Here is a 57,671-nt window from a genome sequence, read left to right on the forward strand (position 1 = left end):
GGATGCAAGTTCATCCGGCATGGGCACGCGTTCGCGTCGCTTTGCCCTGTACGTGGTGGACGGCACAGTGCGCGCGGCCTGGATCGAGGAGCCCGGCCAGTTCGAGGTGTCGTCAGCCGACTACGTACTGGATCACCTGCCCACCTGAAACCCTGACTGCAGAGGAAACCGGCCAGCCATGTCCAACAAGCCAGCCAAAGCCAGCAACACCTCCCCTTCCGCCAAGGTCGCTGGCATCAGTGATCGCCAGACCCTGCGCGAGCGGGCACGGAAGAACATCGAAGACGGAGCGATCACCGACAGCTACAGCGCCGACCGCAAGGTGGTGATCAAGCTGCTCAACGACGCGCTGGCCACCGAATATGTATGCGTGCTGCGCTACTACCGGCACTACTTCATGGCCAAGGGCATGCTGGCCGATGCGGTCAAGGGCGAGTTCCTTGAACACGCACAGCAGGAGCAGGCGCACGCCGGCAAGCTGGCCGAGCGCATCGTCCAGCTCGGCGGCGAGCCGGATCTCAATCCGGACACGCTGACGGCACGCTCGCACGCCGAATACAAGGAAGGCAGCGACCTGCGCGACATGGTCCGCGAAAATCTGGTGGCCGAGCGCATCGCCATCGACAGCTACCGCGAGATGATCAACTTCATCGGCGACAGCGATACCACCACCAAGCGCATCCTGGAGGAGATCCTGGCGCAGGAGGAGGAGCACGCCGACGAGTTCGCCGACCTGCTGGATGGCTGGATCGGGGAGTAGCGCCGAGCCGTGCCAGTGAACGCTTGGTAGTCCCCCACCTTGGTGGGCAGCTTCCGCGCTTGCCAACCAAGGTTGGCATCTACCGGGGCATGGCGGACCGGTAGCGCCGGGCCATGCCCGGCGGGTGGGTGCCCGATCACGTGACATCCGCCGGGCATGGCCCGGCGCTACCGCAGCACGTTGAACCGTACCTGCGTCCAGGCGCCGTCGGCAGCCAGCGCGGTCAACGTATGCGCGCCCGGATCGGCGAACTCGCGCTGCATCAGCTGCGCACCGCGCGTCTGCGCGATCCATCGACCATCCAGCAGCCAGTCCACGGCCTGTTCGCTGCCCAATGCGCGCAGCTGCAGGCGTACGCCATGTTCGGCATTGGGTGCACGCGCCAGCGTTGCGCCTTCGTTGAGGCCATCGATATGCAGGGCCACACTGGCCTCGCGGCCATCATCGCGACAGTCCGGCGACAGCGCGGGAAGCTGTGAGGCATCGCGGGTGGCCTTGGGCAGCCAGGGTGACAACAGCGCCGGCCATCGCGCGATTTCCCGCGCGACTTCCTCATGTGGCGCGCTGCAGTCAGCTGATACGCGCAGTCCGGTGCGCGCGTCAGCCAGGTAGCGTTGGCGGCCAGGCTGCCATCGCCGTGCCTCGCGTTCGGGGAACGTCGGCGGTGCCGCACCGTCCAGCAGATAGGCCGACAGGCGTCGCTGGCAGAGTGCCGCTGGCAACCCTTCGGCCAGTTCTCCAGTTGGCCAGCAGATGTCTGCCTGGGTCACGCCGGCCGGCATCGGCGCGGCCGCCGCATCGCCGCGTTGGCGTGGCAGGCTGTCGACCACCTCGAACATCAACGGCAAGGCGGTGACCGCGCCGTACTGCCCCGGCAACGGCGTGCCATCGGGGCGCCCCACCCACACGCCCACGGTGTAGTGGCGGGTACTGCCGATCGCCCACGCATCGCGGTAGCCATAGCTGGTTCCGGTCTTCCAGGCCACGCGCGGCCGCCCGCCAACGTCGAACGTGCCAACGCCGTACCCCGGGCGCGGATTCGATTCCAGCATCTCGCGCACGATCCAGCTGGCACCGGGCGAAGCCAGCCGCCGCTCGATCATCGGTTCGTCATCGGTGTAGCGCACGCGGCCGGCAATGCCGTTGCGGTTGAGCGCAGCGAACGCACCGACCAGGTCTTCCAGCCGCGCGCCGGTGCCGCCGAGGATCAGCGACAGATTGGGCGAACTGCCCGGCGGGAAGCGCAACTGGATGCCAGCGTGCGACAGGCGCGCGGCGAAGCGTGCCGCACCTACCCGCTGCAGCAGGTCGACCGACGGCACGTTCAGCGACAGGCGCAGCGCACTGGCAGCACTGACCGGGCCGTTGAAGGCCATGTCGAAGTTGCCTGGCCGATAGCTGCCGAAGCTCTGCGGCGCATCCACCAGCAGGCTCTCGGAATGGATCAGGCCATCATCGAGTGCCATGGCATACAGGAACGGCTTCAGGGTGGAGCCCGGCGAGCGCCACGCCTGCACCATGTCCACGTGGCCCAGCCGTTGCCGATCACCGAAAGACAGCGTGCCGACATACGCACGCGCCTGCAGGGTCTGGTTGTCGACCACCAGCAGTGCGGCGGAGGTGCGCTCGGGCAGCGTGGAGAAATAGCTGGCCACGCGCTCTTCCAGGGTGCGCTGCAGGCCGATGTCGATGCTGCTCTGGATCCGCGCCTGCCCCGGATGCGCCGAGTGCAGGCGCTGGGCCAGCAGTGCCGCATGCAGCGGTGGACGCAGCGAGCGTGCGACCACGTTCTCGATGCGCGCATCTTCCACTTCCTCCGGCGTCCATGCGCCGAGCTCGGCCATGCGCGCCAGCACCTTGTCGCGTGCCTTCTGCGCAGCTTCGGGATGACGATCCGGGCGCAGACGGCTGGGTGCCTGTGGCAGTACCGCCAGCAACGCGGCCTCGGCATGCGAAAGCTGCGCGGCCGGCTTACCCAGGTAGGCCCAGCTGGCCGCCTCCACGCCTTCGATGGTGCCACCGTAGGGCGCGCGCTCCAGATACAACGCGAGGATCTCGCGCTTGGACAGGTGCACCTCAAGCTGCACCGCACGCAGCATCTGCTTCAGCTTGCCCCAGGGCGTGCGCGTATGCGGATCGAGAATGCGCGCCACCTGCATGGTCAGGGTCGAGCCTCCGGAGACGATGCGGCCACCCCGCAGCAGCTGCCCACCGGCACGCAGGATCGCCAGCGGATTGATACCCGGGTGCTGCCAGAACCAGCGATCCTCGTAGGTCAGCAGCGCCTGCAGGTACAGCGGCGACACGCTGTCGACCGACGCCGGATAGCGCCACACGCCCTCGGCATCGGCGAACGCCCGCATCGGGCTGCCGTCAGCGGCGACCACCAGCGTGCTGGTGTCGCGTTGCCGGGGCAACGGCGGCGGGAAGGCGAAATCCAGCACCAGCAGCAGCGCCAGCAACGCCGCCATGCCCCAGCGCAGCCACGGCCACAGCGGTTGCAGCCGCTGCCGCAGGCGCGGCAGCCGCGTTTTCAGCGATTCCACCTTCATCCACGGCATCCAGTGGGACGGGCCGCGCCGTCGCGGCCCGTCCGCGCGGTCACGGCTGTACCACCGTCAGCGTGGTCGGGTTGCTGCGGCCGACGCCACGCAGCTGCGGCCGGTACATGTCCTCCACCAGCGACGGCGGCACCGTGTAGGTACCCGGAGTGACCGCACGCACCAGGTAGAACACGTTGGCCTTGCTGCCACGCGAGAGCTTCAGCGCCGCCACGTAGCGGTCATCGCGGAACTCTTCGTGCTTGGTATCGGCCGCTTCGCTGCGGTCGCTGATGGTGATGCCATCGACCACCACATCGGCCCACTGCTTGGCATCGCCCAGGTTGAGGTTCTCGATCTCCAGGCCTGCCGGCAGCAGGTCGGTCAGCAGCGCATCGGGCATCTCGCTGTCGGCGGTGATGGTGACCCGCACGATCAGCGCTTCACCTTCCTTCAGCGGACGCGGCGACCACGGCTTGCCATCGGTGCCGAAGTAGCTTCGCTCCACGCCGATCACGCTGTTGTCCGGTGCCGGCGCGCTGCGCGGAATGCCGGCCACGTCGATGCTGGCGAACATCGGCGGCTGTCCCTGCGGGGTGAAGCGCACGCCCGCAGCCAGCTGCCCCGCATCGAAGTTGCGGCCAAACAGCTTGCGTTCGCCGATGGCCTCGCTGTTGCCACCGATCACCAGCTCACCGGCCACCAGCGCCTTCTGGTTGGCGGCCAGTGCCTTGCCGAGGCGGGCGATGGCCACCTGTTCCTGCGTGCTCAGCCACATCCAGCCACTGCTGCGGCGCGCATCCAAGCCACGGCCAAGATCGACCGCGCGTGCATCCCATGCCGGCTTGGCCAGCTTGTTCTCGTGGGTCAGCGCGATCATCAGCGCATCGTCACGTACGGCACTGCCGTAGTCGCCGAAGTACGACGGGCGTTCGCTGCTGGACTTGGCAAAGCCCGCCGCGAGGGCCGCCTGGCCGCGCTTGGCATCGCCCTGCAGCGACAGCGCCACGCCCAGGTGCACCAGCGACAGACCACCCACGGCCTTGCTGCGTTCGTTGTCGTACAGCGTGCGCAGGGTACCCAGCGGCGCGCGGTTGACGCGGGCCAGCACGTAACCCGAGTACGCCTGGTTGGCGAACTTCAGGCTCTCGCGCTTTTCCTGGCCGTAGAACTGGTTGCCACCGGACAGCAGGTCTTCGCTCAGGCGGTTCAGCGCCTTCTGCAGCACGTTGTCCGGCACCGCGAAACCACCGTCCTTGGCATCGAGCAGGAACTCGGCGATGTACGGCGTCAGCCACGGGTTCACGTAGCCGTCGTCACCCCACATCGAGAAGTTGCCGTTGGCCACCTGCATCGACGCCAGGCGACCGAACGCACCTTCCATGCGCTCGCGGCGGGTCTTCGCGTCCAGACCGTCAGCGCCGAGCATGGACGACGTGGCCTGGTCCAGGATCAGCGCGGCGTAGCCCTTGCTGGTGGTCTGTTCGGCACAGCCGTACGGATAGTTCAACGCGCCCTGCAGCGCGCTGGCGAACGGGATCGGCGGCAGCGGGCTGACCAGCAGGCGGGCATTGACCGATTCGGACATCAGCCCGTCCATCAGGCTGCCATCCAGGCTCACCGCCGCCAGCGGATCGAGCGTGCGCACCTGCGAGCGCAGTACCTGCGGCCACGCCGCGCGTACCGGCAGATCGTAGCGGCGGTCGGCCTTGAAGCCGTTGCCATCCACACGCACGCGCACCTTGGCCACGCTGTGGCCCTCGCGCGCCGACAACGGGAAGCTCAACGTGGTCTTGGCATCGGCATTGAGCTGCACGCTGCGCGTGCCTTCGCCCAGGCTGAGCGGGCCTTCGCTGTCCACGCGCACGTTGAACTGACCGGGCTTGCCGGTGAAGTTCTGCACGTCCAGGGTCACCGTACTGCGGTCGCCCGGGGCGAGCACGCGCGGCATGCTGGCCTCGGCCAGGAGCGGTGCGCGCACCACGGTTTCCACATCGCGCTTGCCGTACTGGTCATCGCTGTAGACCAGCGCCGACACCCGCAGGGTGCCATTGAAATCCGGCACTTTCAGGCGGATGCGGGCAATGCCTTTGGCATCGAGCTGCACCGGGCCGGAGAACAGGTCCACGGTCTGCACGCGCGCGGTCGGCCGCTTGGCCTGCGGCAACGCCTGCAGCGCCATGTCGCCGCCGAACTTCAGCTTGCCGCTGCCGCCGTCGAAGCTCTCGATCACCCGGCTGTAGATGTCATAGGCATCGATACCGAGGCGGCGCTGGGCGAAGAAGTGGGCGCCGGCATCGGGCACCGGGAAGCGGGTGATGTTGAGAATGCCCACGTCCACGGCCGAAACAGTGACGTGCGCGACCTTGCCGGCCAGCTGCGGTGCGCTGACCGTCACTGGCAGGTCCTGCTCCGGTCGCATCTGCTTGGGCGCGGCCAGGCCGACGGCCACGGTGCGGCCCTTGCGGTCCATCGGCACGTGCACCACGCCCACCGCGCGGGCCGGGGTGATCTTGCTCGGCGCACTGCCACCGCGGAACACCAGCGCGGTGATGTAGACGTCGTGGCGCTCCCAGTCTGCGGTGACCGGGATCTTGTAGGTGGCACCGGGCTTGGCGTCGATGTCCTGCACGTACAGCATGCGGTCGGTCTCGACCATCAGCACGCCCTTGCCGGCGTGCGGCGGGGTCACCGTCACTTCCAGGGTATCGCCTGCCTTGTAGCCGGTCTTGTCCAGGCCCAGCTTGACCTTGTCCGGGCGAGCATCGAGGCCACGGTTGTCATCGCCCCAGCTCCAGCCGGCGCGGAACGGATAACGGCTGGTCAGGCCGGTGGACGGATCGAACACGTCCACCCGGTACTCGCCCCACTCCACCGGGAAGTCGAAGGCCACCGCGCTGCCGCCGGCATCGACGGTACGGGTTTCCTTGTTTTCGAAGCGGCGGGTGAAATCGTAGTCCCAGCGGTTGTCGTTGAAGGTCCAGTGGTAGTCGCGCAGCTCGCGCACCAGGGTGATCTTCAGGCCCTTGGCCGGCTGCGGCTTGCCGGCCGCATCCACGCGCATCAGTTCAAACCGCGCGTTGCCGTTGGAATCAGCGCCGTCGTCCGGATTGAACAACGGGCGAACGCCGACCAGTGCGGCGGCCGGCCATACCACCCGCTTCAGGGTGCGGGTGACCGTGCGGCCACCGGTTTCATACAGGCTGCCGGACAGCACCACCGCGATCGGCGCCTTCGCCTTGGTCGCCTCTTCCGGCAACGACACGTCTTCGCGCAGCTGGCCATTGGCCGGCAGCGTGGTGTCGATGACATCCTTGGCTTCGCGCGGCAGCTGCAGGGTCGGGTCGCCGAAGAAGTAGCCCGGCAGGCCCTCCACCGGCTTCAGCTCGGCAGCCACCGCCATGCGCGCGGTGAAGCGGTTGCCATCGGCCGGGGCACCGTACAGATAGGCGCCGTTGGCCTGCAGACGCAGGTCTTCACCCGGCTTCAGCGTCTTCTGCGCGCTGTCCAGGTCCAGCTTCATGCGCTCGGGCAGGAACTCTTCGATGCGCAGGGTCATGCCCTGGATCGCTTCCTTGCTGGCCGGGTCGGTGCGGAACTCCACCTGCCAGCGCCCGGTCGGCGCCTCGGCGGGAATGGTCTGCTCGAAGTTGATGTAGCCCTGTTCGCCCGGCTGCACGCGGGTTTCGCGGAAGGTCTTGCCATCGGGCTGCTTCAGGCGCAGGAACACCGGCTGGCTCTTGATCGGCTTGCCGTCGTTGTCGCGCAGCAGCGCCGACAGGCGCACCGTCTCACCCGGGCGGTACAGGTCGCGGCCCGACCAGGCATAGACATCGAACCAGGCGTTGTCACGGCCGGCCACGGCGAACTCGCTCAGGTCCAGCGCCGGCTGGTTGAAGGGCAGGAAGCTGGTGTCCTTGCCGCTGCTGGCCACCAGCACGTGGGTGGCATCCAGGGTGTAGTTCAGCAGCGCATTGCCATTGCTGTCGGTACTGCCCTTCAGCACCACTTCGCCCTTGGCATCGAGCACGCGCAGGTCGATGCCCTTCAGCGATGCACCGTCCTTCAGCGCGGCGGTATGGACGAACAGCTTGTCCTTGTACGCGCGGGTGTGCAGGCCGATGTCGCTGACCGAGAAGAATGCGGTATCGAACTCGCCCTCGTAGTCACCGGTGCGCTTGAGCAGGGCGAAATACAGCCCCGGCTCCTGCAGTTCCTTGATGTCCTGGGTCGGCAGGTAGGTCAGCACCCGCTCGTTCTGCTTGCCGCCCAGGATGAAGCGGTTGACGTAGACCGGTTCGGCCAGCTTGTTGATCGGGCTGCGCTCGTAGTCGCTGCTCAGTTCCCAGCTGCCGCGGCGACCACCGCGCTGGTACTGGCTGAAGAAGGTCGGCAGATCCTTTTCGCGCACGCGCAGGAACTCGACATCGACCTCCGGCACATTCACCGACACCACCGGCAGGCCGCGGCTGTCCTTGGCCGGCAGCACGCTGCCCTGCGAGGCGAAACCGGCCACCGGCTTCAGCTCGCCGCTGAAGACCTTCTGCTTCAGTTCCTTGCCCAGGCGGCTGCCATCGGCGGCCAGCAGGTCCGGCGAGACCACCAGGCTGAATTCCTTGCCGGCTTCGACGAAGGGATAGCGCAGGGTCAGGCCGTCATCGGACAGGGTCCAGCTGCTGTCATCGTTGCCGACCTTCTCTTCGAAGCGCACCAGCTTGTCGAAGTCCTGGGTGCCGACCAGCGGGCGCGAGAACTCCAGCGCCAGCGACAGGCCTTCACTCTTCTGGTCCGGGTAGGCACGCAGCAGGGTGAACTCCTTCACCTGCTCGGCCTTGGTGGCGATGGCTTCGCCGCTGGCCTTTGGCAGCTGCCCGCTGTCGTTGCGGCAACCGGCCAGGCCCAGCAACAGGCCTCCTGCCAGCAATGCTGCCGTCCATCCCCACCGCATCCGCCGTGCCGGACCGCTCATGTCGTCACTCCTTGATCGAGGTGGCCATTATAGTCGCGTCGCGTCAAGGCGTTGACGCGGATTCGGCAGGAATGCATCGGAACGGTAGCGCCGGGCCATGCCCGGCGCGGTAGCCTCCGACCCCGGTTGGCGTTGGGTCCGTGCCAACCAAGGTTGGCACCTACCAAAGTGTCCCCTACCCCGGCAGGTACAGGTCCACGTAGTCGGTCACCGGCATCGCCGCCAGCGCCACCGGATCCAGCGAGGCGGCCAGGATGCGCTGCTGCTGTGCGGTGGGGAAGCGGTGCGCCAGGTGCCGACGGAACTTGTCCATCAGCAGCGGGATACCCTCTGCGCGCCGGCGTGCGTGGCCCAGCGGGTACTCCACCAGCACCTCCGGCAGCGCGCTGCCGTCGTTGAAGCGCACCGTCAGCCCGTTGGCGATGCTGCGCTTGTCCGGGTCCAGGTAGTCGTCGCTGAGCTGCGGGTCTTCATGGCAGGTCATCTTCGCGCGCAGCGCGTCGATGCGCGGATCGGCCGCCATGTCGTCCTCGTAATCCTCGGCCACCAGCCGCCCATGCAGCAGCGCGATGGCCACCATGTACTGCACGCAGTGATCGCGGTCGGCAGGGTTGTGCAGCGGCCCCTGCTTGTCGATGATGCGGATGCAGGCTTCCTGGGTACGGATCGCGATGTGTTCGATGTCCTCGGCCGTTCGCCCCTGCGCGCGCAGCTGCTGGTGCAGGATGATCGCCGCCTCCACCGCCGTCTGCCCGTGGAATTCGGCCGGGAAACTGATCTTGAACAGCACGTTCTCCATCACGTAGCTGCCGAAGGGGCGGCCGAGGGTCAGCGCCCGGCCATGCATCGATACCGCTTCGAAGCCCCAGGTCGGTGCACTGAGCACGCTGGGGTAGCCCATCTCGCCGGTGGCGGCCATCAGCGCCAGGCGTACGCCACGGCTGGTCGCATCACCGGCCGCCCAGCTTTTGCGCGAACCGGTATTGGGCGCATGCCGGTAGGTGCGCAGCGCCTGTCCATCCACCCAGGCCAGCGACACCGCATTGAGCATCCGCTCGCGGTCCAGGCCCAGCATCTGCGCGACGACGGCGGTGGTGGCCACCTTGACCAGCAGCACGTGATCCAGGCCGACCCGGTTGAAAGAGTTGCGTAACGCCAGCACGCCCTGGATCTCGTGCGCCTTGATCATCGCCAGCACCACGTCATGCACGGTCGGCGGCGGGCGTCTCAACGCGGCCGCGTTGCGGCCAAGCCAGTCGGCCACGGCGAGGATGCCACCGAGGTTGTCCGAGGGGTGGCCCCACTCGGCGGCCAGCCAGGTGTCGTTGAAATCCAGCCAGCGCACCATCGCGCCGATGTTGAAAGCCGCCTGCACCGGATCGAGCACGAAGTTGGTGCCGGGGACGCGCGCGCCGTTGGCCACGCTGATACCCGGCACCAGCGGGCCCAGCAGCTTGCTGCAGGCGGGGAAGGCCAGCGCCTCCAACCCGCAGCCCAACGTGTCGAGCAGGCAGTGATGCGCGGTCTGGAACGCCAGCGGCGAGTCGATGCGCGTGTCACGCACGTAGTCGACGATGTCCACCAGCAGCGCATCCCAGGCTGCACGGGTGTTGGATGGGGTGTGGCTGTCGGACATTATCGATCTCCTCGCCGGAAAGCAGGTCAGGCCGCGCGTCCCGGTAGTCGCCAACCTTGGTTGGCGCTTGCATGCCAACCAAGGTCGGCATCTACCAGAGCACTATTCGGCCGGCACGCGCACTTTGCCTTCCATCAGCACGCGGGCGCTGCGGCTCATGATGGCCTTGGACACCGTCCACTGGCCGTCAACGAGTGCGGCCTGCGCACCCACGCGCAACGTGCCCGACGGATGCCCGAAGGTCACGGCCTCGCGCTCGCCGCCGCCAGCAGCACGGTTGACCAGCGTGCCGGGGATCGCCGCGGCGGTACCGATCGCTACTGCAGCGGTGCCCATCATCGCGTGGTGCAGCTTGCCCATCGACAGCGCGCGGGCATGCAGATCGATGTCCGCGGCCGGGATCGCCTTGCCGCTGGACGACACGTAATCCTGCGCGGGGGCGACGAAGGCTACCTTCGGCGTGTGCTGGCGGGTCGCCGCGTCTTCCAGTTTCTGGATCAAGCCCATGCGCAGCGCGCCGTAGGCACGGATCTTCTCGAAACGCTCCAGCGCCGCTTTGTCTTCATTGATCGCCGGCTGCAGTTCGGTGCCGGTGTAACCGAGGTCGGCGGCGTTGAGGAAGATGGTCGGGATGCCGGCGGTGATCATCGTCACCTCGAAACTGCCCACGCCCGGCACGTCCAGCGTATCGACCAGGTTGCCGGTGGGGAACATCGCACCGGCGTCACCATCGTCGGACGGATCGAGGAATTCCAGCTGGATCTCGGCAGCCGGGAAGGTCACGCCATCCAGCTCGAAATCGCCGATCTCCTGCACCTGCCCATCGCGCATCGGCACATGGGCGATGATGGTCTTGCCGATGTTGGCCTGCCAGATGCGCACGGTGCACAGGCCATCGCGCGGCACGCGGGCCGGATCGATCAGGCCGTTGGCGATCGCGAACGGACCAACGGCGGTGCTGAGATTGCCGCAGTTGCCGCTCCAGTCCACGAACGCGGTATCGATCGACACCTGGCCATACAGGTAATCCACGTCGTGATCCGGCACCGAGGCGGTGGAGATGATTACGCACTTGCTGGTGCTGGAGGTGGCCCCACCCATGCCGTCGGTCTGCTTGCCATACGGGTCGGGCGAGCCGATCACGCGCATCAGCAGCGCATCGCGTGGGGCACCCGGCACCTGAGCGGCCTCGGGCAGGTCCTGCCGGCGGAAGAACACGCCCTTGCTGGTACCACCGCGCATGTAGGTGGCGGGAATACGGAGTTGCGGGAGGAAGGTCATGGCTCGGGTTCCTGTGTGCAATGAAACAATTCTTCGGGAGCCGTGCACCGCCTAGCGGTGGGCCGGATGTACTGGCTTCATTTTAGATTCGATGCGCGCTCAAGCAGCTTCTGGAAGTGCCCCGGAGGAAGTGGGGCCGGAGCCCCCGAAGCGAGGCCTTCCGCGATCAACTGGCGTAGCAGGTCTTCAGCCTTGATACGCCTTCGCTGACGGACAAGGTCGCCGACATACTCGGAAGCGCTGGCGTAACCGCCTTCACGAATGTCCTTATCCACGAATTGTTTGAGCTCATCCGTCAGCACCACGTTGATATTGACCATATAGGCCTCTTCTGCAGAACTATCACGCGACAGTCTGCGAGACGCTCGGGACAGCGACAAGGGCAGAAGCGCCAGCCTTGGCATGACGAGGGCATCGCCATCAAGCAGGCGCCTCAGCATGATTTCGCCGCGCCCGCGCGGACGTCCCGTGCTGCCATCGGAACAGATACAGGATGACCAGTTTGGTACTTCCACTCACCGCTGCCAGCAGCAGCAACGGCCATCCCATCCGTAGGCCCATGGCCGCGGCAAATACGACCGTGGACAGGTCCATCAGCAGGATCAACTGACTCATCCGCAACGACACCGCACCGGTATGGCCATTGCGCAGGATCAGCAGGATCTGGTGTGCGTAGCCCTGCGCCAGCAAGGCAGTGATGACTACGATCATCGCGCTGGCCACCACCCTGCCCTCGTCCACATGACGATTCCCGCAGGCCAGGCCGGCCAGCGCGCAGGTCATCAGCAACAAGGCTGCCAGCAGGCAGATCGTCGCGGAGCGGCTTCGGCGGTCACGCCAGATCTCCACCAGGATGGCCATGACCAGCACCGACGCAAGCAAACGCGGCCAGACAATGAAGTGATTGAACGGCGTGACGCTGTAACCATAGGCGAAGAAGGACAGGTACGCCAGGAAGCTGACACTGAACTGATTCAGCGACAGCACTGCAGTGGCACTCTCAGTCGCATCCGCACGCTCCCGACGGTTGCGCACCAACCGAAACTGCGCGCCCACACCCAACAGGCTCAGCAGGATGAAGGCGGTGTTAACCGTGCCTGCGATGTTGTAGAACGCGGTCCCCATGCAGATAGGGCAACGCCCCTCTCCTCCATCACCACCGCCATGCGGGCCGAAGCCAGCATGGCGGCAACTCGACGCAAGCAAGCTATTTGCTGCCTTACGCCACCTTGGCGCCTTCCAGGAAGTCCTGCGCGAAGCGCTGCAGCACGCCGCCGGCCTCGTAGATCGCCACTTCCTCGTCACTGTCCAGGCGGCAGGTGACCGGCACGATCACGTCCTGGCCGTCGCGGCGGTGGATGACCACGCGCAACTCGGCGCGCGGCGTACGTTCACCGATGACGTCGAAGGTTTCGGTGCCATCGATGCCCAGCGTCAGGCGGGTGGTGCCCGGCTTGAACTCCAGCGGCAGCACGCCCATGCCGATCAGGTTGGTGCGGTGGATGCGCTCGAAGCCTTCGGCAACGATGGCCTCCACGCCGGCCAGGCGCACGCCCTTGGCGGCCCAGTCACGCGAAGAGCCCTGCCCGTAGTCGGCACCGGCGATGATGATCAGCGGCTGCTTGCGCTGCATGTAGGTCTCGATCGCTTCCCACATGCGCATCACCTTGCCCTCCGGCTCGACGCGCGCCAGCGAACCCTGTTTCACGCTGCCGTCTTCATTGCGCACCATCTCGTTGAACAGCTTCGGGTTGGCGAAGGTGGCACGCTGCGCGGTCAGATGGTCACCGCGGTGGGTGGCGTAGGAATTGAAGTCCTCTTCCGGCAGGCCCATCTTCGCCAGGTATTCGCCCGCGGCACTGGAAGCCAGGATCGCGTTGGACGGCGACAGGTGGTCGGTGGTGATGTTGTCGGGCAGCACCGCCAGCGCACGCATGCCGGCCAGCGAGCGCTCACCGGCCAGTGCACCTTCCCAGTACGGCGGGCGACGGATGTAGGTGCTCTGCGGGCGCCAGTCGTACAGCGGGCTCACCGCTGCGCCGTGTTCGACGCGTACGTTGAACATCGGGTTGTAGACGCTGCGGAACTGCTCCGGCTTCACCGCCGCCTTCACCACCGCATCGATCTCGGCATCACTCGGCCAGATGTCCTTCAGGCGCACTTCGTTGCCGTCGGTGTCCACGCCCAGCACATCCTTCTCGATGTCAAAGCGGATGGTGCCGGCGATGGCGTAGGCGATCACCAGCGGCGGCGAGGCCAGGAACGCCTGCTTCGCATACGGATGGATGCGGCCGTCGAAGTTGCGGTTGCCCGACAGTACCGCCGTGGCGTACAGGTCACGGTCGATGATTTCCTGCTGGATCTTCGGATCCAGCGCGCCGCTCATGCCATTGCAGGTGGTGCAGGCGAAGGCGACGATGCCGAAGCCCAGCTTCTCCAGGTCCGGCAGCAGGCCCGCTTCTTCCAGGTACAGCTGCACTGCCTTGGAACCGGGTGCCAGCGACGACTTCACCCAAGGCTTGCGCAGCAGGCCGCGCTCGTTGGCCTTGCGTGCCAGCAGGCCGGCGGCGATCACGTTGCGCGGGTTGGAGGTATTGGTGCAGCTGGTGATCGCAGCGATGATCACCGCGCCATCGGGCATCAGGCCCTGTGCCTGCTCGGCCTTGCCGGCTTCCAGCTTGGCGGCATCGGCGATGCCGCGCTCGACCAGTTCCGATACCGGCAGGCGGCGATGCGGATTGCTCGGGCCGGCCATGTTGCGCACCACCGTCGACAGATCGAAGTGCAGCACGCGCTCGTATTCCGCAGTGGCCAGGTCATCGGCCCACAGGCCGGTGCTGCGCGCGTAGTTTTCAACCAGTGCGACCTGCTTTTCCTCGCGACCGGTCAGGCGCAGGTAGTCGATGGTCTGGCCGTCGATGTAGAACATCGCGGCGGTTGCGCCGTATTCGGGGCACATGTTGGAGATGGTGGCGCGATCACCGATGGTGAGTGCAGCGGCACCTTCGCCGAAGAATTCAAGCCAGGCGCCGACCACGCGCTCCTTGCGCAGGAATTCGGTCAGGGCCAGCACCACGTCGGTGGCAGTAATGTCCGGCTGCGGCCGACCGGTCAGCTCGACACCGATGATGTCCGGCAGGCGCATCCACGACGCACGGCCCAGCATCACGTTCTCCGCTTCCAGGCCGCCCACGCCGATGGCGATCACGCCCAGCGCATCCACATGCGGGGTGTGGCTGTCGGTGCCCACGCAGGTATCGGGGAAGGCGACGCCGTCCTGCACGTAGATCACCGGCGACATCTTCTCCAGGTTGATCTGATGCATGATGCCGTTGCCCGGCGGAATCACGTCCACGTTCTCGAAGGCCAGCTTGGTCCAGTCGATGAAGTGGAAGCGGTCCTCGTTGCGGCGGTCCTCGATGGCGCGGTTCTTCTCGAACGCCTGCGGATCGAAACCGCCGCATTCCACTGCCAGCGAGTGATCGACGATCAGCTGCACCGGCACCACCGGGTTGACCTTGGCCGGATCACCGCCCTTGTCGGCGATCGCATCGCGCAGGCCGGCCAGATCCACCAGCGCGGTCTGGCCGAGGATGTCATGGCATACCACGCGCGCCGGGAACCACGGGAAATCCAGGTCGCGACGGCGCTCGATCAGCTGCTTCAGCGAGTCGGTCAGCGTGGCCGGATCGCAGCGACGCACCAGGTTCTCGGCCAGCACGCGCGATACGTACGGCAGCGTGGCGTAGGCGCCGGGCTGGATCGCGTCGACGGCGGCGCGCGCATCGAAATAGTCCAGCGAGGCGCCGGGGAGGGTCTTGCGGTAATCGGTATTCATGGGCTGGCGGAATGCTCGTGGCGGGCCGGGTGCCGGCGATACGGCGGTGACGGCATCCGGCCGGCACGGGGCCGGCCGGATGCTTGCAGCAGTGCAACAGTGGCGATGATCAGGAACGCTTGTCGATGGCCACGAACTCGCGATCTTCCGGGCCGATGTAGTTGGCGCTCGGGCGGATGATCTTGCCGTCGATACGCTGTTCGACGATATGCGCGCTCCAGCCGGCGGTACGGGCGATCACGAACAGGGGCGTGAACATCGCGGTCGGCACGCCCATCATGTGGTAGCTGACGGCGCTGAACCAGTCCAGGTTCGGGAACATCTTCTTGATGTCCCACATCACCGTTTCCAGGCGCTCGGCGATGTCGTACATCTTCATGCTCGACTGTTCTTCGGACAGTTCGCGGGCGACGTCCTTGATCACCTTGTTGCGCGGATCGGACACGGTGTAGACCGGGTGGCCGAAACCGATCACCACTTCCTTGCGCTCCACGCGGGCCTTGATGTCTTCCTCGGCTTCGTCCGGATTGTCATAGCGCTTCTGCACTTCGAACGCCACTTCGTTGGCGCCGCCGTGCTTGGGGCCGCGCAGCGCGCCGATGCCACCGCAGATCGCGCTGTACATGTCGCTGCCGGTGCCGGCGATGACGCGGCAGGCGAAGGTCGAAGCGTTGAACTCGTGCTCGGCGTACAGGATCAGCGAGGTGTGCATCGCCTTCACCCACGAATCCTGCGGCTTCTCGCCGTGCAGCAGGTGCAGGAAGTGGCCACCGATGGAGTCATCGTCGGTTTCCACGTCGATCGCACGGCCGTTGTGGCTCCAGTGGTACCAGTACAGCAGCATCGAACCGAGGCAGGCCATCAGCTTGTCGGCGATGTCGCGCGCGCCCGGATGGTTGTGGTCATCCTTCTCCGGCGCCACGCAGCCGAGCACGGACACGCCGGTGCGCATCACGTCCATCGGGTGCGCCGACGGCGGCAGTTCTTCCAGCGCGGCCTTCACCGCGGCCGGAATGCCACGCAGCGACTTCAGCTTGGCCTTGTACGAAACCAGCTCGGCGCGGGTCGGCAGCTTGCCATGCACCAGCAGGTAGGCGATTTCCTCGAACTCGCTGGTGTTGGCCAGGTCCAGGATGTCGTAGCCACGGTAGTGCAGGTCGTTGCCACTACGGCCGACGCTACACAGCGCGGTGTTGCCGGCAGCGGTGCCGGACAGGGCGACGGACTTCTTCGGCTTGAAGGTCGGGGTTGCGGTCGTATCGTTCATGTTTCCCTCCGAAACTTGATGGTGCAGGGTACTGCTTATTTCTTGGCGGCGAACAGCGCATCGAGCTGCTGCTCGAAGGCGTGGTAGCCGATACGGTCATACAGCTCCTCGCGGGTCTGCATGCTGTCGATCAGGTCGCGCTGGTGACCTTCGCGGCGGATCGTCTGGTAGACGTTCTCGGCGGCCTTGTTGGCGGCGCGGAACGCCGACAGCGGGAACAGCTGGATGGCCACGCCGGCCGAGGCCAGCTCGTCGCGGCTGAACAGCGGGGTCGCGCCGAATTCAGTGATGTTGGCCAGCACCGGCACCTTCACCGCATCAACGAAGCGACGGTAGGTATCCAGGTCATAGGCGGCCTCGGCGAAGATGCCGTCGGCACCGGCTTCGACGCAGGCGATGGCACGCTCAATGGCCTTGTCCACGCCGTCCACCTGGATGGCGTCGGTGCGCGCGATCAGGAAGAAGTCCGGATCGGTCTTGGCATCGGCAGCGGCCTTCACGCGGTCGACCATTTCGCCCTGCGAGACGATTTCCTTGCCCGGGCGATGACCGCAGCGCTTGGCGCCGACCTGGTCTTCGATATGGCAGGCGGCCGCGCCAGCCTTGATCAGCGACTTCACCGTGCGCGCGATGTTGAACGCGCTCGGGCCAAAGCCGGTGTCGATGTCGACCATCAGCGGCAGGTCGCAGACGTCGGTGATGCGGCGCACGTCCACCAGCACGTCTTCCAGGGTGTTGATGCCGAGGTCCGGCAGGCCCAGCGAGCCGGCGGCCACGCCACCGCCGGACAGGTAGATGGCACGAAAACCCGCGCGCTTGGCAAGCAGCGCATGGTTGGCGTTGATCGCGCCGATCACCTGCAGCGGCGATTCGGCAGCCAACGCCTCGCGGAAGCGGGCACCGGCGGAAGAGAGGGTCGAAACGGTCATGCGGCGATCCAGGTTGAAGAACAGGGAGGTAAGCGCAAGCACCATGCCAACCTGCAAGCGATTGATTTCACGGGGATGACCGGTCAACCGCAGTGAAACATATGAAACATTGAAACAGATGTATCATGAAACATCATCATTCCCGATCCCTGCACCATGTACCTGCCCCGCTCGCCCCTGCGCCACGCCGATGCCGACCCCGGCCGTCCGGTGATCTGGACGGTCAGCGTCTCGCGCCTGACCGGCCTGCTGGGCGATGTCATTCCCGAATTCGACCGCCGCGCGCGCATCGAGCAGATCAACCTGGGCTTCGAGGAGGCCGTGGAAGTGATCGGCCAGCGCCTGCGCCGCGAGCACTGCGACGTGGTGATTGCCGGCGGCTCAAACGCGGCCTGGTTGCGCGGTCGCCTGGACCTGCCGCTGGTACCGATCCACGCCAATGGCTTCGACCTGATGGAAGCGCTGGCGCGCGCCCGTCGCATCGCCCCACGCATCGGGCTGGTCACCCATGCCAGCGATGTGCCGGTGTTCAGCAGCTTCCAGCAGAGCTTCGGCCTGGACATCGAGCACCGCCGCTTCGTCACCCGCGAAGATGCCCGCGACTGCATCGCCGACCTGCGCGCCAACGGCATCGAGGTGATCGTCGGCACCGGCATGGCCATCGACCATGCCGAACAGGCCGGGCTACCCGGCGTGCTGCTGTACTCGGCTGATTCGGTGCGGCAGGCGTTCGAGCATGCGCTGGAGCTGACCCAGGCCATGGCCCGCTCCGGCGGCAGCCGGCCGGCTCCGCGCCGCCGCACCGCCCCACGCAGCGATGCGCATGCCCTGCTCGGCGACAGCAATGCGATGGCCGACGTGCGCGCACAGATCGCGCTGTACGCCCCGCACGACAGCACCGTGCTGGTTACCGGCGAGACCGGCACCGGCAAGGAACTGGTTGCACGCCAGCTGCACGCCGCCAGCGGTCGTCGCGGTCGTTTCGTTGCGCTGAACTGCGGTGCGATCAGCGAATCACTGCTGGAAGCGGAACTGTTCGGCTACAGCGACGGCGCCTTCACCGGTGCGCGTCGCGGGGGGCGCGTGGGCCTGGTCGAGGCGGCCGATGGCGGTACGTTGTTCCTGGACGAGATCGGCGAACTGCCGCTGCCATTGCAGACCCGCCTGCTGCGGGTGCTGGAAGAACGCGAAGTGCTGCGCGTGGGCGCCACCGAACCGACCCCGGTCGACCTGCGCGTGGTCGCCGCCACCCTGCAATCGCTGGAGCAGCGCGCGGCGGCTGGCAGCTTCCGCCGCGACCTGTATTACCGGCTGGCCGCGCTGCGCATCGCACTGCCACCGCTGCGTGCGCGGCGCGATGACATCCCGCTCCTTGCGCAGCATTTCTTCCGTCAGCTGCGCGGCATTGATGCACCGCTGGACGAAGAAGCGCTCGCAGCACTTGGCGCTGCCGATTGGCCGGGAAATGTGCGTGAACTGCGCAATCTGGTTGATCGCCTGCGTATCCACTGGCAGCCCGGCGACGGCCTGATCGATGCAGCGCGCCTGCTGCAGCTGGCGCCGGAGCTGGTGAACGAAGGCGCCACCACACTGCCGGTGGAAAGCAACGGCAAACGCCCACCGCGTGCGCAGCTGGAAGCGCTGCTGCAGGAACACCGCAATGACCGCGAAGGCATGGCGCAGGCGCTGGGGGTGTCACGCACCACGCTGTGGCGATGGCTGCGCGCGGTGGGGCTGTAACGTCCTGCCGTCTGGTTGGTGCAGAACCGATGCAAGGCAGGAGCGAACAGACCGATGCCTGGTGGGTGCGAACTTCGGATCGCACCGCCTTCTCCAAGTACCCCATCCACGCATGGCGTGGATCTACCCGGCCAACAGCAGCTCGATCTCTTCCACCTGCACCACCGGCACTTGCCAGGGATGATGCGCCACGATGCCCTGCTCGAACACACGGCGCAGACGTGCCGGATCGCGCGGCAGGCAGAACTCCAGCCGCACACTGTCGACCACCTCGGTCTGCCCCACCTCGCCCTGCGCGGGGATCGCACCCACGCGTGGCCGGAACTGTTCAAACCCCGGCGCGGACCACCACATGCCGTGCTCGTAATCGCCGGCCAGCAGCGCGTCCACTGCGAGGATGCCCTGTTTCACCGCCTCCAGCGCAGGCACCGGCACGAACACCACCACGCGATACAGCGGCACGCGTTGCATCGCGGTGCCTTACGGGTACAACAGCCGCTTGCTCCAGCGCCCTTCGGCACCGGCTTCATAGCACCAGCGCTCGTGCAGGCGGAACTGCGCGCCGTACCAGAACTCGATGCGGTCAGGCACCACCCGCAGTCCACTCCAGCCGTCCGGGCGCGGCACGTCCTTGCCCTCGAAGCGCGCCTCGACCTCGGCCACACGCGCGTCGAACTCCTCGCGCGAGTTCAACGTCTTCGACTGCAGCGACGCCCACGCGCCGATCTGGCTCATGCGCGGACGGCTGGCGAAATACGCGTCGGCCTCGGCATCGGCCACCTGCTCCACGCGTCCCTCGATGCGCACCTGGATGCCGGCCTCGCGCAGGCTGCGCCACAGGAACAGCAGCGCCGCCTGCGGATTGGCCTGCAGCTCGTTGCCCTTGTGGCTGTCCAGGTGGGTGTAGAACACGAAGCCGCGCTCATCGAACGCCTTCAACAGCACGGTGCGCGCCGATGGCCGGCCCTGCACATCGGCGGTCGCCACGGTCATCGCATTGGGCTCGACTTCGCGGCTCTGTTTCGCTTCTTCGAACAGCGCGGCAAAGGTCGACAGGGCTTCGGCGTACAGGTCGCTCATGACAGCATTCTTCTCACACGGTTTGGGCTATTGTGGCGGCATGGTCGCCGCTGCGTACATGCCCCAGGTGAAAGGATTCCCCGAAACAATGGTCGAGCAGGCGCTGGATGACGCGCTGGGCAGCAGCACAGCCGTTCCAGTATTGGCGATCAGCGGCCTGCAGGGGAGCGGCAAATCGACGCTGGCCGCGCAGGTGGTTGCCCGTGCCCAGGCGCGTGGCCTGAACGCCGCAACGCTGTCCATCGACGATGTCTACCTGACCCGCGCACAACGCCAGCGCCTGGCCCGGCAGGTGCATCCGTTGTTGATCACCCGTGGCCCACCGGGCACCCACGACCTGCCGCTGGCACATGCGGTACTGGACGCAGTGGCCGCACGACAGCCCCTGGCCCTGCCCCGCTTCGACAAGCTGGCCGACGAGCGCCTGCCCGAAGCGCAGTGGCCGCAGCTGCAAACGCCGCTGGACCTGCTGGTGTTCGAGGGCTGGTTCCTGGGCACCCCGGCGCAGGACGATGCCGAACTGGATGTCCCGCTCAACGCCCTGGAGCGCGAGGCCGATGCCGATGGCCGTTGGCGGCGCTGGTGCAACCAGGCGCTGGCCCGCGAGTATCCGGCGCTGTGGCAGCGGTGCGACCGCTTGTGGTTCCTGCAACCTCCTGATTTTTCGGTGGTGCCGCGTTGGCGCTGGCAGCAGGAGCAGAACCTGCAGGCGGCCCAGCCGGGGCGGCACGGCATGAACCGACCCCAGCTGGAGCGCTTCGTGCAGTACTACGAGCGGGTCAGCCGGCAGGCGTTGCGTGCGCTGCCGGCCATTGCCGACCGGGTGGTGGCGCTGGATGCCCAGCGCCAGGTGCAAGGGCTGCGCTGAGCAGCCTCACTCCACCAGGAAGGTGACCCGCAGGTTCACCCGCCATTCGGTGATCTCACCGTTGCCGTCGGTGACCACCTTGGTCTCGTTGATCCAGGCGCCCTGGATGCCCTTGACCGTCCCGGACACCTTCTTCAAACCGCTGCGCACTGCGTCCTCCACGCTCTTGGGCGAGGACGCATTGATTTCGATGACCTTGGCAACCGACATGGCAGGCACTCCATCAGGCGCGGGATACCCCGCAGGAACCTCCACCCTGACGTGAAGAACGTAAAGGCCAAGGCACGGAGGTGTTAGCATCAGAGGGCATGAATCCCGCTCCGAACCTGATCCTGATCGGCCCGATGGGTGCCGGTAAAACCTGCATCGGCCGCCGCCTCGCCGAGCGCTTCACGCTGGACTTCGTCGACGTCGACCAGGCCATCGTCGATGCGACCGGGGCCAGCATTCCCACGATCTTCGAGCATTCCGGCGAAGCCGGCTTCCGTGCCCATGAGCGCCAGGCGCTGGCGCAGGTGCTGGCCGGCCGTGGCCAGCTGGTGTCCACCGGCGGCGGTGCCGTGCTTGACCCGGACAATCGCGCCCTGATCGCCAAGCGAGGCTTTGTCGTCTACCTGCGGGTCAGCGTCGCAGCCCAGCTGGAGCGCCTGTCACGCGACAAGGCCCGGCCACTGCTGCAGCGGCCGGACCGCGAACGGGTGCTGCATGATCTGGCCGCGCATCGCGACCCGCTGTATCGCGACCTCGCCGATGTCACTCTTGATACCGACCCGTTTACCGCCGCCGATGCCACTGCCCAGCTTGTCGTCAGGCTGGCCACGCACTGGCAGCGACAGGACCCCACTGCATGACCTCCCCTGCCCTGCTGCAGGTCGCCGTTGGCGGCGACCGTCCCTATTCCATCACCATCGGTGCCGGCGCCCAGGCCGACGGCGCCGCACTGGCCAGCCATGTGCGTGGCCGCCATGTCCTGCTGGTCAGCGACAGCGAGGTTGCGCCGCGCTATCTGGATGCCACCAAGCAGGCCCTGCTGGCCGCACGCCCGGACCTGATCCTGGGTGAGCATGTGCTGGCCGCCGGCGAAGCCTCCAAGACCCTGGCCGAGTTCGGCTCGGTCATCGAGGCGCTGGCCGCGCTCGGCGCGACCCGCGATGCCTGCGTGTTCGCCCTCGGTGGTGGTGTGGTCGGCGATCTCGCCGGCTTTGCCGCAGCCTGCTGGATGCGCGGCATCGACTGCGTGCAGCTGCCGACAACGCTGCTGGCGATGGTCGACTCCTCGGTGGGCGGCAAGACCGCCGTGGATATCCCGGCCGGCAAGAACCTGGTCGGTGCGTTCCACCCACCGCGTGCGGTGATCGCCGATACCCGCGTGCTGGCTACCCTGCCGCCGCGCGAGCTGCGCGCCGGCCTGGCCGAAGTGGTCAAGTACGGCGCACTGGGCGATGCGGTGTTCTTCGAGTGGCTGCAGCAGCATGCCGAGGCACTGGCGGCCGGCGAGGATGCGGTCATCGCCGAGGCCATCGCCCGCAGCTGCCGGCACAAGGCCGCCATCGTCGAGCGCGATCCCTTCGAGAAGGGCGAACGCGCCCTGCTCAATCTTGGCCATACCTTCGGCCACGCCATCGAAACCGAACAGGGCTACTCCGCGCCGGGGCGCGATGCACTGAACCACGGTGAAGCCGTCGCGGTGGGCATGGTGCTGGCGGCCCGCCTCTCCACCCACCTGGGTCTGGCCGAGGACACCGACCGGGTGCGCCTGCAGGCGCTGCTGGAACAGCTTGGCCTGCCGGTGGCAATCCCCGCCGGGCTGGACCCGCAGGCCCTGCTCGGCCGCATGCGCCTGGACAAGAAGAACGTGGCCGGCCGCCTGCGCCTGGTGCTGTGGCGTGGCATGGGCCGCGCCGAAGTGGTACCGGACGTGGATGAAGCGGCGGTACTGAAGGTGCTGGGCGCAGGCTGACCGCTTCCGCGTTCGCCGGGCATGGCGCGGCGCTGCCGGGGAGGTTTCATGGGGTTGCCGGCCAGCGGCCGGCACTACCGGATCAGCGTTGCGGCAGGGCTCACCTCGCCCCCGCTACAATCGCTGCCATGCACGTCCACCTGCAACAATCCGCCGACGGTGCCCAGGCACCGCGCTTCCTGCGCCTGACCCTGGTCCCGGACCTGTTCGGCGGCTGGGAACTGCTGCGTGAATCCGGCCGCGTCGGCGCCCGCTCGCAGCTGCGGCGCGAGCTGTACCTGACGGCCGACGAAGCCCGCCACGCCTACGACAAGGCCCGCGATGCCGAACTGCATCGGGGCTTCCAGATTCTTTCGCACGGCGACTGACTGCGCCGCTGCTCTTTTCGCCCAAGGAATGCCCACTGTGACCAGCCCTCTCCGCAACGATCGCCTGCTGCGCGCCCTGCGCCGCGAACCGGTGGACTGCACCCCTGTCTGGCTGATGCGCCAGGCCGGCCGCTACCTGCCGGAATATCGCGCCACCCGGGCCAAGGCCGGCAGCTTCCTGGCCATGGCCAAGAACCCGGAGATCGCCTGCGAAGTCACCCTGCAGCCGCTGCGCCGCTTCCCGCTGGACGCGGCCATCCTGTTCTCGGACATCCTCACCATTCCCGATGCCATGGGCCTGGAGCTGTACTTCGTCGAAGGCGAAGGCCCGAAGTTCCGCCACCCGGTACGCGATGAAGCGGCCATCGCCAGGCTGGCGGTGCCGGACATGGAGCAGGACCTGGGCTATGTGATGGACGCGGTGCGCCTGATCCGCCGCGAACTGGATGGCCAGGTGCCGCTGATCGGTTTCTCCGGCAGCCCGTGGACGTTGGCCTGCTACATGGTCGAAGGCGGCGGCAGCAAGGATTTCGCGCGCATCAAGGCGATGGCGCTGAACCATCCGCAGGCCCTGCACTGCCTGCTGGAGGTAACCACCGACGCGGTGATTGCCTACCTCGGCGCGCAGCGCGCGGCCGGTGCGCAGGCCCTGCAGGTGTTCGACACATGGGGCGGCGTGCTGTCGCCGGCAATGTACCGCGAGTTCTCGCTGCGCTATCTGCAGCGCATCGCCGAAGGCCTGGAGCGCGGCGAAGGCAGCGAGCGCACGCCACTGATCCTGTTCGGCAAGGGCACCGGCCTGCACCTGGAAGCGCTGTCGCAGACCGGCGCCGATGCGCTCGGCCTGGACTGGACGCTGGACCTGGACGAAGCGCTGCGCCGCACCGGTGGCCGCGTAGCGCTGCAGGGCAACCTGGACCCGACCACGTTGTATGCCTCGCCTGATGCGATCGCCGCGGCGGCCGCACGCGTGCTCGATACCTATGCCACCGGCAACGGTGGTTCGCGCGAGGGCCATGTGTTCAACCTCGGCCACGGCATGTCGCCGGACATGGACCCGGCCCATGTACAGGTGCTGGTCGACGCAGTGCACGCACACAGCCAACGCTGAGCATCGCGCAGGCAATCACGGCGCGATGTTGATCGCGCCGTGACCCGCAGTGCGCGATCATGGCGCCCCCACGTTGCACCGGCCACGCCCCATGTCCACAGCGCCATCGACCTACACCCGCCAGCGTCCCCTGCTGTGGCTGGTTTCGCTGGCGATCTTCATGCAGATGCTGGACTCGACCATCGTCAACACGGCCTTGCCGGCGATGGCGGCCAGCCTTGGCGAAAGCCCCCTGCAGATGCAGTCGGTGGTCTTCAGCTACGCGCTGGCAGTGGCCACCTTCATTCCCGCCTCCGGCTGGATCGCCGACCGCTACGGCACCCGACGCACCTTCCTGGTGGCGATCATCCTGTTCACCCTCGGCTCGCTGGCCTGCGCAATGGCGCAGCAGCTGCACCAGCTGGTGGCCGCGCGCGTACTGCAGGGCATCGGCGGCGCGATGCTGCTGCCGGTCGGGCGCCTGGCGGTGATGCGCTCGGTGCCACGCGAGGACTTCCTGCGTGCGATGAGCTTCATCGCCATTCCCGCACTGGTGGGTCCGCTGATCGGCCCGACGCTGGGTGGTTGGCTGGTCGAGATCGCCTCGTGGCACTGGGTGTTCCTGATCAACCTGCCGATCGGCGTCATCGGCTTCATCGCGGCGATGAAGATCATGCCCGACCACTACGCCAGCCACCGCACCCGGTTCGACCTTCGCGGCTACGCCATGCTGGCCTTTGCGATGGTGGTGCTGTCGCTGGCACTGGATGGGATTTCCGGGCTCGGTACACCACACGCGCTGGTGATGCTGATGACCGTGGCCGGCCTGGCCGCGCTGGTCGGTTACTGGCTGCACGCGGCAAATTCAACGGCACCGCTGTTCTCCCTGGCACTGTTCCGCGTGCCCAGCTACCGCATCGGCATTCTCGGCAACCTGTTCTCGCGCATCGGCAGCAGTGCCATGCCGATGCTGATTCCGCTGCTGCTGCAGGTCGGCCTTGGCCTCGGGCCGATGAACGCCGGCCTGATGATGGTGCCGGTGGCCGCCGCAGGCATGGTGTCGAAGAAGCTGGCGGTGAAACTGGTTGAACGCTACGGCTATCGCCGCGTGTTGATGACCAACACCGTGCTGGTCGGCTTGGCGATGGCCAGCTTCATCCTGATGACACCGGGCCAGCACCTGGCCGTGCGCCTGCTGCAGCTGGCGTTCTTCGGTGCGGTCAATTCGCTGCAGTTCACCGTGATGAACACCGTCACCCTGCGCGACCTCGACCGTGAGTTCGCCAGTTCCGGCAACAGCCTGCTGTCGATGGTGATGATGCTCGCCGCCGGCTTCGGTGCAGCCGCCGCAGGCAGCCTGCTGGCCGCATTCGGCACGCAGCTGGAAGGCCATGGCGCGACGGCTGCACTGCATGCCACGTTCCTGTGCGTGGGCGCGATCACGCTCACCTCGACGCTGATCTTCTGGCAGTTGCCCGACACCAAGCCCGAGCCGCGCCAGGTAGAAGAAGTAGCGGAGTAGAGGGTTCGGCAGGGCTGCGCCCTGCACCTGCAGAGGCCGAAGCAACGGCAACAGCAACAGCGGGCATTCCGTGGGATGGCGGGGCGGTGTCGGATTGCGGGGACGCCGCAAGTACGTCCCTGTAGGCTTGGCAGCCGCTTGCTCGTGTGCGCTTTCCTGCGCACACGGCAAGACCGGGGTTGGGCGTCCTGCCCAGCCCGCCCGAGGCATGCCTCGGGCCCATGCCGCGGACACCCCGCAATCCGACACCGCCCCACCTCTGACAGTTTTCCGGTGGCTGATGGGTCCACGCCATGCGCGGATGCTGTTCTTTCAATTGTCGAAATATTCGATTTCGACGGAGATTCATCCACGCATGGCGTGGATCTACGTGTCGACCAAGGTCGACACCCACCAAGAGCAGGCCATGCCATTCCGAGAGTTCGCGGAAATCTGTCGAAGGCGGGGTGGGTCCGGTTGCGGGGTGTCCGCGGCATGGATGCCGCGGCCAAGCCTACAAGGACGTATTCACGGCGTCCCCGCAACCGGACCCACCCCGCCATCCCACGGAATACCAGCTTTCGCTTTTGCTTTTGCTTTTGCTTTGCCGTTGATTCGGCGGGTGCAGGGCGCAGCCCTGCCGACCCCCTACCGCCCCAGCACGCGGGCGATCGCTTCCACCAGCAGCTCACCGGTCACCGGCTTGCGCAGGAAACCACCGATGCCGGCCGCTTCCACCTGCTGCTGCAGGTCCGGGTCGGTGCGCGCGGTCACTGCCAGCAGCGGCAGCGTGTAACCCTGGTTGCGCAGATGCTGGGCCAGTTCGAAACCGCTCAGGCCCGGCAGATCCAGATCGAGCAGGCCGACATCGAAATCCCCCGCGCTGATTTCACGCAGCGCGGCCAGTGCGTGGGCCGCGTGGACCACCTCATGGCCGCGGGTGGTGAGCAGGCCACACATCACATCGGCCACGGTCGCATCGTCCTCCACCAGCAACACCCGCAGCGGCGGCATGTTGACCACAGCAGCGGCGGCGTCACTGTCGGCACCTCCGTCGCTGGCCGCACCCTGCTGCAGCGGCAGCGGCAGGCTGACACCGAAGCAGGTGCCACTTCCCAGCTGGCTTTCCACGCGAATGCGGCCCTGCATGGCCAGTGCCAGCTCGCGGCAGATCGCCAGGCCCAGGCCGCTGCCGCCGTACTGCGCCGCGGTACGCGCACCCTCGGCCTGCTCGAAGCGCCGGAACAACCGTTGCTGTTGCTCCTGGCTGATGCCTGGACCGGTATCGCGCACCTCGAAATACAGCCCACGCGGCCCGTCCTCGCAACGCGCGTGCAGCGTGATGCTGCCGCGGCTGGTGAACTTGACCGCGTTGGACAGCAGGTTGAGCAGGATCTGCCGCACCCGCATCGCATCACCGGTCGCCTGCAGCCCTGCAGGCAACTGGTTGTCGAGGATGAACCGAAGGCCCTTCTGTGCAGCCAGTGGCCCCATCAGTGCGGCCAGATCCTGCAGCAGGCGATGGAGACCGAACGCATTGGACTGCAGTTCCAGGCGCCCCGATTCGATCCGCGCCAGGTCCAGCGCATCGTTGACCAGGTGCAGCAGATGCTCACCCGCATGCCGGATCGACTGGGTATAGCCGCGCTGCTGCGGATCCAGCGGCGAGGCCAGCAGCAGTTCGCTCATGCCAAGTACGCCGGTCATCGGCGTGCGGATTTCATGGCCGAGATTGGCGAGGAACCGCGTCTTGGCCGCCGATGCATGTTCGGCCAGATCCTGCTTGTGCAGGGCGAGCTGGTAGGCGTGCTGGCGCTGCAGCCGGCGCCGGTACAACCAGGCGAACCAGCTGGTCAGCAGCAACCCGATCGAGGCCAGCACCAGCAGGCCGGACAAGCTGCGCCACCATGGCGGCTGCACGTGGAATTCCAGGGTCTGCACCCGCGACCACACGTGGTCGGCCGAGCGCGCCTGCACTTCCAGCCGGTAGGCGCCGGGTGGCAGGCGCGAGAACAGGCGCTCGCCTGCCGGGCCCACCTCGACCCAATCCGGGTCGTAGCCGGCCAACCGGTAGCGGTAGGTGTTGGAAGCCGAATCAGCGAAGGACAACAGGCGCGCGACGATACGCAGGTCGCGGTCGCCATCGGCGATCTGCAACGGCGAGTCATGGGTCAGGTCCAGCAACTGCTCGTTGCGGCGTACCTCCACCCGCTCGATCACCAGCGGCGCACGGCGGGTGGAAGGCCGCACCTGCTCGGGATCGAACACCACCACACCGGCGGGGGTACCCGCCACCATGCGCCCCACCGAGGAGGCGATCAGGGTGTGTTCGCGGAACTCCTGGCTGGGCAGCCCATCGTGCACTCCGTACAGGCGTACGCTCTCGCCATCGGCACTCACCCGCACCAGGCCGCGGGCGCTGGTGGCCCACGCCACGCCCTGCGCGTCGACCACCAGGCCGGTAGCGGAAATCGCCGGATAGCCCTGCTCGGCGCCCACTACCGCCTGCCGTTCCAGCCGGCCCTGGCTCCAGAGATACCGCGACAGCCGACCATCCTCGGACAACCAGACCTGGCCGTCCTTGCCCACGTGCAGGGCATACACCGCAGTGGCCGGCGCACCGGGCACCGGCTGGAAGCGTTGTGCATCCGGCTGCCATTGCAGCAGGCCGCGGCTGCTGGCCAGCCAGATCCGGTCCTGCGGGCCGCATTCCACGTCCAGATTGAGCTGACCGGCCTGCAGACCGTCCTGGCCGTTTTCCAGCCGCCGGCGCACGTGCCCGTCCAGATCACGCTGCTGCAGCCCCGATGACAGCATCAACCACAGGCTGTCGCCATCGCAGGTCATCATCGCCTCGATGTTGCCTTCCATGGTCGCGTCCGCGCCCGAGTCCCGCCCCCAGCGCCGCAGCTCGCCACGACGCGGGTCGTAGCGCATCAGGGCGTCGGTCGAGCCCACCCACACCTGGCCCTGCCGGTCTTCGCGCACCGAGGTCAGCCAGTGCATGCCGTTGACGAAGGTGCGGTGCTGCTCGATCACGCCCGTGCGCGGATTGAAACGGTCCAGCGCGCCGTGGCTGCCGACCGTCCACACCCCACCATTGCTGGAGGGGCTGGTACCGAGCACATAGGAATTGCGCAGCGAGGAGGGATCATCCTCCAGCCGCGAGAACACCGAGAACTGCCACCAGCGCGGAAGCAAGTGCCACAGGCCGGCATTGGTACTGGCCAGCCAGATGCCGCCTTCGCGGTCCTCATAGGCGCCGGTCCAGTTCGGCCGCACCAGGCCACGGGCGATGGCACTGTACAGCGGTACGTTCTGGTAGCGGCCATCGATGCCCCGGCCCAGGCCGCTGCGCGTGTCCAGCCAGTGCCCGCCCTGCTCGTCGCGCAGCATCATGCCCAGCACCTGGTCGCCGGCGGGCAAGGTCCAGGGCACCGGTTCGAAACGGCCATCCGGGCGCCGCACCGTGGCCCCGGCCAGCGTGCTGATCCAGAGGCTGCCGTCCGGTTCTGCGGTCAGTCCATTGATCAGCAGGCTGGGCAGCAGGTCGCCGCCGATGCGTTCGAAATCGGTTCCGGTCCAGCGCGCCACGCCATGCTTGGTGCCGACCCACAGGCTGCCATCGGCAAGCGTGGCCAGGTAGGGCACCGACGCGGCCGGCAGACTGCGCGGGTTGTTCGCTTCGGGCAGGAACCGCTGCAGACGGTCATTGCTGTCCAGCCGGTACAGGCCACCCTCGTGGGTGCCGAACCAGATCGCGCCATCCGGTGTCGCAGCCAGGCTCCAGACGGTGTTGCTGCCCATCAGCGGCTGGCTGCTGCGGTCGTAGAAGCGCAGCTGGCGGCGATCGGCCGACATCCGCACCAAGCCGGCATTTTCAGTGCCGATCCACAGCTCGTTGCGGGCATCGACCAGCACGCTCCAGATGCGGTTGTCGCGCAGGCCGTCTTCGGAACGCCAGATGCGGTAGTTGCGCCCGTCGTAGCGGGCCAGGCCATCGTTGGTGGCAATCCACAGGTAGCCGTAGCGGTCCTCGGCCATGCGGTTGACGGTGTTCGATGGCAACCCGTCGAACACGGTGACCTGCCGCGGCGAAGGCGGCACCGGCTGCGCGGCAGCGGGCACCAGGCAGCACAGCAGCAGGATCAGCAGCGTCACTGCCCGCAGATACACCACCGATGGCCTCCTCACGCTGCTGTTGATGATGCCCACACCGTGGGCGTCGGCATGGTAAACCGAAAGTTGCGCGAATCACGCCGTAGGATGCCGTGCTCAGCTGATGATCTGGCGCTTGCTGCGTGCCTGGGCAATGGCCGCCACCAGCAGATCGCCGGTCACCGGCTTGCGCAGGAAACCATCGAATCCGGCCGCAAGCACCTGCGCCTCGGCATAGGCATCCGAGCGCGCGGTAACGGCCACCAGCGGCAGCTCGTAGCCCATCGCGCGCAGCTGGCGGGCAATGGCAGTGCCGTCGAGCGCCGGCAGGTCCAGGTCGAGCAGACCAACATCGAACCCCTCGGTGGATATCTCCGACAGCGCGCCCAGGCCGTGCAGCACGTGCACCACCTCATGGCCACGGCTGCGCAGCAGCCCGGCAATGACCTCGGCAACGGTGGCATCATCCTCGACCAGCAGGATGCGCAGTGCAGGCAGCGTCGGCGACACTGCCTCGCCAGGGCCGGAGGCCTGCTGCCGGCTCCAAGGCAGCGGCAGCCGCACTGCGAAGCGTGCGCCACGCCCCGGCTGGCTGTCGACATCGATGCGGCCGCCCATCGCCACCGCCAGCTCCTGGCAGATCGCCAGGCCCAGCCCGCTGCCACCGTAGCGCGAGGCGGTACGCGGGCCGTCGGCCTGTTCGAAGCGGTGGAACAGGCGCTGCTGCTGCTCGGCATTGATGCCCGGCCCGCTGTCGCTGACCTCGAACGTCACCGCACCGCCATCCTCATCCAGGCGCGCCGCCAGGCCGACATGGCCGCGTTCGGTGAACTTGATCGCGTTGCCCAGCAGGTTCAGCAGGATCTGGCGGATGCGCATCTCGTCGCCACTGACGCAGATCGGGCCTGGCAATGCCTGCCCGCGCTGGAACGCCAGCCTGCGCTGCCGTGCCATCGGCTGCATCAACGCCTGCACCTGGTCCAGCAGTCCGCCCAGGTCGAACGGGCGGATGTCCAGTTCAAGCCGGCCGGCCTCGATCCGGGCCAGGTCCAATGCATCGTTGACCAGCCGCAGCAGATGGCTGCCGGCCTGCTGGATCGAGCCGGCATAGCTGCGCTGCACCGGGTCCAGTTCGGTGGCCAGCAGCAGTTCGCTCATGCCCAGTACCCCGGTCATCGGCGTGCGTACTTCGTGGCCCAGGGTCGCCAGGAAGCGGCTCTTGGCCTGCGATGCCTGCTCGGCGATCTGCTGCTTGTGCACCGTCAACTGCCACTGCTGGCGTCGCCGCAACCGCCTGCGGATCGACCACAGCAACGCCAACAGCAACAGCGAGCCCAGCATCACGTAGCCGAAGATCGCCATGCCGCTGCGCCACCAGGGCGGCAGTACCTTTATGCGCAACTGCTGCGAGGGCGTCCACGGACCACTGGCCGTCGCGGCCTGCACCTCGATGGCGTAGGTGCCGGGCGGCAACCGCGACAACGTGCGTTGACCGTCCCCGCCCTGTTCCACCCAGTTCTGGTCGTATCCCTGCACGCGGAACCGGTAGCGGTTGCCCTGCGGGTTGGCGTAGGACAGCAGCCGTGCATCGATCTGCAGGTCACGGTCGTCGGGCCCCAGCAACAGCAGGCCGGAGCTCGGCAAGGGCTGCCAGCCGCGCGCATCATCGCGACGGACGCGAACCTGCGCGATCACCAGTTGCGAGGGTGACAGCTCGGCGTCGGCAGCATTCGGATCGAAGCCCACCATGCCGGTCTGGGTAACGGCCAGCACGCGGCCATCGGCATCGATCGCCGGTGGGCGTCCGGTGAACTCGGCATCGAGCAGGCCGTCGCGCTCATTGAAGATCTGCAGGCGACGCTGCTTCGGATCCCAGCGCAGCAGGCCGCGGGGCGTCGTCGCCCACAACTGGCCGTCGCGGGCCAGGGCCAGCCCTCCCATGCTGATCGGCGGCACGCCGGCACTGGCATCGACGCGCTGGATCAGGCGCAGGCTCAGGCCATCCCACTGGTAGCGCTCGAATGCGCCCTGGCGTGCGATCCACAACTGCCGGGGATCGATCCATACCAGATCGTAGATGGGCCCCCTGGAAACGCCGGGCACCGCTTCGAAGCGATCTCCCTGCTCGCGCCAGATGCCCATTTCCCCGACCACCCAGGCGTGCCCGCTGGCATCGAAGCGGATCTGCTCGACCGGCGCGTCGGTGCTGCCTCGCAGCGTAGCGCCGTCGAAACTGCGCAGCAGCCGGCCGTCGGCACTGCGCTGTTGCAGGCCCAGGTTCATCACCGATACCCAGACCGTGCCATCGGGGGCCTGCCGCATCAGATCGATCCGCTGCCGAAGGTCGGCGCCACCGCCAATGCGCCAGTCGCGCAGCACACCGGTGGCAGGGTCGTAGACGCTGATGCGCCCCGCGCGGCCGAGCCACAGCCTGCCGTCGGGACGTGGCAGCACCGACCACACCGCGCCGCTGCCCAGTTCGCGGTCGCTGGCCAGCAGGCGCAACGTCCCGTGTGCATCGATCTGGTAGACGCCATGGGCAGATCCGACGTAGTAGCTGCGACCGTCGCTGGCAGCGCTCAACAGGTACTGGCTGTCCAGCGGCTTGCCATCGAACTGGTACCAGGTCGAAAAGCGTCGCCAGTCGGGCGGCAGGTAGGCCAGGCCCTGTGTCAGCAGTGCGACCCACAGGCCTCCCTCATGGTCCTGCATCAGGTCGAGCACGCCACTATGGCCGGTCAGGAAACCACTGCCACGGTCGCCTTCCAACCTGCGCAACCCCTGGTCGTCACCACGCAGCAGGCCATCGGACGTTCCCACCCAGTAGCCTCCGTGCCTGTCGGGCAGCACCAGTGCCGAGCGCAGGCGGGCACTGTCGGCCCAGGCCGGTCGCGTCACCCGATCCTGCGCATCGATGCGGTACAGGCCGTCGTTCTGGGTACCGACCCAGATCGCGCCATCGGCATCGCGGCTCAGCCGCAGCACGCTCACCGCCGCCAGTTCGCGCGGCGCCACGGCTTCAAAGCCATGGCCGTTCCAGCGCGCCACACCGGCTTCGGTGCCCACCCACAGCCGTCCCTGTGCATCCACCAGACTGCTGAAGACGGTGTCACTCGGCAGACCGCCGGGCTGCGCCCGATCATGCTGGAAATGGCGCAGCGAGCCATCTTCGCCGACGCGGCAGACCCCATGGCTGCTGCTGCCGACCCATAGCGCATCCTCGGCATAGGCCAGGGTCCAGAACTGTCCCTGGCACCCCTCAGTGACGGAATCGAAGGTCCTGAAGCGTTCGCGGTCGGCATCCAGCCGGGCCAGCCCCTTGCCGTTGATGCCAACCCATACCCGGTCGAGCGGGTCGACCAGCAGGGTTTCGATCTCGTTGCCGGGCAGCGAATCCGGTTGTGCCGGGTCGTGCTGCCAGACCCGCAGCTCACCGCCGTCATAGCGGGCCAGGCCGCCGTCGGTGGCGGCCCACACGCGGCCCTGCCGGTCCTCGGCCAGCGCCACCACCATGCGCGAGGGCAATCCCTCGGCCGCGCCGAAACGGCGCAGGCGCGGTGTTTCACCGGCCATGTCCAAGGTCGCCGCTGCAGCCGAAAGCGCCAACAGCACCAGACCTGCTCCTGCAATGCCTTGGCACCACCGGCGCCAGCCGCTCTTCATCCTGAACCCCCTGTCCTGTGCCGATTGTCACACAGGGCCGCAGCCATCGCTGCAACAGCCTGTTTCCGGCCGCATCGGCACCACGAACTGTTGCAGCCGTGCACACAGCGTTGCGCGGAGGCTATGGGTATGATCGAACGGTCTTTTTCCCGGAGCCCCCGCCGATGCGCCACTGCCTGGCCCTGCTGCCGATGCTGCTTGCCGTGGCCCCCGCCTGGGCAGGCAACGAGGTCTACCGCATCGATCCGGTGCACACCCGTGTGCTGTTTGCGATCGACCACGCCGGCTATTCGCAGGCGCTGGGTACGATCTCCGGAAGCCAGGGCCAGTTGCAGTTCGATAGCGACAACTGGCGCGATGCGACACTGGACGTCGAGATCCCGGTGTCGCGATTGGACCTTGGTGATGCCAAGTGGAACGAGGCAACCCTGGCGCGCAGCCTGCTCGATGGCGAACGCTTCCCTACCGCCCGCTTCGTCTCCCGCCATATCGAACCGATCGACGCCACACATGCCCATGTGACCGGCACGCTGACCCTGCGCGGGGTCAACCAGGAGGTCACGCTGGAAGTGACCCTGAACCAGATCAAGCGCTATCCGCTGCCGCCGTTCCGGCGTACGGCCGGCTTCTCGGCCACCACCACGCTGAGTCGGCGTGCCTTCGGCATCACCGCCTGGCCGGGCGTGATCGGTGATGCGGTGCAGGTACGGATCGAGGCTGAAGCCACGCTCGACCGCAGCGACCGTGCGGGAACTCCCACTCCCCAACCCCACTCCGACAGCCAGACGGCCACCAAGGACCCTTCATGACCGCCAAGAACACCCCTGCCGCCTGGGGGAGTGTCAGCCAGACCCTGCACTGGCTGATCGCACTGCTGATTCTCGCCCTGGGCATCGTCGGCCTGACCATGGGCGAGCTGCCGAAGACGCCCAAGTATTTCTGGGTCTATACCGCGCACAAGTCGATCGGCATCACCGTGCTGGCACTGGTGGTGCTGCGCCTGGGCTGGCGTCTGTATGCCGGTGCCCCCAGGCCGGTACCCGGCGTGCCGGGCTGGCAGGAGCGCATCGCCAGCGCCACCCATGTGCTGCTGTATGTGCTGATGTTCGCCATCCCGTTGTCGGGCTGGCTGTACGACTCGGCCAGCGGCCTGCGTCCGTTCCGCTGGTTCGGTCTGGTCGACGTGCCCAAGCTGAGCGGGCCGGACCCGCAGGTCGTGGCGGTATCCCATGCTTTGCACGAATACGGCTTCTGGCTGTTGATCGCGGTGGTGCTGGCCCATGCCGGTGCTGCCTTCTACCACCACCTGTTCCAGCGCGATGCCACCCTGTCCCGGATGTTGCCGCGTGGCTGGCTCGCCTCTCCCCAGAAGGACTGACAGATGAACCTGAAACTGACCACCCCGGCCGCTGTGGCCGCCGCCCTCGCCGGCATGCTCGTCACTGCACCGGTGCTCGCCGCCGATTACGCCCAGGCGCCGGGTGCCGGTTCGTTCCTGGCCTTTGCCACCAAGTACGACGGTGAAGTGTTCACCGGCAGCTTCCCGGGCTTTGCCACCAAGCTCAGCTTCGACCCGGCCAATCCGTCCGCAGGTTCGCTGGACGTGGTGATTCCGCTGGCCGGCGCCAAGAGCGGCAACAGCGACCGCGACTCCACTCTGCAGGGCGCGGACTTCTTCAACGTCGGCAAGTTCGCTACCGCGCGTTACACCGCCAAGGGTTTCCGCGCACTCGGCAACGACCAGTTCGCCGCCGATGGCACGCTGGAACTGCGCGGCGTGAGCAAGCCGGTCACCTTCACTTTCACCTGGAAGCCCGGCGCGCAGCCGGTGCTGACCGGCAAGGCCACGGTCAAGCGCCTGGACTTCGGTGTCGGTGGCGGCGACTGGGCTGATACCAAGACCATCCCGGACGAAACCGCGATCAGCACGATCGTGAAGTTCGACGCGAAGTAAGACGCCTTCGTCCTGGTAGCGCCGGGCCATGCCCGGCGGCTTCCACCGCTGGCCGCGCTTCGCGCTCGCCGGGCATGGCCCGGCGCTACCTGCCCGCCAACAGCCAGGCCTGCACCGTGGCCGCATCGAACGGCCAGTCCAGCTCCCGCCCGCCGCGCTCATCGCGCAGCACCGGCACCCGCGCCCCATAGCGCGCCTCCAGCGCAGGCTGGTCATCGAGGAACACCGATTCGAACTCGGGCGCCCGCGCCCTGGCCAGTTCGGCCAAGGCCATGTCACACAGATGGCAGTCGTCACGCTGGAACAGGGTCAACACTGCGGTTTGCTCTCTTGGCGGAAATGCTGCGCCGCAGACATGGAAGTGCGGCGTGAGCCGCTAGAATAGCGGTCTCTCCCGGTACCCGCAGTACGGCAACCATGGCTGTCAGCACGTTCGACGTTTTCAAGATCGGCATTGGCCCGAGCTCCTCGCACACCGTCGGGCCGATGAGGGCCGCCGAGCGCTTCATCCATCGGTGGCTGCTCGACCCGGGCAAGCTTGCGCAGGTCGCGCGCATCCGTGCCGACGTGTACGGCTCGCTGGCACTGACCGGTCGCGGCCACGGCACCGACAAGGCGATCCTGCTCGGCCTGGAAGGGCAGCGTCCGAACCTGATCGACCCGGACATCATTCCGTCCACGCTGGAGCGCATCCGCAGCAGCAAGCGGATCATGCTGATGGGCCAGCACGAGATCGCCTTCGACGAAAAGCGCGACCTCGGCCTGAACAAGCGGCAGAAGCTGCCCTACCACACCAACGGCATGCGCTTCACCGCGTACAACGCCGATGACGAAGTGCTGGCCACCCGCGATTACTACTCGGTCGGTGGTGGCTTCGTGGTCAACCAGGACGATGCGGCCGATGACCGTATCGTGCCTGACGAAACGCCGCTGCCCTACCCGTTCAAGAGCGGCGACGAGCTGCTGGCGCAGACCGCGCGCAGTGGCCTGAGCATCGCCCAGTTGATGTTCGAGAACGAGAAATGCTGGCGCAGCGAGGACGAGATCCGCGACAACCTGCGCGAGATCTGGAGCGCAATGCAGGCCTGCGTGGCGCGCGGCATCCGCGAGGAAGGCGTGCTGCCGGGTGGCCTGAAAGTGGGCCGCCGCGCGCCGGCGCTGTACCGCGAGCTGTCGTCGAAGCCGGAAGCGGCGATGCGCGACCCGCTGACCACGCTGGACTGGGTCAACCTGTACGCACTGGCCGTGAACGAAGAGAACGCTGCCGGTGGCCGCGTGGTCACCGCACCCACCAACGGCGCGGCGGGTGTACTGCCGGCGGTGCTGCACTACTTCGACCGCTTCTGCCCGGGCGCGAACGAACAGCGGGTGTTCGACTTCCTGCTGACCTCGGCGGCGATCGGCATCCTGTACAAGGAAAACGCCTCGATCTCCGGCGCCGAAGTGGGCTGCCAGGGCGAGGTCGGCGTAGCCTGTTCGATGGCCGCCGGCGGCCTGGTCGCGGCGCTGGGTGGCAACCCGAGCCAGATCGAGAATGCGGCGGAGATCGGCATGGAGCACAACCTGGGCCTGACCTGCGATCCGATCGGTGGCCTGGTGCAGATTCCGTGCATCGAGCGCAACGCGATGGGTGCGGTGAAGGCGATCAACGCCTCGCGCATGGCCATGCGCGGCGACGGCAAGCACAAGGTGTCGCTGGACAAGGTCATCAAGACCATGCGCGATACCGGCCGCGACATGCAGGACAAGTACAAGGAAACCAGCCGCGGCGGCCTGGCGGTGAACGTCATCGAGTGCTGATGGTCGGCAGGGCCGGGCATCGACCCGGCTCTGCAGTGCCGTTCTCGACCGAACAACACCGTCACCGTTTTCCGGTTAGGCTCGGGCATCCCCCTGCCCCGGAATGTCCCATGCGCGTGATCGCCACCGCCCTGCTCGCCTGCCTTCCGCTGTCCGCTCTCGCTGCGCCAACCTACGGGCCGCGGCTGGAGGGCTTCGACTACGGCTATCCAGTGAAGACCTTTGCACTGGAATCGCAGCGCCAGGCCTTGGAGATGGCCTATCTGGATGTTGCGCCGAAGAAGAAGCCGATCGGCGTGGTGGTGCTGCTGCATGGCAAGAACTTCTGCGCGGCAACCTGGAAGGAGACGATCAAGCCGCTGGTGGCGGCAGGCTACCGGGTGATCGCGCCGGACCAGGTGGGTTTCTGCAAATCCAGCAAGCCCGAGCGCTACCAGTATTCGTTCGGGCAGCTGGCCGACAATACCCATGCGCTGCTGCAGCAGCTGCAGCTGGGTGATGTACCGGTGCACGTGGTCGGCCATTCGATGGGCGGCATGCTGGCCATCCGTTATGCGCTGATGTATCCGCAGGACATGCGCAGTCTTTCGCTGGTCAATCCGATCGGGCTGGAAGACTGGAAGGCGCTGGGCGTGCCCTGGCGCAGCGTGGACGCGTGGTATGCCGGCGAAATGAACATCAGCTATGACAGCATCCGCCGCTACCAGCTGGATGTGTACTACGACGGCAAGTGGAAGCCGGCGTATGAACCGTGGGCGCGCATGCAGTCGGGCATGTACGAAGGCGCGGGCAAGCAGCAGGTGGCCTGGAGCCAGGCACTGACCTCGGACATGGTGTTCAACCAACCGGTCGTCTACGAACTGAAGAACCTGCAGGTGCCGACCACCTTGTTCATCGGCCAGAAGGACCGCACGGCGATCGGCCGTGACCAGGCATCGCCCGAGCTGAAGGCAACGCTGGGCAACTACCCGGCACTGGGCAAAGCGGCAGCGGCGGCGATACCCGGCTCGACCCTGGTCGAGTTCGCGGCACTGGGCCATTCGCCGCAGGTGCAGGACCCGAAGCAGTTCAATGCCGCATTGTTGAAGACGCTCAAGGCGCGTTGAAGTTACATAACCGCCGGGCATGGCCCGGCGCTAAGAGGATCGGCGTGGGTAGCGCCGGGCCACGCCCGGCGAGCGCAGCGGCGGCTGGGCTCACCCCACGATCCGCAGCACGTCATCCAGCAGCGCCGCTGCGGTCACTTCCGCACCCGCGCCCGGCCCCTGGATCAACAGCGGCTGCGCGCGGTAGCGATCACTGTGGATGGCCACGCGGTTGTCGGTGCCCGCGCCCTGCGCCAGCGGATGGTCGGCAGCCAGCTCACGCAGGCCCACCTGCGCACCCTCGCCATCGACGCGCCCGACAAAACGCAGCACCCGGCCGTTGTCGCGCGCCTGCTGCCAACGTGCCTGCAGCGGCGCATCCAGCTGCTCCAGCGCATTCACTGCATCTTCCAGCGGCAGCGCAGCCAGCGCATCCGGCACCAGTGAGTCGACCTGCACCTGCGACGCGTCCAGCGCCAATCCGCTGCTGCGGGCCAGGATCAACAGCTTGCGGCGCACATCCTCGCCGGAAAGATCCAGCCGCGGGTCCGGCTCGGTGTAGCCGGCCGCCAGCGCTTCACGCACCGCCGCCGAGAACGGCGACTGGCCGTCATAACGGTTGAACAGCCACGCCAGCGAACCGGAAAGCACGCCCTCGATGGCATGGATGTGGTCGCCACCGGCAACCAGCGCGCGCAGGCTGCTGAGCAACGGCAGGCCGGCGCCGACGGTGGCGCTGTCGCCGTAACGCGCACCGCTGTCGGCGCAACGATCGGCAATGGCCTGCGCGCGCGACAGCTGCGCACCGCGGCCAAGCTTGTTGGCGGTCACCACGTGCACACCGCGCGCCAACCACTGCACGTGGCGCGCCGCTACATCTTCGCTGGCGGTGGCATCGACCACCACGTCGCCACGCTCCAGTCCTTCAGCGCTGGCCCACGGCGGCAAACTCTGCCCATCACGCGGCGCACGCCGTGCCAGTTCCAGCGGCAACGCCAGATCGCGGTCGATCGCCAGCGCGGTGCGTGAATTGGCCAGCCACTGCACGCTGGGCAGTTCCAGCCCACGCGCCTGCAACGCCTGGTAGCGCTGCACGAAGGCCGAACCGACGGTGCCGGTTCCGAGCAGCGCCAGGCGGCCGGTACCCAGCAGCGGAATCTCGACAGGCAAAGCGCTCATGCGTCTGCCACCTGTTTGCCGCGCGCCACCGCATCGATCACCGCCTCGGCGCGCGCCAGCGCGCTGCCCAGATCGGCCAGCAGGTCGCGCTCACCCTCGATACCGACCGACAGACGCAGCAGGCCTTCACTGATGCCCGCAGCCGCGCGTGCGTCGGCAGTCATCGCGGCGTGGGTCATGGTCGCCGGATGAGCGATCAGGCTCTCCACACCTCCCAGCGACTCGGCCAGCGTGAAGTAACGCAGGCCATCGACGAACGCACGTACAGCAGCATGCGGATCATCGCCGGCACAGCTGGCCAGTTCGAAGGACAGCATCGCGCCGAAACCACTCTGCTGACGCGCGGCAACGGCGTGGCCCGGATGATCGGCCAGGCCCGGGTAGTAGACCTTGGCCACCGCAGGATGCGCATCAAGCAGCGCCACGATCGCGGCGGTGTTTTCCTGGTGCGCGCGCAGGCGTGCATCCAGCGTACGCAGGCCGCGCAGGGTCAGGAACGCATCGAACGGCGAACCGGTAAGGCCCAGGGCATTGCCCCACCACACCAGCTGTTCATGCACGGCGGGATCGCGGGCAATCACCGCACCACCGACCACGTCGCTGTGGCCGTTGATGTACTTGGTGGTGGAGTGCAGCACCAGGTCCGCGCCGAACGACAGCGGCTGCTGCAATGCCGGCGACAGGAACGTGTTGTCGACCACCACCAGCGCACCGGCTTTGTGCGCCGCGTCGATCACGAAGCGCAGGTCGGTGATGCGCAGCAGCGGGTTGGACGGGGTTTCCACCAGCACCAGCTTCGGCTGCGTGGCCAGGGCCTGGGCCAGCGCGCGCGGGTCGGTCAGGTCGGCGGTGACCAGTTCGAAATGGCCCTTCTTCGCCAGCGCGTTGAACAGGCGCCAGCTGCCACCGTACGCATCGTGTGGCACCACCAGGGTGTCGCCGGGCTGCAGCAGCGCGTTCAGCACCAGGTTGATCGCGCCCATGCCGGTGGCAGTGACCACACCGCCAGCGCCGCCTTCCAATTCGGCCAGCGCCTCACCCAGCAGGTCGCGCGTGGGATTGCCACTGCGGGTGTAGTCGTACTGGCGCTTGTTGCCGAAGCCTTCAAAGCTGAAGTTCGACGACAGCACGATCGGCGGCGTGACCGCGCCATGGGCGGTGTCCCGGTCGATGCCGGCGCGGACGGCGGCGGTGGTGCGACAACAGGACGGTTCAGCGGCGTGCAGGCTCATGCGGACTCTCCAGAAGTGCGGAAGGCGGTGGCGAGGATCGCGTCGATGCGATCGGTTTCTTTCAGGAAGGCGTCGTGGCCGTAGGGCGAGCGCAGCACGCGCAGGCTGCCGCGTGGGCCCAGTCCCTCGACCAGGCCGACCAGGTCGGCAAGTGGCACCAGGCGATCGCCTTCAACGGCAACCACCACGGTCGGCGGCAGGATCGCGCTCGGGTCCACGCGGTGCAGGTCGATCGACTCGGACAGGCGCAGGTAGGCATTGACCGGCGTGCGCGCGACGTACTGCGCACCAGCCGCGTCGAGATAGTCTTCGGCCGCGACGCGGACGCGGCCATTGACCACCTCCGGTGCGGCGTCGAAGCGTTCGCCGAATTCTTCCGGTGTGCGGTAGCTGAGCATGGCGAACTGGCGGGCCAGCGCCAGGCCGTGGTCTTCGCCACACTGCAGCTGGCCCAGCGCCACGGCACGGCGCTGCAGCGCACGCCAGGCGGCGGCATACGGGTGCGGGCGGTGCGCACCGCTGGCCAGCACCAGCTGTCGTACCCGGGCACGGTGGCGGATCGCGAACTGCTGGCCGACCAGCGCGCCGTAGGAATAGCCGACGAATGCCTTCAACGCGCGGATGCCGAGGTGATCCAGCAGCAGCGCCAGCGCATCGGCCTGGTCGGCGGTATCGATCGGCACATCCAACGCACCGTCGGCGCCGATGAAATCGAACGCGAGCACGCGCAGCTGCTGCGGATCCAGTGCGCGGCCACTGCCGACCAGGCCTTCGGCCCAGCCCTTTTCGCTGAACTGCGCATTGGCGGCCACATGGCGGTGCGCGGAGATGCCGCCGGCCAGCACCACCACCGGTGCGCTGACCGGACCGACCCACTCATAGCGCAGCCGCACCGGGCAGGGGCCGGCATGACGCATCGACAGCACGGCGGCGAACTCGCCGCGCTCGGCGTGCACGCGGTCATCGACCGGCACGCTGACGGGGACAAAGGGTTCGGGACGAAGCACGGTGCTGGCGGCGAAGCTCATGGCGGGTTCCGTTGGGGAAATCGGCCATCGAGCCTTCGCGGGGCTCGCGTTCGAAGTGCACGTTGGGTGCAGGTTCGAACCATCTTTCGGTGGACGCCACGGTCCCCGCAGGATTTGGCACCTACGCAGGCGCTTTCGCGTCTGCGGGCTGCCCCGGCTTCAAAGGGCCTGTCCCTCTGCCGGTCTCGATGGTGGAGTCACGATGCCAGCCCTTTCCGGGCATGTCAATCCCTTCATGCGGATAAAGAGATGGATGAATGCGAAGCGTCCTGCCCTTTCACCATCCCGACAGCTTGCGTAGAGTCCCGGCGGTCCATATCGCTGGAGCCATCAATGCGCCGCTTCCCCCTGCCCTGGCTGTTGCTGCCCCTGCTGGCGAGCGCCACGGCCAACGCTGCCGACTGGCGCCAGGGCTGGGGACTGGTGCCACAGACGCCGGCCGCGCGCACGACAGGCGCCACCCCGCACGCGGCGCCGATGGCCCGCCTGCGCCTGCAGTCGCTGGGCGACCAGTGGCAGGCGCGGATCGACAATCCACTGTCCGGCCCGGTGCAGATCGAGCTGCGCGCTGCCCCCGGCACACGGGTGGAGGGGCTGCCGCTGCAGTCACTGGTGCAGGCCACCGGCAGCCTGGTAGTGGGCCATCTTCCCTCCCCTTCCAATGGCAAGGAACTGGACCTCCGCTTGCAGTCGGTGCCGGGCAATCCGGCCGCGCGCGCCGAAGACGTCGCCTACCGCCTGCCGTTCGAGGCTGTCCAGCTGCGCGTGGACCAGGCGCCGCAAGGCCGGTTCAGCCACGATGACGAGGAGAATCGCGACGCCATCGACTTTGCCCTGCCCGAAGCGACACAGGTCCTGGCCGCCCGCGAGGGCACGGTGATGCAGGTGCAGGACGGGTTCCGCGGCAATGGCCTGGACCGTGAACGCGATGCCGGACGCGCCAACTTCGTTCGTATCCTGCACAGCGACGGCAGCATGGCGATGTACGCCCACCTGCAGGCCGGCGGCATGCGCGTGCGTCCCGGCCAGGCCGTGCAGGCCGGGCAGCCGATCGGCCTGTCCGGCAACAGTGGCTACAGCACCGCACCGCACCTGCACTTCGTGGTGCAGCTCAACCGGGGCATGGCGCTGCGCTCGGTGCCGGTGCGCATCCTCGCCCCGCAGGGCGAATTGCACTTCGCCCGTGAGGGCAGCGGGGACGCCAGCGCCGGGCGCTGACCCGCCGACGCCGGCAGGCCGGTATAATCGGGCGCTTATCTCTTTGAAAAGCGCCCCGTGCGGGCGCCACTGCCATGTCCGAAGTCGCCACCGAAGCGTCGCGTCGCCGCACGTTCGCCATCATTTCCCACCCTGACGCCGGCAAGACCACGCTGACCGAAAAGCTGCTGCTGTTCGGAGGCGCGATCCAGATGGCCGGCTCGGTGAAGGGCCGCAAGGCTGCCCGCCACGCCACCTCGGACTGGATGGCGCTGGAAAAGGAGCGCGGCATCTCCGTCACCTCCTCGGTGATGCAGTTCCCGTACGAAGGCAAGATCATCAACCTGCTCGACACCCCGGGCCACGCCGACTTCGGCGAGGACACCTACCGCGTGCTGACCGCGGTGGACTCGGCGCTGATGGTGATCGACGTGGCCAAGGGCGTGGAAGAGCGCACCATCAAGCTGATGGAAGTGTGCCGCCTGCGCGACACCCCGATCATGACCTTCATCAACAAGCTCGATCGCGAGGGCAAGGAGCCGATCGACCTGCTGGACGAGGTTGAAAGCGTGCTCGGCATCCAGTGCGCACCGGTCACCTGGCCGATCGGCATGGGCCAGCGCCTGAAGGGCGTGGTCCACCTGATCACCGGCGAAGTGCATCTGTACGAGCAGGGCCGCAACTTCACCCGTCAGGATTCGACCATCTTTCCGTCGATCGATTCACCCGGGCTGGTCGAGAAGATCGGCGAGCGCATGCTGGCCGATCTGCGCGACGAACTGGAACTGGTGCAGGGTGCCAGCCATCCGTTCGACCTGCAGGCCTACCGGGCCGGCAAGCAGACCCCGGTGTTCTTCGGTTCGGGCGTGAACAACTTCGGCGTGCAGCCGCTGCTGGACTTCTTCGTCGAACACGCACCGTCGCCGCAGGCGCGCTCCACCACCGGCCGCGATATCGCCCCGCAGGAGCAGAAGCTGACCGGCTTCGTGTTCAAGATCCAGGCCAACATGGACCCGCAGCACCGTGACCGCGTGGCCTTCATGCGCGTCTGCTCGGGCCGGTTCACTGCCGGCATGAAGACCCTGCACGTGCGCACCGGCAAGGAGATGAAGCTGGCCAATGCGCTGACCTTCATGGCCAGCGACCGTGAAATCGCCGCCGAGGCCTGGCCGGGCGATGTCATCGGCATTCACAACCACGGCACGATCTCCATCGGCGACACCTTCACCGAAGGCGAGGCGATCACCTTCACCGGCATCCCCAACTTCGCCCCGGAACTGTTCCGTCGCGCCCGCCTGCGCGATCCGCTCAAGCTCAAGCAGCTGCAGAAGGGCCTGGCACAGCTGTCCGAGGAAGGCGCCACCCAGTTCTTCCGTCCGCTGACCAGCAACGACCTGATCCTGGGCGCGGTGGGCGTGCTGCAGTTCGATGTGGCTGCCTACCGCCTGAAGGACGAATACGGCGTGGAAGCCACCTTCGAGCAGGTCGGCGTGACCACGGCGCGCTGGGTCCACTGCAGCAACGAGAAGAAGCTGGAGGAGTTCCGCGAGAAGAACGCGCTGAACCTGGCCCTCGACGCGGCCGGCCACCTGGTCTACCTGGCGCCGACCCGGGTCAACCTGCAGCTGGCGCAGGAACGTGCGCCGGACGTGCGTTTCTCGGCAACCCGTGAAGCCGCGCATACGGTCACCGGCAACTGATTGCAGCGACCATACGGTGGCGGGGGTGCACGCGCCCGCCATCGCGGCGATGATAGGGGGGTGCAGGTCCCCCTCCCTGCAGACGATGCCCATGCCATGTCCACGACTTCCGTTGATTCGATCCGCGAAGAAATTGCCAGCGCCCTGACCCACGGGCTGGGTGCGGTGCTTGCTCTGGCCGCCAGCGCGGTACTGATCACCCTGGCTGCGATCTACGGCGATGGCTGGCAGCTGGCCAGCGCGATCGTATTCGGCATCGCCCTGCTGCTGCTGTACACCGCCTCCACGCTGTACCACGCCATCCAGCACCCGCAGGCCAAGGGCCGCCTGAAGGTGTTCGACCATTGCGCGATCTATGTGCTGATCGCCGGTACCTATACCCCGTTCACCCTGATCGGCCTGCGCGGCCCCTGGGGCTGGGGCATGTTCACCGCGATCTGGGCGCTGGCGCTCGGCGGCGTGGTGTTCAAGCTGTTCTACACCGGCCGCTTCAAGCTGCTGTCCACGGTGATCTACATCGCCATGGGCTGGCTGGTGGTGGTGGCGATCAAGCCGATGTGGGCCTCGATCGATGGCGGAACGCTTGCCTGGCTGTTCGGCGGTGGCCTGTCCTATACGCTGGGTACGTACTTCTACCACCGCGAATCCATCCCCTATTCGCATGCCATCTGGCATCTGTTCGTGATCGGCGGCAGCGTCTGCCACTTCGTCGCCGTGACCCGCCAGGTGCTGTGACCCCGTATTGGCGGTAACGCCAGGCCCCTGGCCGGCGAGCAGGCACTGGCCCTGCACACGGTGCACATGATCGCTTCGCGCCCCGTCCACCCCGACGGGGCAACCATGGCAGCGTGAATGCTGCCTCTGCTCCTGCTGATCCCAAGGCGTCGCGCTGGCGCCTGCGTCGCCCCGGCCCACGCGGGCAGCGCTGGCTGGCCGTGCTGGTGTTCCTGCTCGCGGCGATCCTGGTCCTCATCGCTCTGTGGGACTGGAACTGGTTCAAGGGCCCGGTCGAACGCGCGGTAAATGCGCGCACCGGCCGTGCGCTGCACATCGGCAACCTGGATGTCGACCTCGGTCGCACCAGCACCGTGCGCGCCGATACCCTCACCTTCGCCAATGCGCCCTGGGCAAAGCAGCCCACCATGGTCAGCGCCGACCGGGTCGAAATCGACATACGGGTGTGGCCGCTGCTGCGGGGCAGCGTGCAATTGCCCGAAGTGCGCCTGACCCGCCCGGACGTACTGCTGGAAACCGCCCCGCGCAAAGGCGACCCCGGCAACTGGGACTTCCTCGGCGACAGCAAGGGGGGCGCCACGCCGCAGCTCAAGCGCCTGCTCATCGACGACGGTCGCCTGCAGTTCCTCGACGCACTCGGCCGCACCGACATCCTGGTGAACGTGCGCAGCGGGCAACCGAAACAGGCCGATGCGGCACCACCGTTGCTGGTGGCTGGCAAGGGCCGCTGGCAGGGCAATCCCTTTACCCTGAGCGGCGGCACCGAATCGCCGCTGGAACTGACCGACAGCGCCCATCCCTTCCGCATCCATCTGGATGGCCGCGCCGGTGCCACCCGTGCCGTTGCCAGCGGCACCTTGACCAACCCGTTCCAGCTGCAGGTATTCGACCTGCAGTTCGCGCTGAGCGGTCAAGACCTGGCCGACCTGTATCCATTGCTGGGCATCGCCATTCCGCCCTCCCCGCCCTACGCACTGGATGGCCGCCTGAAGCGCGATCATCAGGTGTGGCGCTACGAGCGCTTCACCGGCAAAGTCGGCGACAGCGACCTGGGCGGCGATGTGCAGTTCGATGTCTCCAGGGAACGCCCACGGATGACCGCGAACCTGGTGTCGCGCCGCCTCGATTTCGATGACCTTGCAGGCTTCGTCGGTGCGCCCCCGAAGACCGGCGGCGGCGAGACCGCCAATGCAGAACAGCGAGCCGACGCTGCGCGCGTGGCCGCCAGCGCCAAAGTGCTGCCGGCCACGCCGTACAACCTGGGCAAGCTGCGCGCGATGGACGCGGACGTACGCTGGAAGGCGCAGCGCATCAATGCACCGAAGCTGCCGCTGGACGACATGGATGCACACCTGCTGCTGGACGATGGTGTACTGCGGCTGGACCCGCTGAACTTCGGCGTTGCCGGTGGCGACGTCCGCAGCACGATCCGCATGGATGCACGTCGGCCACAGATCGCAACCTCATTGAAGGCCAGCGTGCGCGGTGTGCAGCTGGGCCAGTTGTTCCCCGACGCCAAGCTCGCCGAGCAGGCCAAGGGGGGTATCAGCGGTGCCATTGATCTGACCGGCAACGGCAACTCGATCGCAGCGATGCTCGGCAGCAGCAGCGGCGACGTGGCGCTGGGCATGGGCCGCGGCCATGTCGGCAACCTGCTGATGGAAGTGGCGGGACTGGATATCACCGAGTCGCTGAAATTCCTGTTCACCGGCGACAAACAGATTCCGCTGCGCTGCGCCTTCGCCGACTTCGGCGTGCGCGAGGGCCTGATGCATACCCGGTCGATGGCAGTGGACACCACCGATACGATCATCCTCGGCGAGGGCGATGTCAGCCTGCGCGATGAAACGCTGGACCTGCTGCTGAAGCCACGTCCCAAGGACAGGAGCATCCTGGTGCTGCGCTCGCCGCTGCGCATCGGCGGCACCTTCAAGGACCCGTCGTTCCGCCCGGATTTCAAGGCGCTGGGCATCCGGGGTGCGGTGGCGTTGACGCTGGGCAGCATCGCGCCGCCGGCGGCACTGCTGGCCACCATCGAACTGGGGCCGGGCAAGGATGCCGACTGCGGTGGGCACTACGCGAAGTAGAGCGGGCGTTCGCGGCGCCTTTGTTTTCCGTGCGGAGAGCCGAAGCAAGGCGACAGGCAGGACACGCCGTAAACCCCGCTCCGCGGCCCGGCCCAGCCGCTGGCGGCTGTGCGTTCGGGCGCTTGCGAAGCAGTGCTTCGCAAGCAAAGCGCCCTCACCCATGGTGGCTCGGTCGGCGCATCCATGCGCCTCACGGTCCTGCCTGCCGCCTTGCTCCGGCTTCGGACAGTTCCCTGCGCGCGCGGAACAGGAGCAGGAATTCAAAATCAAAAGAAGAAAGCAGAATCAAAAGCAGTGCCAACCAAGGTTGGCATCTACCAACGGCAGATAGTCAGGGTGAAGGCCGCCGCGCTCGCAGGAACGTGTCCTGAGGCGGAGGGCATGGCCGTGCAGGACCGTTGGCGCCATGGATGGCGCCATCGAGCCCCATGGACGGGTTTACGGCGTGTCCTGCACGGCCATGCCCTCCGCCTCCCCGGCATGCCAGGCAGGCGCTGCCTTGGCTTTGGCTTTGGCAGTTGCTTGAAAAAGCGGGCCGGCGGGCCGCAGGCCCGCCAGCGAAAGAACTCACCCCGCCACGATGTACTGCTGCAGCTGATCCAGCTCGCGCCGCTGCGCATCGATCACCGACTTCACCAGGTCACCGATGGAAATCACCCCCAGTACCTGCCCACCCTCGACCACCGGCAGATGGCGGATGCGGTAATCGGTCACCAGCTGCAGGCAGTGTTCCACCTGCTCACCGGGGCTCACTGTCACTACGTTCGCGGTCATGATTTCCGACACTGCGGTGTCACGCGACGAACGATCGTGAAGCACGATCTTGCGTGCGTAATCGCGCTCGGAGAGGATCCCGACCAGTCGCGGGCCCTCCATCACCAGCACCGCGCCGATGCCCTTCTGCGCCATCAACCGGATCGCATCGATCACCGCCGCGCCGGGCGCGACCGCATGCACTTCAGGGGACTTGCCGTCCAACAGTTGCCGTACCGACGTCATCTGCCTGCCCTCCCAGGGTGGGTTGCAGCTCCGAGTCTGCCACGGAAGGGGCCAACCATGCGTCAACCAGGTACAACGGCCGTTGCTTGGACTCCTCATACAGGCGCCCCAGGTACTCGCCGATAAGCCCCAGCGCGATCAGCTGCACGCCGCCCAGGAACAGGATCACCGCCATCATGGTCGGCCACCCGGCCACCCGGTCGCCGTAGATGGCTGCCTTGGCGATCACCCATATGGCGAACACGAAGGCCACCCCCGCAGTGGCCAGCCCCATGTAGGTGGCCGCACGCAGCGGCACCGTCGAGAAGCCGGTGATCCCTTCCAGTGCGAAGTTCCACAGCCGCCACAGGCTGAACTTGCTGGTGCCGGCCAAACGGGCATGCCGGTGATAGGGCACCGCCACGCGGCGGAAACCAACCCAGCTGAAGAGCCCCTTCATGAACCGGTGCCGTTCGCGCATCTCGCGCAGGGCGCTCAGCGCGCGCGGTGACAACAAGCGGAAATCGCCGGTGTCGGCCGGAATGGGAGTACGCGAGAGCCTGCCGATGACCCGGTAGAACACCGATGCGGCAGCACGTTTGCTCCAACTCTCACCGTCGCGCACCAAGCGGGTGCCGTAGACGTTGTCGTAGCCTTCGCGCCAGCGCTCTACAAAGCGCGGCACCAGTTCCGGCGGGTCCTGGCCATCGGCGTCGAGGATCATCGCCGCGCCTTCACGCACATGGTCCAGGCCGGCAGTCAGTGCCGCCTCCTTGCCGAAGTTGCGCGACAGCTTCAGCGCCGATACCCGCGGGTCGGCCTGGGCCAGCGAGGCGATCAACGACCAGGTCGTGTCACTGCTGCCGTCATCCACGTACAGGATGTGACCATCGATTCCGGCCAGGCCGTCCAGTACCGCGCACAATCGCGGATGCAGCTGGGGCAGCACCAGCTCTTCGTTGTGTGCGGCGATGACGAAGGTAAGACGCTCACGAGTCATCGCCGGATTGTACGTCGTTGACGGGGATGCAGCCCGTCAGTCCAGCGTTCGAAATACCCGCTTCCCGCATCGGAAGGCACCACGGACACCTGGTGTCGTGGCCCCTCAGTCCTCCGCCAGGTACCCCGCTCCACCCAGCTGCCGTGCCTGCCGCTGGATCCACGCCGCACGACGCTGAACGTAGGGGCCTGGCTTGGCCGCGTTGTAGCGGCGCGGCGCCGGCAGCACTGCCGCCAGACGTGCGCTCTCGGCAGGGCTCAGCCGCGCGGCGTCCTTGCCCCAGAATGTCTGCGCCGCTGCCTGGGCGCCATACACACCGTCGCCGAACTCGGCGATGTTGGCGTACATCTCCAGGATCCGCTGCTTCGGCCAGAAGGCTTCGATCAGCACCGTGTACCAGACCTCCAGGCCCTTGCGGATCCAGCTGCGGCCCTGCCACAGGAACAGGTTCTTGGCCACCTGCTGGCTGATCGTGCTGGCCCCGCGCAGGCGCCCGCCCCGCGCGTTATGGTCGCGCGCCTTTTCAATGGCCTGCAGGTCGAACCCGCTGTGGTCGGGGAAGCGTTGGTCTTCTGCGGCCACCAGCGAAATCGGCAGGCTCGGCGCCATCTGGTCAAGGTCCCGCCACTGGTAGTGCAGCCGGTAGGACCAGTCGCCTTCACCCAGTGCCTCGCCGAAACGCCAGACCATCACCGTGGACAGCGGCGGATCGATGAAGCGCAGCACCAGCACCTGCAGGCAGCTGAAGGCCACAAACAGCACCGGCAGCCACAGCAGCCGCTTCCAGCGCCAGCGCCCGCGCGGTGCCGCGTCGGCGGCGGCCACTACCTTGTCCTGCTCTCCCCCTGCCCCCATTACTGGTGCATCCTTCTTATGCCTGGTTGTCGGCGCATTATCCGGCAACCATCCCCGTTTCCGCGCGATGTGAGCCGATGACCGCCCAATCCGATTCCCTTATCCGTTTCCTGCTCCCCGACGCCGGTGTCCGTGGCGTCCACGTGCGCCTGCAGGCCACCTGGCAGGACATCCAGTCCCACGGCGAGTATCCGGACAGCGCCACCGAACTGCTCGGCGAAGCCTGCGTGGCGTCGGCACTGTTCACCGGCCACACCAAGGTCGACGGCCGCCTGTCGATCCAGCTGCGCAGCACTACCGCGCTGCGTACCCTGTTCGCCGAATGCACCGCCGCTGGCACCCTGCGCGGCATCGTCCAGATTGCCGAGGGCGGTGACGCCCCCCGCGACCTGACCGACCTGGGCCGGGACGCCCTGCTGGCCATCACCATCGAGAATCCCGGCCTGGACCCGCGCGAACCGCAGCGCTACCAGAGCCTGGTGGCACTGACCGCGCCGGAACTGGATGAAGCATTCGAAGACTACTTCCGCCAGTCCGAGCAGTTGCCGACGCGGCTGCTGCTGGCCGCCGGCCGCGACGGTGCTGCCGGCCTGCTGCTGCAGAAGCTGCCGGGCGATGAAGGCGACGACGATGGCTGGTCCCGCGCCAGCGCGCTGTTCGACACCCTGGGCAAGGCGGAGCTGCTGGCCACCCCGGCCGAGGAACTGCTGCACCGGTTGTTCCACGAGGAGAAGGCGGAACGGGTGGGTGACAAGGCCCTGTCCTTCGCGTGCTCCTGTTCGCGTGAACGGGTCGCCTCGATGCTGGTCTCGCTGGGCGAGGAAGAGGCCCGTGCGGCTGCCGAAGACACCGGCGCGGTGGACGTGCGTTGCGAATTCTGCGGACAGGAGTATCACTTTCCGTTGACGGAGTTCGGCATACTGTTCCACGGTGCCCAGGGGGCTGTACCGGCACCTGAACGACTTCAGTAATACCCAATGAGTCTTGTATCTGGGGAGGAACAAGGCTTGTTAAGAATTCATAAACACCCTAGGATCGAGTTCCCGCCCCAGCGGGAACTTTCACTGCCCGTCCCTGTCTGAACTGGTCCGATGCGTACCTTCCTGCGTCTACCGCTGGCCCTGCTGATCGCCCTTGGCGCGATCACGGGCGTGCACGCGCAGAGCAAGGACACCCGCACCGTCATTCCGGTCTGGAACAAGGGCAGTGGCAAGGTCGAGGCCCTGCTGTACCTGGAACCGACCGGCGAGCAGGCCGTGGGCGCACGCTGGCATTTCGGCCGCAATTCGCTCGATGCTGCGTTCGGCCTGTCTTCGGGCGACTCGCTCGGCCTGCTGTGCAACAGCAGCAGCGGCTCCAGCATCAGCGGACTGGCCAGCCATTGCATGCTGGCCAGCCTGGGCGACGACGATGACGCCATCGGCTCCAACCGGCGCCTGACCGGCACCGCCGCGCTCAACCGTGGTACCGGCCGCCTGGGAATCACTGCCGGCACCGGCCGCGAGACCCTGCCCGCCTGGCTGGCGACGCCCAGCAAGACCCCGGCGCTGCGCGCCGAACAGAATGACCTGACCGTATTCGCGCAGAAGAACATCGGTCGCGAAGGCTTCGTCTCCATCGCCGGAACGTATGCCAAGGCACGCCTTGTCCCCCTGGCCGACGCCTCGCCGGCCCTCGTTGACCGCTGGGACAGCAAGAGCCTGAGCCTGGGCGCCGGCTACGGCAATTTCAGCGGCAGCATCATCGGCCGCGTGGTGGACGTTCCCGGCAAGCCCGGCAAGTGGGAAGGCCTGGGCATTGGCCTGACCTGGCGCACCCCGTGGTCCGGCCAGCTCACCGTCGGCGCGGAAAACGTGATCAGCCGCGGCAAGAACCCGTTCTCCCCGCGCAACGAAAGCAACGATGACGGCACCGTGCCGTACGTGCGCTACGAGCAGGATCTGTAGTCGATCGTTGATTGCCAACACGCTGTGTTCAACATCGGGCGCCCTGGGGCGCCCGAATTGTTTCTGGACGCACCTGTCAAGTGCGAGAAGCCCTCATCCGTTACAAACGGATACATCGCGACATGCATCAACTGAAACTTTTTTCTGCTGCAGAGGCCGCCGGAAGGTGCAGCGATGCCACGAAGGGCCGAGTAACTCATTGAAATTAAACAGATCCAAGCGCATTCATCTGTAATCACAGTGTGAATTAACACAGCTTTAATTTTTGGTTGAGGGCCGTTACTATCGATTCAGCCTCGCGATTTTGGAGCCTCATTTTTGGCCCCGCCGCGCAGGCACTACCCCAGCCAAGATTTCTTGGAGAGAGAGAGCCAATGAATTTCCAGTCCAACAAGCTGCGTGACGCTGTCGTCGTCGCGCTGATCGCCGGTGCGGCGACGTCCGTAACGGCCCAGGCGCAGGAAGCGACCAACCTGGATCGCATCTCGGTGACCGGTTCGCGCATCAAGAGCACCGACATCGAAACCTCGCAGCCGGTGCTGAGCCTGACCCGTGCCGACATCGAAAAGCAGGGCGTGACCTCGGTCGCCGACATCCTGCAGCGCGTTGCCGCCAACGGTGCTGCCCTGAACCGTACGTTCAACAACGGCGGTGACGGTTCGGCCGGCGTCAGCCTGCGCAACCTGGGCGCCGAGCGCACCCTGGTGCTGGTCAACGGTCGCCGCTGGACCACCGGCCTGGACGGCAGCGTCGACCTGAACACCATCCCGACCGCGATGATCGAGCGCATCGACGTCCTGAAGGACGGTGCTTCGACCATCTACGGTTCGGATGCCATCGCCGGCGTGGTGAACATCATCACCAAGCAGAACTTCGACGGCGCCGAGGCGAACTTCTACAAGGGCCAGTACAGCGACGGCGACGGCGAGCGTGAGGCCGCCGACTTCACCATCGGCACCACCACCGATCGCGCATCGCTGGTGCTGGGCGTGTCCTATGTGAACGAGAAGGAAGTCATGGCAGGTGATCGCAAGATCTCCGCCGGTGGCCCGCCGTTCTTCAGCGGCCAGAGCGGCACCGGCATCCCCGGCTCCTATGTCCGCAACGACAGGCGCTACGTCATCATCAACGGCGTGGAAACCCCGTTCGTCAGCAATGTGCACGGTTACAACACCGCGCCGGACAACTACCTGCTGACCCCGAACGAGCGCACCTCGCTGTTCGCCACCGGTTCGTACAACATCACCGACAACATCACCTTCCGCACCGAGGCGATGTACAACGAGCGCAAGTCAGAGCAGCTGCTGGCGGCCATGCCGGTGACCGGCATGGACCTGAGCGCGGACAGCATGTACAACCCGTATGGCGTGGAGCTGACCGGTGTCAACCGTCGCTTCAATGAGACCGGCGGCCGCTCGTTCAACCAGAACGTCAAGAACTGGCACTTCTACGGTGGCTTCGAAGGCTTCTTCGAATTCGCCGACCGCAACTTCGACTGGGATGTCGGCTACCGTTACGACAAGACCGACCAGAACGACCTGACCTACGGTCTGTTCAACATCCAGCGTCTGGAAGAGGCGTATGGTCCGTCCGCCATGCGTGACGGCAAGGCGGTCTGCCTCACCGCCGGTGGCGCCGTCATTCCAGGTTGTGCGCCTATCAATCCGCTCGGCGGCCTCGGCTCGATCTCGCAGGAAGCACTGGACTACACCTCGTTCACTGCGCACGATTCGGCCAGCCTGGTGTCGAAGAGCTACTACGCCAACATCTCCGGCGAGATCGTGCAGCTGCCGGCCGGTGCGCTGGGCTTCGCAGCCGGTTATGAAGGCCGCAAGGAAAGTGGTCAGTTCGATCCGGACGCCTTCATCGCATCTGGCCTGAGCACCGGCAACGGCGCTGCCCCGACCAAGGGCTCCTACGACCTGGACGAGTTCTTCCTCGAACTGTCGATCCCGGTGCTGGCTGACCTGCCGGGCGCCAAGCTGCTCGACTTCAGCGTAGCTACGCGCTACTCGAAGTACAGCAACTTCGGCAACACCACCAACAACAAGTTCGGTTTCCGCTGGAAGCCGATCGACGACCTGATGGTGCGTGGTAACTACTCCGAAGGCTTCCGCGCTCCGAGCATCAACAACCTGTATCGCGGCGATACCGATTCGTTCGAAACCTACGCTGATCCGTGCGCAAGGGCCAACAATCCGACCGGCGCGGTGCTGGCTCAGTGTATTGCCCAAGGCGTTCCTTCGAACCTGGTCCAGCCGAATACCGATGGCGAGGCAGGTCCGCTGCAGACGGTCGAGCCGTTCACCTGGAAGTCCAACCCGGACCTGAAGCCGGAAACCTCGACCAGCAAGACACTGGGCCTGGTGTGGAGCCCGAGCTTCGTCACTGGTCTGAACGTGACCCTGGACTGGTGGCAGATCAAGATCGAAGACGCCATCACCCGTCCGGCGATCGGCGACATCATGGACCGTTGCTACGGCGGTACTGCACAGCAGCAGGCTGCGTACTGCGGCCTGATCACGCGTGATCCCAACTACGGCACCGCCGACGAGCGCTACACCATTACCAACGTCGACATGCCGCTGATGAATCTGGCCTCGTACAAGGTTGAGGGCTGGGATCTGGGCGTACTGTACAAGCTGCCGGAGACCTCGATTGGTCAGTTCACCGTCAGCCTCGACGGCACGTACCTGAGCAAGTGGGAAACCAAGTCGACCGAAGACGCACCGGTTGACGGCCGTCAGGGCCGCTACCTGGATCAGGATCCGTATTGGCGTATCCGTTCCAACCTGTATGTTGACTGGTCCATGGGCGATTTCGGTGTCAACTACGGCCTGCGCTACAAGTCCGGCATGACCGAAGATTGCCTGCTGGGTGCAGCCACCCGCGCGTACTGCTCGGATCCGGAAGGCCGCAAGAACCACATTGCGTCCACCACGTATCACGACATCCAATTCCGTTACAACACCCCGTGGAAGGGCACGATCATGCTGGGCCTGAACAACGTTTGGGACAAGCAGCCGCCGACTTCCTACCTGGTCTCGTACAACATGTTCGACCCGCAGTACGACCTGCCGGGCCGCTACATGTACATGCAGTACAAGCAGAAGTTCTGATCGCTCCACTGATCGGCTGATGCAGCAACGGCCCCGCAAGGGGCCGTTGTTTTTTGTACGTTCGTTGCTGGCGTCAACACCAACGAAAAAGGCCGCGGCAGTGCCGCGGCCTTTCTGCATCCAGCGATGAAGAACGCCTCAGCCGTTCGGAATCAGCGTGTCGATCAGATGCTCGACATACGCTTCGAAATCCTCGCGCGCCTGCTTGGGCTGCTGCAGCTGCAACGACAACTGCAGAAAGCCCACATAGGCGGCGTAGGCCAGGCGTGCGCGATGGCGTGCATCGGTCGAGCTCAGGCCCGCCTGGCGGAACGAGGCGATCAGGTAATCAAGCCGTCGCTGCGACACGCGGTCGATCACCGGCCGCACCATCGGATGGTCCAACGCTTTCAGCAGCTCGCTGTAGATGATGTGCGGCTGCACTTCGTGCGCCACCATCTGGAACAGCTGGCGCAGGCGCACGCGTGGATCCGGCACGTCTTCCAGGCTGCCGAACACCTGTTCCTGCTCGAACAGTTCCCAGCGTTCCAGCGCGGCCTGCAGCAGTGCATCACGCGAGGGGAAATGCCAGTAGAAACTGCCCTTGGTTACGCCAAGGCGGCGCGCCAGCGGCTCCACCGCGACGGCGCTCACACCTTGTTCGGCAATCAGATCGAGGGCCGCCTGGGCCCAGTCTTCGGCACTCAGGCGGCTGTTGCGGCCGGCACGCGGTTCGCCGGCGGAAGCGTCAGGTTGATTCATCTGCTGATTTAACCATACGCCGGGGTTCGTTGCAGTACGCGGTTGCGGCCGAAACCGTCGGCAGGCGGGCCGAGAGGCATTTTCGCAGCGCACCATACCGTGCAGTATTGACTTCCGCCAGAACCGATCCATACTAACGAGTATGGTTATGTCCCCTACTCCCGCTGCGTTCCATGACCTGCGTCTGGAGGCTGCCCACGGCGCCTCGCTGGCGGCAACCGCCAGCACCTCCGGCCGGCGCGGGCGTGTACTGTTCGCGCACGGCTTTGGCCAGACCCGCCACGCCTGGACGACCGCGGCCAGAGCCCTGTCGGCCGCAGGCCTGCAGACCCTGGCCTATGATGCCCGCGGTCACGGCGATTCCGACTGGAATGCGCCCGACCTGGCTTATCACGGCGAGCAGTTCGCCGATGACCTGATCGTGCTGGCCGGCGAGCAGCCGCGACCGCCGGTGCTGGTGGCGGCCTCGATGGGGGGCCTGTTCGGCCTGTTGGCCGAATCACGCTGGCCCGGGCTGTTCTCGGCCATGGTGCTGGTGGATATCACCCCACGCTGGGATACCGCTGGCGTCGAACGCATCCTCGCCTTCATGACCGCGCATCCGCAAGGATTCGCCTCGCTGTCGCAGGCTGCGGATGTGATTTCGGCCTATATGCCGCACCGCCCGCGCAAATCCGAGGATTCGCTGCGTGCCCTGCTGCGCGATGACGGCCACGGCCGCTGGCGTTGGCACTGGGATCCACGACTGGTGGCCGAACTGGCCCGTGACAGCGAACAGCACCAGGACGCACTGGCCGAAGCCGCGCGCCAGGTGAAGTGCCCGCTGCTGCTGGTCAGCGGTGGCCGCAGCGATCTGGTCACCCCGCAGACGGTGGCCGAATTCCTGGCATTGGCGCCACACGCGCGTCACGTACAGTTGCCGCAGGCCACGCACATGGTCGCCGGTGATGACAACGACGCCTTTACCGCTACTGTGTTGGACTATCTGGACGTGTTGCCCGCAGCGGATGCTGCAGCTTCGTCCGCCATAAACGAGCACGTCACCGGAGCACGCTCATGAGCCTCGTCATTCCCTTCCTCGCCCTGCTGCTGGCAGGCGCGTTCGTCGCCTACCACCGCATGCGCCTGCTGACCTGGACGCTGATCAGCGTGGCCCTGCTGGTGGCCTGCTGGTTCATCCCCTACGTCAACCAGACCGCCACGATCGTCGCGGCTGCGGTACTGGCCGTGATTGCCGTGCCGCTGCTGCTGCCGTTCATCCGCAAGCCGCTGCTGACCGGCCCGATGATGAAGGTGTTCCGCAAGGTGCTGCCGCCGCTGTCGCAGACCGAACGCATCGCCCTGGAAACCGGCTCGGTCGGCTTCGAAGGCGAACTGTTCACCGGTG

Annotated in this window: 45 protein-coding genes and 1 riboswitch (2 of these 46 only partly in view); of the genes, 23 read left to right on the forward strand and 22 right to left on the reverse strand. The window is 66.7% G+C overall.

The genetic code is table 11. The annotated features are described in order from the left end of the window. Positions 1 to 148, forward strand: partial view of a peroxiredoxin gene (locus tag D0Y85_RS15315; protein ID WP_025877032.1) — the end only. It extends 335 nt beyond the left edge of the window; 148 of the gene's 483 nt are visible here — the last part of the coding sequence; its start codon lies beyond the left edge, outside the window; the stop codon is at positions 146 to 148. A gap of 30 nt (positions 149 to 178) precedes the next feature. Further along, complete coding sequence (locus D0Y85_RS15320) at positions 179 to 760, forward strand: ferritin-like domain-containing protein (RefSeq protein WP_033831761.1); 582 nt, start codon at positions 179 to 181, stop codon at positions 758 to 760. A 167-nt stretch (positions 761 to 927) separates the two neighbouring features. Here D0Y85_RS15320 and pbpC read toward each other — a convergent pair whose 3' ends face one another. The 9 genes from pbpC to prpB all read right to left on the reverse strand — a co-directional run bounded on the left by pbpC (position 928) and on the right by prpB (position 17,220). Further along, the gene (pbpC, locus tag D0Y85_RS15325; RefSeq protein ID WP_117311031.1) at positions 928 to 3,312 is read right to left on the reverse strand and encodes a penicillin-binding protein 1C; all 2,385 of its coding nucleotides are present in this window, start codon (positions 3,310 to 3,312) and stop codon (positions 928 to 930) included. 49 nt (positions 3,313 to 3,361) lie between these two features. Next, positions 3,362 to 8,269, reverse strand: coding sequence for an alpha-2-macroglobulin (locus D0Y85_RS15330; RefSeq protein ID WP_117311032.1), 4,908 nt, complete (start codon positions 8,267 to 8,269; stop codon positions 3,362 to 3,364). Positions 8,270 to 8,444: 175 nt separating this feature from the next. Then, positions 8,445 to 9,905 carry a bifunctional 2-methylcitrate dehydratase/aconitate hydratase gene (locus tag D0Y85_RS15335; RefSeq protein WP_117311033.1) on the reverse strand — a complete coding sequence of 487 codons (1,461 nt, stop codon included), beginning with the start codon at positions 9,903 to 9,905 and terminating at the stop codon, positions 8,445 to 8,447. A 102-nt stretch (positions 9,906 to 10,007) separates the two neighbouring features. Continuing rightward, on the reverse strand, positions 10,008 to 11,186 hold the full coding sequence (gene prpF, locus D0Y85_RS15340; protein ID WP_117311034.1) for a 2-methylaconitate cis-trans isomerase PrpF: 1,179 nt from the start codon (positions 11,184 to 11,186) through the stop codon (positions 10,008 to 10,010). A gap of 77 nt (positions 11,187 to 11,263) precedes the next feature. After that, positions 11,264 to 11,506 carry a type II toxin-antitoxin system ParD family antitoxin gene (locus D0Y85_RS15345; RefSeq protein WP_117311955.1) on the reverse strand — a complete coding sequence of 81 codons (243 nt, stop codon included), beginning with the start codon at positions 11,504 to 11,506 and terminating at the stop codon, positions 11,264 to 11,266. A gap of 100 nt (positions 11,507 to 11,606) precedes the next feature. Beyond that, positions 11,607 to 12,311, reverse strand: coding sequence for a hypothetical protein (locus D0Y85_RS15350; protein ID WP_117311035.1), 705 nt, complete (start codon positions 12,309 to 12,311; stop codon positions 11,607 to 11,609). 94 nt (positions 12,312 to 12,405) lie between these two features. Then, positions 12,406 to 15,024, reverse strand: a complete 2,619-nt coding sequence (acnD, locus tag D0Y85_RS15355) for a Fe/S-dependent 2-methylisocitrate dehydratase AcnD (protein WP_117311036.1) — start codon at positions 15,022 to 15,024, stop codon at positions 12,406 to 12,408. 109 nt (positions 15,025 to 15,133) lie between these two features. Next, entirely contained in the window at positions 15,134 to 16,291 is a 1,158-nt protein-coding gene (gene prpC / locus D0Y85_RS15360; protein WP_117311037.1) for a 2-methylcitrate synthase, read from the reverse strand. A gap of 35 nt (positions 16,292 to 16,326) precedes the next feature. Beyond that, positions 16,327 to 17,220: a methylisocitrate lyase gene (prpB, locus tag D0Y85_RS15365; RefSeq protein WP_032976623.1), complete on the reverse strand. Its 894-nt coding sequence runs from the start codon at positions 17,218 to 17,220 to the stop codon at positions 16,327 to 16,329. Positions 17,221 to 17,376: 156 nt separating this feature from the next. On the opposite strand from prpB, the gene prpR reads away from it, so the two are divergent. Next, on the forward strand, positions 17,377 to 18,960 hold the full coding sequence (prpR, locus tag D0Y85_RS15370; protein WP_117311038.1) for a propionate catabolism operon regulatory protein PrpR: 1,584 nt from the start codon (positions 17,377 to 17,379) through the stop codon (positions 18,958 to 18,960). Positions 18,961 to 19,083: 123 nt separating this feature from the next. Here prpR and D0Y85_RS15375 read toward each other — a convergent pair whose 3' ends face one another. Both D0Y85_RS15375 and pdxH read right to left on the reverse strand, forming a co-directional pair. Then, complete coding sequence (locus tag D0Y85_RS15375; protein ID WP_117311039.1) at positions 19,084 to 19,431, reverse strand: hypothetical protein; 348 nt, start codon at positions 19,429 to 19,431, stop codon at positions 19,084 to 19,086. Between the two features lie 9 nt (positions 19,432 to 19,440). Then, entirely contained in the window at positions 19,441 to 20,040 is a 600-nt protein-coding gene (pdxH, locus tag D0Y85_RS15380) for a pyridoxamine 5'-phosphate oxidase (protein ID WP_033831770.1), read from the reverse strand. A gap of 40 nt (positions 20,041 to 20,080) precedes the next feature. On the opposite strand from pdxH, the gene D0Y85_RS15385 reads away from it, so the two are divergent. Continuing rightward, complete coding sequence (locus tag D0Y85_RS15385; protein WP_117311040.1) at positions 20,081 to 20,908, forward strand: kinase; 828 nt, start codon at positions 20,081 to 20,083, stop codon at positions 20,906 to 20,908. 6 nt (positions 20,909 to 20,914) lie between these two features. Here the strand turns inward: D0Y85_RS15385 and D0Y85_RS15390 are convergent, their stop codons facing one another. Next, positions 20,915 to 21,118 carry a dodecin family protein gene (locus tag D0Y85_RS15390; protein ID WP_025876997.1) on the reverse strand — a complete coding sequence of 68 codons (204 nt, stop codon included), beginning with the start codon at positions 21,116 to 21,118 and terminating at the stop codon, positions 20,915 to 20,917. A gap of 98 nt (positions 21,119 to 21,216) precedes the next feature. Here D0Y85_RS15390 and D0Y85_RS15395 point away from each other — a divergent pair, with 98 nt between their 5' ends. The 5 genes from D0Y85_RS15395 to mdtD all read left to right on the forward strand — a co-directional run bounded on the left by D0Y85_RS15395 (position 21,217) and on the right by mdtD (position 25,848). Continuing rightward, positions 21,217 to 21,759: a shikimate kinase gene (locus tag D0Y85_RS15395; RefSeq protein WP_117311041.1), complete on the forward strand. Its 543-nt coding sequence runs from the start codon at positions 21,217 to 21,219 to the stop codon at positions 21,757 to 21,759. Further along, positions 21,756 to 22,868, forward strand: coding sequence for a 3-dehydroquinate synthase (aroB, locus tag D0Y85_RS15400; protein ID WP_117311042.1), 1,113 nt, complete (start codon positions 21,756 to 21,758; stop codon positions 22,866 to 22,868). The genes D0Y85_RS15395 and aroB overlap by 4 nt, the downstream gene beginning before the upstream one ends. Before the next feature lie 128 nt (positions 22,869 to 22,996). Next, positions 22,997 to 23,236: a WGR domain-containing protein gene (locus tag D0Y85_RS15405; protein WP_117311043.1), complete on the forward strand. Its 240-nt coding sequence runs from the start codon at positions 22,997 to 22,999 to the stop codon at positions 23,234 to 23,236. 28 nt (positions 23,237 to 23,264) lie between these two features. Further along, entirely contained in the window at positions 23,265 to 24,347 is a 1,083-nt protein-coding gene (gene hemE / locus D0Y85_RS15410; protein WP_117311044.1) for a uroporphyrinogen decarboxylase, read from the forward strand. Positions 24,348 to 24,438: 91 nt separating this feature from the next. Continuing rightward, the gene (gene mdtD / locus D0Y85_RS15415; protein ID WP_025876990.1) at positions 24,439 to 25,848 is read left to right on the forward strand and encodes a multidrug transporter subunit MdtD; all 1,410 of its coding nucleotides are present in this window, start codon (positions 24,439 to 24,441) and stop codon (positions 25,846 to 25,848) included. Between the two features lie 627 nt (positions 25,849 to 26,475). On the opposite strand, the gene D0Y85_RS15425 is transcribed toward mdtD, so the two are convergent. Beyond that, positions 26,476 to 30,006, reverse strand: coding sequence for a hybrid sensor histidine kinase/response regulator (locus D0Y85_RS15425; RefSeq protein ID WP_117311045.1), 3,531 nt, complete (start codon positions 30,004 to 30,006; stop codon positions 26,476 to 26,478). Positions 30,007 to 30,102: 96 nt separating this feature from the next. Further along, entirely contained in the window at positions 30,103 to 33,648 is a 3,546-nt protein-coding gene (locus tag D0Y85_RS15430) for an ATP-binding protein (protein ID WP_117311046.1), read from the reverse strand. Positions 33,649 to 33,812: 164 nt separating this feature from the next. Between D0Y85_RS15430 and D0Y85_RS15435 the strand changes: the two genes are divergently transcribed. Genes D0Y85_RS15435 through D0Y85_RS15445 form a run of 3 tightly spaced genes read left to right on the forward strand, consistent with a single transcriptional unit; the run spans position 33,813 to position 35,602 of the window. Then, positions 33,813 to 34,457 (forward strand): YceI family protein, encoded by a 645-nt coding sequence (locus D0Y85_RS15435; RefSeq protein WP_117311047.1) that lies wholly within the window; start codon positions 33,813 to 33,815, stop codon positions 34,455 to 34,457. After that, entirely contained in the window at positions 34,454 to 35,026 is a 573-nt protein-coding gene (locus D0Y85_RS15440; RefSeq protein ID WP_117311048.1) for a cytochrome b, read from the forward strand. Before D0Y85_RS15435 ends, D0Y85_RS15440 begins: the two co-directional genes overlap by 4 nt. Positions 35,027 to 35,029: 3 nt before the next feature. Next, positions 35,030 to 35,602: a YceI family protein gene (locus D0Y85_RS15445; protein WP_117311049.1), complete on the forward strand. Its 573-nt coding sequence runs from the start codon at positions 35,030 to 35,032 to the stop codon at positions 35,600 to 35,602. Positions 35,603 to 35,687: 85 nt separating this feature from the next. On the opposite strand, the gene D0Y85_RS15450 is transcribed toward D0Y85_RS15445, so the two are convergent. Next, positions 35,688 to 35,918 (reverse strand): glutaredoxin family protein, encoded by a 231-nt coding sequence (locus D0Y85_RS15450; RefSeq protein WP_025877830.1) that lies wholly within the window; start codon positions 35,916 to 35,918, stop codon positions 35,688 to 35,690. Between the two features lie 101 nt (positions 35,919 to 36,019). Between D0Y85_RS15450 and D0Y85_RS15455 the strand changes: the two genes are divergently transcribed. Together D0Y85_RS15455 and D0Y85_RS15460 are read left to right on the forward strand one after the other, a co-directional pair. Beyond that, entirely contained in the window at positions 36,020 to 37,402 is a 1,383-nt protein-coding gene (locus tag D0Y85_RS15455) for an L-serine ammonia-lyase (RefSeq protein WP_025877828.1), read from the forward strand. Positions 37,403 to 37,512: 110 nt separating this feature from the next. Next, positions 37,513 to 38,508: an alpha/beta hydrolase gene (locus tag D0Y85_RS15460; RefSeq protein ID WP_117311050.1), complete on the forward strand. Its 996-nt coding sequence runs from the start codon at positions 37,513 to 37,515 to the stop codon at positions 38,506 to 38,508. A 90-nt stretch (positions 38,509 to 38,598) separates the two neighbouring features. Here the strand turns inward: D0Y85_RS15460 and D0Y85_RS15465 are convergent, their stop codons facing one another. From D0Y85_RS15465 to D0Y85_RS15475, 3 genes are read right to left on the reverse strand one after another with little or no spacing between them, the layout of a single operon-like run. After that, positions 38,599 to 39,666, reverse strand: a complete 1,068-nt coding sequence (locus D0Y85_RS15465) for a homoserine dehydrogenase (RefSeq protein WP_117311051.1) — start codon at positions 39,664 to 39,666, stop codon at positions 38,599 to 38,601. Then, positions 39,663 to 40,898, reverse strand: coding sequence for an O-succinylhomoserine (thiol)-lyase (locus D0Y85_RS15470; RefSeq protein WP_117311052.1), 1,236 nt, complete (start codon positions 40,896 to 40,898; stop codon positions 39,663 to 39,665). The genes D0Y85_RS15465 and D0Y85_RS15470 overlap by 4 nt, the downstream gene beginning before the upstream one ends. Further along, on the reverse strand, positions 40,895 to 41,926 hold the full coding sequence (locus tag D0Y85_RS15475) for a homoserine O-succinyltransferase (protein WP_117311053.1): 1,032 nt from the start codon (positions 41,924 to 41,926) through the stop codon (positions 40,895 to 40,897). Before D0Y85_RS15475 ends, D0Y85_RS15470 begins: the two co-directional genes overlap by 4 nt. Before the next feature lie 76 nt (positions 41,927 to 42,002). After that, positions 42,003 to 42,121, reverse strand: a riboswitch (SAM riboswitch). A 138-nt stretch (positions 42,122 to 42,259) separates the two neighbouring features. Here D0Y85_RS15475 and D0Y85_RS15480 point away from each other — a divergent pair. The 4 genes from D0Y85_RS15480 to D0Y85_RS15495 all read left to right on the forward strand — a co-directional run bounded on the left by D0Y85_RS15480 (position 42,260) and on the right by D0Y85_RS15495 (position 47,645). Next, on the forward strand, positions 42,260 to 43,144 hold the full coding sequence (locus D0Y85_RS15480; RefSeq protein WP_117311054.1) for a M23 family metallopeptidase: 885 nt from the start codon (positions 42,260 to 42,262) through the stop codon (positions 43,142 to 43,144). A gap of 74 nt (positions 43,145 to 43,218) precedes the next feature. Further along, positions 43,219 to 44,823 (forward strand): peptide chain release factor 3, encoded by a 1,605-nt coding sequence (locus tag D0Y85_RS15485; RefSeq protein ID WP_117311055.1) that lies wholly within the window; start codon positions 43,219 to 43,221, stop codon positions 44,821 to 44,823. Between the two features lie 96 nt (positions 44,824 to 44,919). Continuing rightward, positions 44,920 to 45,558 carry a hemolysin III family protein gene (locus D0Y85_RS15490; RefSeq protein WP_025877819.1) on the forward strand — a complete coding sequence of 213 codons (639 nt, stop codon included), beginning with the start codon at positions 44,920 to 44,922 and terminating at the stop codon, positions 45,556 to 45,558. Between the two features lie 161 nt (positions 45,559 to 45,719). Beyond that, the gene (locus tag D0Y85_RS15495) at positions 45,720 to 47,645 is read left to right on the forward strand and encodes an AsmA family protein (protein WP_229291399.1); all 1,926 of its coding nucleotides are present in this window, start codon (positions 45,720 to 45,722) and stop codon (positions 47,643 to 47,645) included. A gap of 567 nt (positions 47,646 to 48,212) precedes the next feature. Here the strand turns inward: D0Y85_RS15495 and D0Y85_RS15500 are convergent. From D0Y85_RS15500 to mtgA, 3 genes are all read right to left on the reverse strand, one after another. After that, on the reverse strand, positions 48,213 to 48,644 hold the full coding sequence (locus D0Y85_RS15500) for a CBS domain-containing protein (RefSeq protein WP_117311057.1): 432 nt from the start codon (positions 48,642 to 48,644) through the stop codon (positions 48,213 to 48,215). Beyond that, positions 48,604 to 49,623 carry a glycosyltransferase family 2 protein gene (locus D0Y85_RS15505; protein ID WP_117311058.1) on the reverse strand — a complete coding sequence of 340 codons (1,020 nt, stop codon included), beginning with the start codon at positions 49,621 to 49,623 and terminating at the stop codon, positions 48,604 to 48,606. Before D0Y85_RS15505 ends, D0Y85_RS15500 begins: the two co-directional genes overlap by 41 nt. Before the next feature lie 105 nt (positions 49,624 to 49,728). Continuing rightward, a complete protein-coding gene (mtgA, locus tag D0Y85_RS15510) occupies positions 49,729 to 50,478 on the reverse strand; it encodes a monofunctional biosynthetic peptidoglycan transglycosylase (RefSeq protein WP_117311059.1) in 750 nt (249 codons plus the stop codon). Positions 50,479 to 50,555: 77 nt separating this feature from the next. Between mtgA and D0Y85_RS15515 the strand changes: the two genes are divergently transcribed. The 3 genes from D0Y85_RS15515 to D0Y85_RS15525 all read left to right on the forward strand — a co-directional run bounded on the left by D0Y85_RS15515 (position 50,556) and on the right by D0Y85_RS15525 (position 55,543). Continuing rightward, positions 50,556 to 51,449 (forward strand): Hsp33 family molecular chaperone HslO, encoded by an 894-nt coding sequence (locus tag D0Y85_RS15515; RefSeq protein WP_117311060.1) that lies wholly within the window; start codon positions 50,556 to 50,558, stop codon positions 51,447 to 51,449. A gap of 120 nt (positions 51,450 to 51,569) precedes the next feature. Then, positions 51,570 to 52,424 (forward strand): hypothetical protein, encoded by an 855-nt coding sequence (locus D0Y85_RS15520; RefSeq protein WP_117311061.1) that lies wholly within the window; start codon positions 51,570 to 51,572, stop codon positions 52,422 to 52,424. Between the two features lie 374 nt (positions 52,425 to 52,798). After that, positions 52,799 to 55,543 carry a TonB-dependent receptor gene (locus D0Y85_RS15525; RefSeq protein WP_117311062.1) on the forward strand — a complete coding sequence of 915 codons (2,745 nt, stop codon included), beginning with the start codon at positions 52,799 to 52,801 and terminating at the stop codon, positions 55,541 to 55,543. Positions 55,544 to 55,681: 138 nt separating this feature from the next. On the opposite strand, the gene D0Y85_RS15530 is transcribed toward D0Y85_RS15525, so the two are convergent. After that, the gene (locus tag D0Y85_RS15530) at positions 55,682 to 56,284 is read right to left on the reverse strand and encodes a TetR/AcrR family transcriptional regulator (RefSeq protein WP_025877807.1); all 603 of its coding nucleotides are present in this window, start codon (positions 56,282 to 56,284) and stop codon (positions 55,682 to 55,684) included. A gap of 142 nt (positions 56,285 to 56,426) precedes the next feature. Between D0Y85_RS15530 and D0Y85_RS15535 the strand changes: the two genes are divergently transcribed. Further along, complete coding sequence (locus tag D0Y85_RS15535; RefSeq protein ID WP_117311064.1) at positions 56,427 to 57,344, forward strand: alpha/beta fold hydrolase; 918 nt, start codon at positions 56,427 to 56,429, stop codon at positions 57,342 to 57,344. Next, positions 57,341 to 57,671, forward strand: the beginning of a protein-coding gene (locus D0Y85_RS15540; RefSeq protein WP_117311066.1) for an acyl-CoA dehydrogenase. 2,147 nt of this gene lie beyond the right edge of the window; the window shows 331 of its 2,478 coding nt (coding positions 1-331); its start codon is at positions 57,341 to 57,343; its stop codon lies off the right edge, out of view. Before D0Y85_RS15535 ends, D0Y85_RS15540 begins: the two co-directional genes overlap by 4 nt.

This window comes from Stenotrophomonas sp. G4 (assembly GCF_003428825.1).
Classification (GTDB): Bacteria; Pseudomonadota; Gammaproteobacteria; order Xanthomonadales; family Xanthomonadaceae; genus Stenotrophomonas; species Stenotrophomonas indicatrix.

Excerpts from the sequence above, each read along its gene's own strand:
- D0Y85_RS15505 (WP_117311058.1), bottom strand. The coding sequence starts at position 49,623 with ATGACTCGTGAGCGTCTTACCTTCGTCATCGCCGCACACAACGAAGAG.
- D0Y85_RS15350 (WP_117311035.1), bottom strand. The coding sequence starts at position 12,311 with ATGGGGACCGCGTTCTACAACATCGCAGGCACGGTTAACACCGCCTTC.
- pdxH (WP_033831770.1), bottom strand. The coding sequence starts at position 20,040 with ATGAGCGACCTGTACGCCGAAGCCCTGTCGACCTTTGCCGCGCTGTTC.
- D0Y85_RS15335 (WP_117311033.1), bottom strand. The coding sequence starts at position 9,905 with ATGTCCGACAGCCACACCCCATCCAACACCCGTGCAGCCTGGGATGCG.
- acnD (WP_117311036.1), bottom strand. The coding sequence starts at position 15,024 with ATGAATACCGATTACCGCAAGACCCTCCCCGGCGCCTCGCTGGACTAT.
- D0Y85_RS15500 (WP_117311057.1), bottom strand. The coding sequence starts at position 48,644 with ATGACGTCGGTACGGCAACTGTTGGACGGCAAGTCCCCTGAAGTGCAT.
- mdtD (WP_025876990.1), top strand. The coding sequence starts at position 24,439 with ATGTCCACAGCGCCATCGACCTACACCCGCCAGCGTCCCCTGCTGTGG.
- D0Y85_RS15385 (WP_117311040.1), top strand. The coding sequence starts at position 20,081 with ATGGTCGCCGCTGCGTACATGCCCCAGGTGAAAGGATTCCCCGAAACA.
- D0Y85_RS15345 (WP_117311955.1), bottom strand. The coding sequence starts at position 11,506 with ATGGTCAATATCAACGTGGTGCTGACGGATGAGCTCAAACAATTCGTG.
- prpF (WP_117311034.1), bottom strand. The coding sequence starts at position 11,186 with ATGACCTTCCTCCCGCAACTCCGTATTCCCGCCACCTACATGCGCGGT.
- prpC (WP_117311037.1), bottom strand. The coding sequence starts at position 16,291 with ATGAACGATACGACCGCAACCCCGACCTTCAAGCCGAAGAAGTCCGTC.
- D0Y85_RS15515 (WP_117311060.1), top strand. The coding sequence starts at position 50,556 with ATGACCGCCCAATCCGATTCCCTTATCCGTTTCCTGCTCCCCGACGCC.
- D0Y85_RS15455 (WP_025877828.1), top strand. The coding sequence starts at position 36,020 with ATGGCTGTCAGCACGTTCGACGTTTTCAAGATCGGCATTGGCCCGAGC.
- D0Y85_RS15480 (WP_117311054.1), top strand. The coding sequence starts at position 42,260 with ATGCGCCGCTTCCCCCTGCCCTGGCTGTTGCTGCCCCTGCTGGCGAGC.
- hemE (WP_117311044.1), top strand. The coding sequence starts at position 23,265 with ATGCCCACTGTGACCAGCCCTCTCCGCAACGATCGCCTGCTGCGCGCC.
- D0Y85_RS15445 (WP_117311049.1), top strand. The coding sequence starts at position 35,030 with ATGAACCTGAAACTGACCACCCCGGCCGCTGTGGCCGCCGCCCTCGCC.
- D0Y85_RS15405 (WP_117311043.1), top strand. The coding sequence starts at position 22,997 with ATGCACGTCCACCTGCAACAATCCGCCGACGGTGCCCAGGCACCGCGC.
- D0Y85_RS15485 (WP_117311055.1), top strand. The coding sequence starts at position 43,219 with ATGTCCGAAGTCGCCACCGAAGCGTCGCGTCGCCGCACGTTCGCCATC.
- D0Y85_RS15535 (WP_117311064.1), top strand. The coding sequence starts at position 56,427 with ATGGTTATGTCCCCTACTCCCGCTGCGTTCCATGACCTGCGTCTGGAG.
- D0Y85_RS15430 (WP_117311046.1), bottom strand. The coding sequence starts at position 33,648 with ATGAAGAGCGGCTGGCGCCGGTGGTGCCAAGGCATTGCAGGAGCAGGT.
- D0Y85_RS15520 (WP_117311061.1), top strand. The coding sequence starts at position 51,570 with ATGCGTACCTTCCTGCGTCTACCGCTGGCCCTGCTGATCGCCCTTGGC.
- D0Y85_RS15470 (WP_117311052.1), bottom strand. The coding sequence starts at position 40,898 with ATGAGCCTGCACGCCGCTGAACCGTCCTGTTGTCGCACCACCGCCGCC.
- D0Y85_RS15475 (WP_117311053.1), bottom strand. The coding sequence starts at position 41,926 with ATGAGCTTCGCCGCCAGCACCGTGCTTCGTCCCGAACCCTTTGTCCCC.
- D0Y85_RS15330 (WP_117311032.1), bottom strand. The coding sequence starts at position 8,269 with ATGAGCGGTCCGGCACGGCGGATGCGGTGGGGATGGACGGCAGCATTG.
- D0Y85_RS15375 (WP_117311039.1), bottom strand. The coding sequence starts at position 19,431 with ATGCAACGCGTGCCGCTGTATCGCGTGGTGGTGTTCGTGCCGGTGCCT.
- D0Y85_RS15435 (WP_117311047.1), top strand. The coding sequence starts at position 33,813 with ATGCGCCACTGCCTGGCCCTGCTGCCGATGCTGCTTGCCGTGGCCCCC.
- prpR (WP_117311038.1), top strand. The coding sequence starts at position 17,377 with ATGTACCTGCCCCGCTCGCCCCTGCGCCACGCCGATGCCGACCCCGGC.
- pbpC (WP_117311031.1), bottom strand. The coding sequence starts at position 3,312 with ATGAAGGTGGAATCGCTGAAAACGCGGCTGCCGCGCCTGCGGCAGCGG.
- mtgA (WP_117311059.1), bottom strand. The coding sequence starts at position 50,478 with ATGGGGGCAGGGGGAGAGCAGGACAAGGTAGTGGCCGCCGCCGACGCG.
- D0Y85_RS15320 (WP_033831761.1), top strand. The coding sequence starts at position 179 with ATGTCCAACAAGCCAGCCAAAGCCAGCAACACCTCCCCTTCCGCCAAG.
- D0Y85_RS15395 (WP_117311041.1), top strand. The coding sequence starts at position 21,217 with ATGAATCCCGCTCCGAACCTGATCCTGATCGGCCCGATGGGTGCCGGT.
- D0Y85_RS15525 (WP_117311062.1), top strand. The coding sequence starts at position 52,799 with ATGAATTTCCAGTCCAACAAGCTGCGTGACGCTGTCGTCGTCGCGCTG.
- D0Y85_RS15440 (WP_117311048.1), top strand. The coding sequence starts at position 34,454 with ATGACCGCCAAGAACACCCCTGCCGCCTGGGGGAGTGTCAGCCAGACC.
- D0Y85_RS15465 (WP_117311051.1), bottom strand. The coding sequence starts at position 39,666 with ATGAGCGCTTTGCCTGTCGAGATTCCGCTGCTGGGTACCGGCCGCCTG.
- D0Y85_RS15390 (WP_025876997.1), bottom strand. The coding sequence starts at position 21,118 with ATGTCGGTTGCCAAGGTCATCGAAATCAATGCGTCCTCGCCCAAGAGC.
- D0Y85_RS15530 (WP_025877807.1), bottom strand. The coding sequence starts at position 56,284 with ATGAATCAACCTGACGCTTCCGCCGGCGAACCGCGTGCCGGCCGCAAC.
- D0Y85_RS15490 (WP_025877819.1), top strand. The coding sequence starts at position 44,920 with ATGTCCACGACTTCCGTTGATTCGATCCGCGAAGAAATTGCCAGCGCC.
- D0Y85_RS15460 (WP_117311050.1), top strand. The coding sequence starts at position 37,513 with ATGCGCGTGATCGCCACCGCCCTGCTCGCCTGCCTTCCGCTGTCCGCT.
- aroB (WP_117311042.1), top strand. The coding sequence starts at position 21,756 with ATGACCTCCCCTGCCCTGCTGCAGGTCGCCGTTGGCGGCGACCGTCCC.
- prpB (WP_032976623.1), bottom strand. The coding sequence starts at position 17,220 with ATGACCGTTTCGACCCTCTCTTCCGCCGGTGCCCGCTTCCGCGAGGCG.